We start from the raw sequence: 57,671 nt of genomic DNA, 5'->3' as shown, positions 1-57,671 counted from the left end.
TAAAACGTGCCGATAGCCGCTTTGAACTTATTCAAAAAAATGTAGGTTATTTTTTTAAAGATATTGAGCGTGCTGCCTTAACGTTAAAGGATTCACTGTATTTATTGAAAAACAGTGAGGAGATTAAACGTGCCGTCATTCTGAAAATGGAAATGATGCCATTTCTGGATACGGTAGGATTGGTGCTGGATGATGATAAATATTATCTCTTTACCCGTCGGGCGAATGATAAAATCATTGTTTACCATCAGGAAAAAGTAAATGGGCCACTTGTCGATGAGGCAGGACGCGTCATCTTTGCCGACTTTAACCCGTCCCAGCGGCCCTGGTCGGTGGCATCAGACGACTCGGGTAGTAGCTGGAATCCGGCCTACAACTGCTTTGATCGGCCAGGGAAAAAGTGTATCTCTTTTACCCTACGAATTAATGGCAAAGACCGTGACTTACTGGCGGTGAATAAGATTCATGTCGACTTAAACTGGCGCTATCTGAATGAATATCTTGATCAAATCAGTTCGAATGATGAAGTACTGTTTTTGAAACAAGGCCATGAGATCATCGCCAAAAACCAACTCGCCCGCGAAAAACTGATTATTTATAATAGCGAAGGAAACTATAACATTATTGATTCTTTCGACACGGAATATATCGCAAGAACATCAGAAGTTCCAAATAACTCGTTGTTCGAAATATATTTTTATTATCCTACGGGGAATTTATTTAACGCATCAGATAAATTCTTTTATCTACCATTTGTGTTTATTATTATCGTATTGCTACTGGTTTATTTAATGACCACGCGTGTGTTTCGTCGACAATTTTCCGAAATGACAGAACTGGTCAATACGCTGGAGTTTTTGCCCGATTCTTCTGAACAAATGCAGGCATTGAAAATCCGTGAAGGCGATGCGAAAGAGATTATCAGCATCAAAAATTCCATAGCGGAAATGAAAGACGCCGAAGTTGAACGTTCGAATAAACTGCTCTCGCTAATCTCCTACGATCAGGAGAGTGGATTTATCAAAAACATGGCGATTATTGAATCTAATAATAGCCAGTATCTGGCTGTCGGGATCATCAAACTGTGCGGGCTGGAAGCCGTCGAAGCTGTGTTTGGCGTCGAGGAACGCAATAAAATCGTCAGGAAACTGTGTCAGCGAATTGCCGAGAAATATGCGCAATGCTGCGATATAGTGACATTCAATGCCGATCTCTATTTATTATTATGCCGGGAAAATGTACAGACCTTTACCCGCAAAATAGCGATGGTAAATGATTTCGACAGCAGCTTTGGTTATCGCAATCTGCGCATACACAAATCTGCCATTTGTGAACCGTTGAAGGGTGAAAACGCCTGGAGTTATGCCGAAAAGCTGAAACTGGCGATTTCCAGTGTCCGTGACCATATGTTCTCTGAGTTTATTTTCTGTGATGACGCGAAACTCAACGAAATTGAAGAGAATATCTGGATTGCGCGTAACATTCGCCATGCAATGGAAATAGGCGAACTATTTTTAGTCTATCAACCGATTGTTGATATGAAAACCAGAGACATTGTCGGCGCAGAAGCATTATGCCGCTGGATCTCTGCGGAACGAGGAATAATCTCACCGCTGAAGTTTGTTACGATTGCTGAAGATATTGGGTTTATCAATGAGCTTGGCTATCAAATTATTAAAACCGCAATGCGTGAATTCAGGCATTTTAGCCAGCGTGCGACCCTGAAGGACGGTTTCTTACTGCATATTAATGTGTCACCCTGGCAGCTAAACGAACCACACTTTCATGAGCATTTTACAACTATCATGAAAGAGCATGATCTGCAGGCAAATAGCATCTGTATTGAGATCACTGAAACAGTGATCGAACGAATTAATGAACATTTTTATCTCAATATTGCACAACTGCGTAAACAAGGGGTAGGGATATCGATTGATGACTTTGGCACAGGGCTGTCAAACCTGAAACGTTTTTATGAAATTAACCCTGACAGCATAAAAGTAGATTCACAATTTACCGGCGATATTTTCGGCACCGCGGGAAAAATTGTACGCATTATCTTCGACCTGGCACGCTATAACCAGATTCCGGTGATTGCAGAAGGCGTTGAGAGCGAAGAGGTTGCGCGTGAATTAATGAAATTAGGCTGTGTTCAGGCCCAAGGGTATCTGTACCAGAAGCCTATGCCATTCTCTGCCTGGGATAAAAGTGGAAAGTTAGTAAAAGAGTAGTTTAGGTATGTCCAGAATCAATAAATTCGTACTTACAGTCAGTCTGCTGATTTTTATTATGATTTCGGCAGTTGCCTGCGGGATCTACACTCAAATGGTGAAAGAACGGGTGTATGGCCTGAAACAGTCCGTTATTGATACTGCTTTTGCGGTGGCAAATATTGCTGAATATCGGCGTAGTGTGGCAATTGATCTCATCAATACGCTAAATCCTACGGAAGAACAATTGCTGGTTGGCTTACGCACAGCCTATGCCGATTCGATTTCTCCTTCTTATTTGTATGATGTTGGGCCTTATCTGATTTCCAGTGATGAATGTATTCAGGTAAAGGAGTACGAGAATAACTATTGTACAAATATCATGCAGGTGGTTAAGTATTTGCATGTTAAGAATACGGGGTTTATCTCTTTTGACGGTAAAACCTTCGTCTATTATCTCTACCCGGTTAGCCATAATCGTAGTCTGATATTTTTGCTTGGGCTGGAGCGCTTTTCTTTACTGTCAAAATCACTGGTAATGGACAGCGATAACCTGATGTTCTCACTTTTTAAGAATGGCAAACCGGTTACTGGTGATGAATATAACGCCAAAAATGCCATCTTCACTGTTTCGGAAGCGATGGAGCACTTCTCCTATTTACCGACAGGATTGTATGTGTTTGCCTATAAAAAAGACGTTTATTTTCAGGTATGTACGTTGATCATCTTCTTTGCAGCATTGGTGGCAGCTATATCAGGGGCCAGCTGCCTCTATCTGGTACGCAGAGTGATCAATCGGGGCATTGTTGAAAAAGAAGCCATTATTAATAACCATTTTGACCGCGTGTTGGACGGTGGGCTTTTCTTCTCGGCGGCGGATGTCAAAAAACTCTACAGCATGTATAACTCAGCGTTTCTTGACGACCTGACCAAAGCGATGGGCAGAAAATCCTTTGACGAAGACTTAAAAGCCTTGCCGGAAAAAGGCGGATATTTGTGCCTGTTTGACGTCGATAAATTCAAGAACATTAACGACACCTTCGGCCATTTGTTGGGCGATGAAGTGTTGATTAAGGTTGTGAAAATCCTTAAATCACAAATTCCGGTGGATAAAGGCAAAGTCTATCGTTTTGGCGGCGACGAATTTGCGGTGATTTATACAGGTGGAACGCTGGAAGAGTTGCTATCGATATTAAAAGAAATCGTTCATTTCCAGGTGGGGAGCATTAATTTAAGCACCAGCATCGGCGTAGCACATTCAAATGAATGTACCACCGTTGAACGGCTGAAAATGTTGGCAGATGAGCGACTGTATAAGAGCAAGAAAAACGGCAGGGCGCAGATTAGCTGGCAATAATGTTTATTCGCAGGCCGGGAAAATAAATTTGCCCGGCCTGGCATTAATTAAACCCGACTACCCCACAAATCGTACTCATCGGCATGCTCGACTTTCACACGCAGGATTTCGCCCGGCTTAACGTTGGTTTCACCGTTGAGATAGACCGCGCCGTCGATTTCCGGCGCATCAGCCATACTGCGGCCAATCGCGCCTTCTTCATCCACTTCGTCGATGATCACCAGAATTTCACGGCCAACTTTCTCCTGCAGGCGCTCGGCGGAAATCTGTTGTTGCAGTTGCATGAAGCGATTCCAGCGTTCTTCTTTCACTTCTTCCGGGACCTGGTCCGGCAGAGCATTGGCATCTGCGCCTTCAACCGGGCTGTATTTAAAGCAGCCAACGCGATCCAGACGTGCTTCTTTCAGGAAGTCGAGCAGCATCTGGAAATCTTCTTCCGTCTCGCCAGGGAAGCCGACAATAAAGGTTGAACGCAGGGTCAGTTCTGGGCAGATTTCACGCCATTTTTTGATACGCGCCAGTTGGCGATCCACCGAACCCGGGCGCTTCATCAGTTTGAGAATACGTGGGCTGGCATGCTGCAGCGGAATATCCAGATATGGCAGGATTTTGCCTTCAGCCATCAGCGGGATAACGTCATCCACGTGCGGATAAGGGTAAACGTAGTGCAGACGTGTCCAGATCCCCAGTTTCGATAACTGTTCGCACAGGCTGACCATGCTGGTTTTTACCGGCTCGCCGTTGTGGAAGCCAGTACGGTGTTTAACATCTACGCCATAGGCGGAAGTATCCTGGGAAATCACCAGAATCTCTTTAACGCCCGCATCAACCAGACGTTTCGCTTCGCTTAATACTTCGCCAATCGGGCGGCTCACCAGATCGCCGCGCATTGAAGGAATAATGCAGAAGGTACAGCGGTGGTTACAACCTTCGGAAATCTTCAGATAGGCATAATGACGTGGGGTCAACTTAACACCCTGTTCCGGCACCAGGCTCAGGAACGGATTGTGTTTCGGTTTTGGCACGTAATGATGAACGTGCTCCAGAACCTGCTCGTAGCTATGAGGCCCGGTGATTTCCAGCACTTTCGGGTGGACTTCGCGGATCTGATCTTCTTTTGCCCCCAGACAACCAGTCACAATCACCTTGCCGTTTTCATTCAACGCTTCGCCAATGGCTTCCAGAGATTCTTGCACCGCGCTGTCAATAAAGCCGCAGGTGTTAACGATCACCATATCCGCGTCGTCATAGCTCGGTACAACGTCATAACCTTCAGTACGCAGTTCGGTCAGAATGCGCTCTGAATCGACAAGGTTTTTCGGGCAGCCAAGGGAAACAAAGCCGATTTTCGGCTGGGGAGTTACTTTGCTCATAGCTTAAAAAATATTCAGTTACAGGAAAGGTCAGGGCAGGGATTCTACAGAGTTCTGGATAAAATTTGTATCGTAATCTGGTCAACAGGTGAGGAAAACGCCCCAAATATCGGGGCGCAAATGATTGTCATGCTACTGGGTTTTCAGTTAGCGCCTCCGCAGGCTGGCTGCTGGATTTGTCCCGCAGCGTAAAGACCGAAATAATCGTGAAGCAACCGGCAATCGCCCCCAGGATGAGATAGGTTTCAGCAAAGCCAATGGTGTCATACAGATAGCCGGCAATGGGTGAATAGATTGCCGTGGCGATGGATGCCACAAAAAGCACCAGCAGGTATACCGTCGAAGAGAGTTTATGATCAAAGTTAGCCGCGATAAATTTAAACACAGACACCAGGATCAGTGGTTTTTCGATGGCGTGCATCATTTTAACGGCCGCAATCCACACTGGTCCCAGTTGGATAGCAGAACCGGCAATGCGTAGCGACATAATGGTTCCGGCAATAACCAATGCCCATTTGGCGCCAGTGCGGTTAACAAACCACGGCATCAGACAGAGAAATAAGGTTTCTCCACAGACCTGGACAGAAGCCAGAATTCCGTACCAGCGATTGCCTTCTTCTGGCGTCGGAAATTGCAGCGAAAAATATTGTGCGAATTGTTGATCGTAGGTGTCATAAATTTGCGTTACGAACAGAGTGAACATCAATAAAAACCAGAACTGACTATTTTTCGCCAGTTCAAGTGCATGGATAGCTTTCAGCGAATTGGTTTTTTCAATTTCCGCCTCGGTCAGTTCAATTTTGGTAAACATAAAGCAGATTGCGGCGATCACAATGGCACAGCTTGCCAGCCAGAAAGAGAGATTAGGGCTGGTATCAATGTATTTACCCACAATCCACGCGGCGGCAGCCCATCCCAGAGAGCCCCACATTCTTACGCGACCATATTCAAAATGATAACGGCGCGAAACTTTATCTATCCAGGAATCCAGAACGCCACAGCCAGAATTAAAAATGATCCCCAGGTAAACGCCACCCAAAACAGCGCCCAGCCAGAAGTTATGAACCAGAAGCGGGGCATACACATAAATAAAGAATGGGCCTACGGGAAGTAATAATGCGACGAGGATCCAGATGAGTTGTTTCTTAAGACCAAATTTATCGGAGATGAAACCGAAGAACGGCTGCATTAATAACGCAATGAAAGCATTAACGGAATAAAGCAATCCTGTGCGTGTGGCGGTAATTTCCAGATGCTGTGTCGTCCATATGACAAAAAATGCCATCGTTGCCGACCAGGCGAAGAGGTACAGAAAATCGAAAATACTGAGCAAAATATAATTACGTTTACCGGGCAATAACATAGCCATATCCTCAATCACTGGCGTTGGGTCATTTACCGTTGGCACAGGCATTAGCTGTGCTTACTGGTTATTGTTTTGGTATGCATCTCCGGGAATGTCATACGTTAACAATTTCATTTTTACTCTGACCCTGACCGCGATGATTAGGCAATGTGTTAAATGAATGTTTGAGATTTACATCACAATTATTGCTGATAATAAAAAAGATTTAGCGAAACAGATCACTAAATCTTTTTATGAGAACGTATTACTTTTATGCCTTTCTTGTTAGCTCATCTGCCAGTGTGCGAAGGTGTTCAGCAATATTCATCAGATCAGTCTGTGGTGAGTGCAGGGGACCAGCAGAGTTACGCACGACCAGGCGACTGGGAAGGATGGTAGAAGAGCGGAGCATCGCGTGTTCATCATCCGGCTGTAGAATTTGTTGAACGGCAATTTTCCCTTGTAAATCAAAGTCGATTGCGACGGTCGTTAGCGAAGGTTCAAAAAACGCACTCTCATAGGTGTCGTCATAGCCTATGACAGAAATATCTTGTGGGATTTTACGTTTTTGTTGATGTAAGGCGCTTAATGCCCCCAATGCCATCTGATCATTGGCTACCAGAAGAGCGGTCGCCTGTGGTGTTTCACGTAGCATCTGTAACGTCGCCAGATAGCCGCTTTGAGCGTCCCAACTACCATAATGAATGGCCAGCGGCGTCAGTTGGAGTGAAGCGAGTGTGTCGCGCCAGGTATTGAGTCGTAGCCGCGCGGGTACTGAATTTTCAGGGCCAGAGATCAAGCAAAATTGACGATGCCCCAAATCGTAAAGATGTTTCACGCTGGCGCGTGCACCTTCTGCGGGATTAAAGGTGACGTTAAATACCGGGCTATAAGGGTCCACGTCGAGAAACAAACATAATACATCGCTGTTTTCAGCAACCAGAGTTTCAGCCAATGCCGTTTCCAGTGGTGCGTTGATAATAATCTTTGTTACCCGTTGTGCTTTTAATTCATTAATTGCAGCCTGAATACCTTTAATATCAACATCGTCAATCATGGATATCAGCACCTGATATCCCTGTTCTCCGGCATATTTTTTCACTGCTGCCGCAATTTGCGAGGGGGCATGCAGGGCAAGTGAAGTTGTAACCAGCCCGACCGTTTTGCTCTCTTTCCCTACCAACTGTTGAGCTACGCGATTTGGAACGTACTTAAGTTCGGCAATGGCTTGTTCAATTTTTTGACGTGTTTTAGCAGACACGTTCGCTGAATTGTTAAGCACCCGCGACACTGTCTGATAAGAAACATTGGCATGACGAGCAACATCGGCAAGGGTTGCAGCTTTGGTTTTCATATTCGCCCCGGCTAAAAGATTTGTCACAGTATACCGCAGTGAATGTCATACGTATCACGCTCACCTGTCTCAGTGCCGGTAAGCTGAACCGACGAACCTGTTTGAAGGGAAAAAACGCGTACTTGATCACATTCCTGCCGGACATTCCTTGCATAACGAAGCAATAAATTACTAGATGACAGTATTGTGAACGAATAACATTTTTTGTCTGTTTAAAACAATTCAGGAGTCAGCATGGACAAGTACCCACCGATTATCCCCAGAGCCCCATGGTTACTTCATGGCGCTGATTACAATCCGGAGCAATGGTTACACGTCCCTGGGATTCTGGAGAAAGATATCGCCATGATGCAACAGGCTGGTTGTAACACCATGTCGGTGGGCATTTTTAGCTGGTCAATACTGGAACCCACAGAGGGTGAGTATCGCTTTGACTGGCTGGATGAGGTGCTGGATAAACTTCATGCTGGTGGGATCTCTGTCTTCCTCGCAACACCAAGCGGAGCCAAACCCGCCTGGCTTGCTGCTCGTTATCCGGAGGTTCTGAGAGTTAGCGCCTCACGCGAGAAAATGCTTCACGGTGGCCGCCATAATCACTGCCTTTCTTCGCCAGTGTATAAAGATAAAGTGACGCAAATTAACCGTAAGCTGGCGCAGCGATACGCCAATCATCCGGCGGTTCTGGGATGGCATATCAGTAATGAGTATGGCGGAGAGTGTCATTGTAATGGATGCCAACAGGCGTTTCGCCGTTGGTTGCAGACGCGTTACACCACTCTTGAGGCGCTTAATCAGGCATGGTGGACTGGCTTCTGGAGCCATACATACAGTGATTGGTCACAAATTGAATCTCCTTCCCCAATAGGTGAAATATCCAACCACGGTTTGAATCTTGATTGGCGGCGCTTTGTCACATCGCAGGTAAAAGAGTTCTATCAAATGGAAATCGCGCCGTTAAAAGCTGAACGCCCCGATTTACCTGCGACGACCAATTTTATGTGGTATTTCAATGACTACAACTACTGGGCATTAGCCGAAGTGGTTGATTTTGTGAGTTGGGATAGCTACCCCATGTGGCACAAACAGGAAGATGAACGCGCTGTAGCCTGTAAAACAGCGATGTATCACGACCTGATGCGTACCTTGAAAAATAAACCGTTTATTCTGATGGAATCCACGCCCAGCCAGACAAGCTGGCAGCCAACCAGCAAATTGAAAAAGCCAGGAATGAATATTCTTTCTTCCTTACAGGCCGTCGCTCACGGCGCAGACGGCGTGCACTATTTTCAGTGGCGTAAGAGTCGTGGTGCCGTGGAGAAGTTTCATGGTGCGGTGGTTGATCACGTCGGTCATCTGGAGACGCGTACCGGGCGCGAAGTCATACAACTGGGGCAACGGCTGGCTCATCTTAAACAATTGGTTGGGACGAAAACGCAGGCAAAAGTTGCCATTATTTTCGACTGGGAGAACCGCTGGGCGGTCAATGATGCTGCCGGGCCGCGCAATTGCGGTATCCACTACGAACAAACGGTAGTGGAGCATTATCGACCTTTCTGGGAGCAGGGCGTGGCGGTCGATATTATCAATGCTGATTGTGATCTTACGGGTTATCAGTTAGTTATCGCCCCAATGCTCTATATGGTTCGCGATGGATTTGCTGCTCGTGCTCGTGCCTATGTCGAAGCTGGTGGCAATTTTGTCACCACTTACTGGTCCGGGATTGTCAATGAAACCGATTTATGTCACCTGGGTGGGTTCCCTGGCCCGTTGCGTGACCTGATGGGCGTATGGGCTGAAGAGATTGATAGTCTTAATGATTATCAGCATAACGAAGTTATCTGCGAGCCGAATGCGTATGGACTGCAGGGGCAATGGCAGGCACGGGAATTATGTGCGGTTATTCACGCCGAAGGTGCTCAGGTTCTGGCGCGCTATGGTGAGGATTTTTATGCGGGTACACCTGCGTTAACGGTAAATCACGTCGGACAAGGTCGTGCTTTCTATGTGGCTTCGCGTAATGATGCGTCATTTCATCAAGCGTTTGCCGCGATGTTGATCGACACACTTCATCTCCCAAAAGCGCTTGCTACTGAACTTCCTGCTGGCGTTATTGCAACGCGTCGGACAGACGGCGATCAGGAATGGGTTTTTGTACAAAATTACACTGCTCATGTACAAAATGTTGTGCTTCCTGGAGCGTGGCGAGTGGCGGAAACGGGCAAGGCTTGTTCACAAGAATTAGAACTGGCGCCGTGGGGATGTGAGGTACTGGAAAGAGAAATAATGTAAATTAATATTAATAAGATGTGAAGTATTGATCCTTGACAGCATTTTGCTCAAAAAATAGCCATACTATTTAATTGCAACAAGGTTGAAAAGAGGAGGATCGAAGTATGTTCGTTGACAGACAGCGAAGCGACCTGCTGAACCGGTTGAAAGACGCACAAGTTGACCTCGCTGCATACGTGCATCTGAGGAAGGCCAAAGGATACATGTCCGTCAGCGAAAGCAATCATCTACGAGATAACTTTTTTAAACTGCATCGCGAATTGCACGATAAATCGCTGCGGTTGAATCTTCATCTGGATCAGGAAGAGTGGGGTGCTCTTCATCACGCTGAAGAAGCATTAGCGACAGCCGCAGTATGTTTGATGAGTGGGTATCATGATTGCCCAAATTTTATTACCGTCAACGCCGATAAGCTTGAAAATTGTCTGATGAGCTTAACGCTGAGTATCCAGAGCCTTGAAAAGCACACCATGCTTGAGAAGGCCTGAAAACTAAGGGGGAGAATGCATCTCCCCCTTCATGTTTAAGTTTATGTAAAAATGCATTTGTTGCGCTTTTGACTGACTACGCTTTAAGCCAGAGTCAATCCGGAGGCGTTATGCATCGACAATCTCTTTTCCTTGTGACCCTTTTCTGTGTTTCTTCCGCTCTCTGGGCGGCGCCTGCAACGGTAAATGTCGAAGTATTGCAAGACAAACTCGACCATCCCTGGGCGCTGGCCTTTTTACCCGATAATCACGGTATGTTAATCACGCTGCGTGGTGGCGAGTTGCGTCACTGGCAAGCAGGAAAAGGATTATCTGCGCCGCTGGCTGGTGTGCCGGAAGTCTGGGTGCACGGGCAGGGAGGCTTGTTGGATGTAGCTTTAGCGCCTGATTTTGCCCAGTCTCGCCGCATCTGGTTAAGTTATTCGGAACAGGGAGATGATGGCAAAGCCGGAACTGCTGTGGGGTATGGCCGCTTAAGCGATGATCTCTCAAAAGTGACCGACTTCCGCACCGTTTTTCGTCAGATGCCTAAGCTTTCTAGCGGTAACCATTTTGGTGGACGGTTGGTGTTTGACGGCAAAGGTTATTTGTTTATTGGTCTGGGGGAAAACAATCAGCGCCCGACGGCGCAGGATCTGGATAAATTACAGGGCAAACTGGTGCGTCTGACCGACCAGGGCGAGATCCCGGATGATAATCCTTTTGCAAAGGAATCCGGTGCGCGCGCTGAGATCTGGTCTTACGGCATTCGTAATCCGCAAGGGATGGCGATGAATCCGTGGAGCAATGCGCTGTGGCTGAATGAGCATGGTCCGCGCGGTGGTGATGAAATTAATATCCCGGAAAAAGGCAAAAATTACGGCTGGCCGCTGGCATCCTGGGGCATCAATTACTCGGGACTTAAAATACCGGAAGCGAAAGGGGAAATCGTTGCCGGAACCGAACAACCGATTTTCTACTGGAAAGATTCGCCTGCCGTGAGCGGTATGGCCTTCTATAACAGCGACAAATTCCCCCAGTGGCAGCAAAAATTATTTATTGGCGCGTTAAAAGACAAAGATGTCATCGTGATGAGTGTCAACGGCGACAAAGTGACAGAAGATGGCCGCATATTAACGGACAGAGGGCAGCGAATTCGTGATGTTCGCACTGGGCCCGACGGTTATTTGTACGTATTGACCGACGAGTCCAATGGCGAATTACTGAAAGTAAGTCCACGTAATAATTAGCTAACGGGGATCATCACCACTTTACGCACTGCGGGGCGTTCAGTGAGCTGTTGATACCAGCGTTCCAGATTTGGACGCGGTGTCCAGGTCAGACCGACGTTAAACAAATTGTAGATAAACGGTGCAATAGCGATATCACCCACGCCAAATTTATCACCAGAGAACCATTTCACTTTTGCCAGTTCCGCATCAAGAAGGGCAAACAGAGCGTCGCATTCCTTGCAACTGGCATCAATGGCGGCCTGGTCGCGCTCTTCAGGCGGTGTTCTGACCAATCCCATCAGGATCCCGCGATGGGCATTACTGAGCGTCTGGTTTGCCCAGTCCATCCATTTTTCCGCTTCTGCACGACGTGCTGGCGAGTCGATCCACAAGCGGTTTTGCCCGTACTGTGCTGCCAGGTAGCGGACAATGGCGTTCGATTCCCAGAGAATTAAATCACTTTCGTCGTCGCGCAACAGCGGCACCAGCCCGTTGGGATTCATCGCCAGAAAGTCGGCGTCATGGTTTACTCCAAACTCACGGCCCGCGAGAATTTGCTCATAAGGTAGATCCAGTTCTTCGAGCGTCAGCAACACTTTTTTTACGTTGGTTGAATTATTCCGACCCCACAGCGTAATCATACTCACCCCTTTTTACACAGGCAGCCACAGGCTGAACAGGACTCTGATGGTGGAGTAAAGTTAACTTTTAAGCAACAGTTGGCAAAAAAATGACGCCAGAAGCAGCGAAGCGGCAGGATATTGCATAAACTTTAAAAACTTTACCAACTTACGGTTTCTTTAAGTTTGTGTGTGCGTTATTAATCACCGAACTTATCATACGGCGATATAACGTATTTTTTTTGAATGGATACTCGGGTGGCATTTATGACGCAATACTCCTCTCTCCTTCGTGGTCTTGCAGCGGGTTCTGCATTTTTATTCCTTTTTGCCCCAACGGCATTCGCGGCGGAACAAACCGTTGACGCGCCGAGCGTGGATGCGCGTGCATGGATTTTAATGGATTACGCCAGCGGAAAAGTGCTGGCTGAAGGTAATGCGGATGAGAAACTGGACCCAGCCAGTCTGACCAAAATCATGACCAGCTATGTGGTTGGGCAGGCGCTCAAGGCCGATAAGATTAAACTCACCGATATGGTGACGGTCGGTAAAGATGCCTGGGCGACGGGGAATCCGGCGCTGCGCGGTTCATCGGTGATGTTCCTCAAACCGGGCGATCAGGTTTCGGTGGCCGATTTAAACAAAGGCGTGATTATTCAGTCCGGTAATGACGCCTGTATTGCGCTGGCAGATTACGTCGCGGGCAGTCAGGAGTCATTTATTGGCTTGATGAATGGTTATGCTAAAAAATTGGGCCTGACCAACACCACCTTCCAGACGGTGCACGGCCTCGACGCACCGGGGCAGTTCAGTACCGCACGCGATATGGCCTTGCTGGGCAAAGCGTTAATCCACGATGTACCGGAAGAGTACGCCATTCATAAAGAGAAGGAATTTACCTTCAACAAGATTCGCCAGCCTAACCGTAACCGTCTGCTGTGGAGTAGTAATGTCAATGTCGATGGCATGAAGACCGGTACTACGGCAGGAGCCGGTTACAACCTGGTGGCCTCCGCGACCCAGGGCGACATGCGTTTGATCTCTGTGGTACTGGGAGCGAAAACCGATCGTATCCGTTTTAATGAGTCCGAAAAGTTGCTCACCTGGGGCTTCCGTTTCTTTGAAACCGTGACACCAATTAAGCCTGATGCCACCTTTGTGACCCAGCGAGTCTGGTTTGGCGATAAGAGTGAAGTGAATCTCGGTGCTGGCGAAGGCGGATCGGTGACTATTCCGCGTGGACAACTGAAAAAACTGAAAGCCAGTTATACATTAACCGAACCGCAGCTCACCGCACCGCTGAAAAAAGGCCAGGTCGTCGGAACCATTGATTTCCAGCTTAATGGTAAATCTATTGAACAGCGTCCGCTGATCGTAATGGAGAATGTGGAAGAGGGTGGATTCTTTGGTCGGATGTGGGATTTTGTGATGATGAAATTCCATCAGTGGTTTGGTAGCTGGTTCTCTTAATCTTGAGATGACCGGATGACGCGTTGACGTCATCCGGCGATGCTTAATTAATACATTAACTTAATACGCTGCGTTTGCGCGTACTTCACATACTCATCTTCCGGACTACGATCGCTTACTACGATATCAAAGCGTTTCAGGTCGCCCATGCGCGCCGGACGTACTTTACCAAACTTACTGTGGTCGACAACCAGCACATGCTTTTGCGCCATCGACATAGCCCAGTGTTTTACCGGCAACTCTTCAAGATTAAAACAGGTTGCGCCTTTTTTGATATGTACACCCGCAGCGGAATAAAAAGCGATATCCGGACAAAAATTATTCAGCGTTTGTTGAAAATCGATAGGTTTGAAGATGGCGTTGCTGGCGTGAAATTCTCCACCACTAAGAAACGCCCGGCAATGTGGTTTCTCTTGCAGCGCCAGAAAGGTATTTAGTGAATAACAAACGGCGGTGAAAGGGATTTCATTATCAATCGCTTCAATAATCCAGGGCGTAGTGGTGCCGCAGTCAAAAAAGAGGGTCTGACCGGGTTCTACCAACGTCGCGGCCAGTTTCGCAGCGCGGCGTTTTTCTTCCACCAGACGGGATTTTTGGTCGCTTAGCAGGTAATGGCTGGCGCTGCGTGGTTCGAGAACGATATAGCCGCCGAGTAATACGACGGGGGCGCTGTTGTTATTCAGGTCGCGACGAATCGTCATCTCTGAAACCCCAAGTAGGGCGGCGGCGTCCTTCAGATGTAACTTATCGCTGCGTTTTAATTCCTGGAGTAATTGCCCGATGCGCTCTTCGCGACGTGTTTCCATATTCCCTCTGAATAGTTATTGAAGCGAGCCGCCTGATATTACACGTTTTATCCGAAATCAGCCACGTACCCAGCCTTTACGGATCGGTAAGGCGAAACAGAAGCGATACCACGATTGCAGTCGCTGGTAGAGCATCGCCCCCGCAGCTTGCCAGATAATCTGCGCGCTAAGGCAACCAATCATTCCTGCCAACAATCCACCAAGCATATCCAGTGGCCAGTGGACGCCAAGGTAGACCCGCGACCAGGCAATAATTACGGCCAGCACCATGAGAAGTGATCCGGACCACAAACGATGCCAGATTAAAAATGCCAGAGCGAAGGTGAAGATCACCGTGCCGTGATCGCTCGGGAAAGAGTCATCCGCCGCATGGTGCAGGAAGTTATAGCCGATATTCTCGACAAACGGGCGGTCATGCGGAAATAAATGACCCATCCCCCAGGAAACAAACAGACTTACAGCCAGTGCGATCGCTATTTTTATCACTATCTGCCGTTGCGCCGTACGTCCCCACAGCCAAAGTACCCCGGCCAGTAGCGGCACCACAGTAATCAAATCTTTGGCAATAAAAATCGCCAACGAGATCATCCACGGAGAAGAATCTGGCGTGGCATTAATTAGAGAGAATAATGAGTAATTGAGATTTTCCAGCATAACTTTCAGACTCATAAGGTGTTTAATGGGGAGCCGTCAGGCAAGGCGGTGAGAATAAGGTGCATGTTAAACAGGGTAAAGCGGCATCGTCTTATTTCTCATAAGCGGCCCGTATTACGTGAAGTAATGGTAACGCGCGGTAGTTAAATAAAGCTTAAAAAAGAGAATCTAATCGCCGATTAATGTAAGAATGTGCTTAAGGAGCAAAAATTGCTTTCTCGTTAGCCACGCTTTTATTAAACTTTGCGCGATTATTATTGGCGAAGAAATTGCATGCAAAATAGATTAGCTAATGGTGCCAGACTTGGACGTCAGGCATTACTTTTCCCTCTCTGTCTGGTGCTCTACGAATTCTCAACCTATATCGGTAACGATATGATTCAGCCCGGTATGTTGGCCGTGGTGGAACAGTACCAGGCGGGCATTGATTGGGTTCCTACCTCGATGACCGCGTACCTTGCGGGTGGGATGTTTTTACAGTGGCTGCTGGGGCCATTGTCGGATCGTATTGGTCGCCGTCCGGTGATGTTGGCGGGCGTAGTGTGGTTTATCATCACTTGTCTGGCGATATTACTGGCGCAAAACATTGAACAATTCACGCTGTTGCGCTTCTTGCAGGGCATAAGCCTCTGTTTCATTGGCGCTGTGGGTTACGCCGCAATTCAGGAATCCTTCGAAGAGGCGGTTTGTATCAAGATCACCGCGCTGATGGCGAATGTGGCGCTGATTGCTCCGCTACTCGGCCCGTTGGTGGGCGCGGCGTGGATCCATGTGCTGCCCTGGGAAGGGATGTTTGTATTATTTGCCGCATTGGCAACGATCTCCTTCTTCGGCCTGCAACGTGCCATGCCAGAAACCGCCACGCGTATAGGCGAGAAACTGTCGCTGAAAGAGCTCGGGCGTGACTACAAGCTGGTTCTGAAGAATGGCCGCTTTGTTGCGGGGGCGCTGGCGCTGGGATTCGTTAGCCTGCCGTTGTTGGCGTGGATCGCCCAGTCGCCGATTATCATCATTACCGGCGAGCAGTTGAGCAGCTATGAATATGGTTTGCTGCAAGTTCCCATTTTCGGCGCATTAATTGCGGGGAACCTACTGCTGGCGCGACTGACCTCGCGTCGCACCGTACGTTCGCTGATCATTATGGGCGGTTGGCCGATTATGATTGGTCTGTTGGTCGCCGCTGCGGCAACGGTCATCTCATCGCACGCGTATTTGTGGATGACCGCTGGGTTAAGTATTTATGCTTTTGGTATTGGTCTGGCGAATGCGGGACTGGTGCGTCTGACGTTGTTTGCCAGCGATATGAGTAAAGGTACGGTTTCTGCGGCGATGGGGATGTTGCAAATGCTGATTTTCACTGTCGGTATTGAGATCAGTAAACACGCGTATCTGAACGGCGGCAATGGTCTGTTTAATCTCTTCAACCTTGCCAACGGAATTTTGTGGCTGCTGCTGATGTTTATCTTTTTAAAAGATAAACAGGTAGGAAATTCGCACGAAGGGTAAAAAAATGCCTGATTGCACAATGCAATCAGGCATTTTCGTATTAATGGTGATGGTCATCGATCTGATGTTCGATAACCATTCCTTCGCCAACGCTGGCAAGGTGACGAACATACGGATGTGGACGGTAAGCTGGAGCAGGAGTTGGAGCCACATAGACGGTTTGCGGCACAGTAGCGACACTGACTGCTTGTGGAACGCTGACAGAATCAGGGACCACTACCACTTTGTATCCACTCGGCACATCGACGGTAACGCTTTGCGCCATCGTTGCACCGGCAAAGCTCATGAGAAACGCGCCCAGCAAAACATAATTCTTCATAATCATTTCGCCTGAAATAATCCGGTGAGTTAATTTCTGCGAATTATGCAGCCTTCATTCAGGCGTTGTGTTGCCGGGCGTGCTGCCGTTTTATTGATTAAATGGCGCTTCGTGTTTAAGAACTTTATCAATCACGTCCAGTACGCCTTCACGGTTATTGGAACCTGCACGATATTTCGCCGCTGCAACAACCGCGCTGCCGGCATTTTCCATTGCGAAGCTGTACCCTGCCTGACGCAGCATCTCAATATCATTACCGCCATCACCAAAGACCACGACTTCGCTGTCGTCTATTCCCCATAATTTCTGGAGTTGACGCAGACCATTGGCTTTATGCACGCCGGGGATGATTAAATCGATGCTGCCGTTGCCGGTATGCACTGGCACCATAATATCGCCGATGGCTTCATGTAATGCTTTCTGCACTTGTGGAATCAGTTCATCGGAAAGATTCAGGCCAAACTTGAAGAAGATATCTTCTAAGTTGTCAAAGTTATCGACGTATTCCAGACGGTGATAATACATTTCCGCCACAGTTTTCATGGCATCGTCATATTTTTTGAGGGTATAGGCGCTATTTTTACCGCAGGCAATAATCTCCACTTCCGGGCGCGTCAGCAAATGCGCCACGACAGTGGCAAAAGCATCTTTCGATAGCTCACCATTAAAAACATCTTTGCCTTCGCTCACTACCCAGCCGCCATTTTCCGCCACAAAAGCAATTTCATCGGCAATTTCGGGGAAGAATGAGATCAACTGATAATATTGATTCCCGCTGGCAACCACAAAGCGAATACCTTGTGCTTTCATCTGCTGATATTGGGCCATAAACCGCTCGCGGTTATAGGTTTTTTGATCGCTTAAGAAAGTACCGTCCATGTCTACCGCAATTAATTTAATGCCCATCAACTATTCTCCATCGCAGTCTGCGTTTTTGTATTGGGTTTGGCGACGGCTTTTGCGACGATAGCCGCGAGAATAACCAGCGCCAGTACAACCAGCATTGCACTACGTAATCCATAATGTTCGCCGAGATAGCCCAGCAGCGGCGGCCCGACGAGGAAAGCCAGATAACCGGTCGTTGCCACAACGCTGACACGGGTTGGCGCATCGGGGCCGGTATCACTGGCGGCTGAAATGGTCAGCGGGAAGCCCAGCGAGGCACCCAGTCCCCAAAGAACGACAGATACCCCGGCGACCCAGGCGCTATCAACAAAAATAATTAGCCCGATACCCAACGCACCCATTAGTGCACTGGCACGTACCACGGCAACGCGGCTGTAGCGATCAATAAACCAGCCGCCGGTAAAACGTCCAACGGTCATCCCCAGGGTAAAACCGGCATAAATCAGCGAGCCGGAAGTAGGGCTAAAACCGTGACCATCAACCATTAATAAGGGTAACCAGTCGTTGGCAGAACCTTCTGCAAAAGCCATTGCCAGCACCACGACACCAATTAATAGCAACTGAATATCGCGATAAAAAGGAACCCCTTTTTCACTATGCTGCGTGCCATCGGCAGCATTTTTTCCCGTACCGTCAGGGATTGCCTGAATAGCGATAAAAATAGGCGCGATGCCCACCAGCGCCGCCAGCAAAATGTGAACAGTTGCCGGAACTCCAAAGGCCGTCAGCGCCATCCCTACACCAGCCCCCGCCAGCGTACCGAGGCTGTAGAAGCCATGCATCATCGGCAAAACCGTTTTATTCATTTCTCTCTCAACGGCAGCACCTTCAACGTTTATCGCCACTTCTGCGGAACCAAAACTGGCGCCAAAAACGCCAAGACCAACGGCAAAGAGCACAGGAGATGTCAGCCAGAGCGCCAGACTTAATATCATCATCCCGATCAATGCGCAGGACATCGTGACCAGGATGACATTACGCGTCCCAAAGCGTTTTACTAACCACGCCGAGCAGAGAATACCGCTCATCGAACCGATTGACAGACCAAAGAGCACTCCGCCCATTTCGGCGATAGAGACAGAAAGAATGTCGCGGATAGCGGGCGTTCTGGTTGCCCAGGAAGCCATTAGAAGGCCCGGCAAAAAGAAGAACATGAACAGCGCCCAGGTACGGCGTTTCAAGGCATTACGTGAAGAATTTACTGTCATAGATCACGTCAAAAAAAGAAGAGAGAAGACAACCTTAGCAAGGTTGTGTACATTTGTACACAATTGCAGAGAGAGGAAATGACATGCGTCGCGCTAACGATCCACAACGGCGAGAAAAAATCATCCAGGCCACTCTCGAGGCGGTGAAACTTTACGGAATACATGCCGTGACGCACCGTAAAATAGCTACCCTTGCCGGGGTACCGTTAGGGTCGATGACCTACTATTTTTCAGGAATTGATGAGCTATTACTGGAGGCGTTCAGTAGCTTTACGCAGACTATGTCACGGCAATATCAGGCATTTTTTCTCGATGTCAGAGATGCCCCCAGTGCCTGCCAGGCCATCACAGAAATGATCTACAGCTCGCAGGTTGCAACGCCGGACAACATGGAACTGATGTATCAACTCTACGCGCTGGCCAGTCGAAAACCGTTATTAAAAACAGTGATGCAAAACTGGATGCAGCGCAGTCAGCAAACACTCGAACAATGGTTTGAACCTGGAACGGCCCGGGCTCTGGATGCTTTTATTGAAGGGATGACGCTGCATTTTGTCACTGACCGTAAGCCGCTATCGCGCGAGGAGATTTTACGGATGGTGGCACGAGTGGCGGGGCAGGAGATAAATTTCAGGCAACAAAAAACCCATCAACCTTGAACCGAAATGGCGGGGTTGATGGGCTCCACAAAATGGGGACATCAAAGAAAAGCAGTGGCACTAATTAAGACTGATGCCCCAAAGAAAAGTTCGCCGATTGTACAAAAAAATTTCATTTTCAGGGCAACTTCAGTTTTTATCCGAGTCCTGGCCATACCATGACAATGATTGTCCCGGCCAGCGTTAGCAGTACGTTAGCTATTGCATAAGTACCCGCATAACCTAAGGCCGGGATGTTACTGCGTGCGGTGTCGCTGATGATCTCCATTGCCGGAGCACAAGTACGCGCGCCCATCATCGCGCCGAACAGGAGTGCGCGGTTCATACGCAGTACATAAGCGCCGAACAGGAAGCAGATAACCACCGGCACCAGACTGACAATCAATCCGGCAATTAACATCTGACCACCGATCGCGCCCAGGCCGTTATTAATGCCGCTACCGGCGCTTAAACCAACGCCTGCCATAAACACCATCAAGCCGAACTCTTTCACCATGCTTAACGCCCCCTGCGGAATGTAACCGAAGGTCGGGTGGTTAGCGCGCATAAAGCCCAACATAATGCCGGCGAATAACAAGCCAGCAGCGTTACCCATGCCGAAGCTAAATGTACTGAACTGGAAGGTGATCATCCCGATCATCAGGCCAATAACAAAGAACGCGCAGAATGCCAGCAGGTCTGTGACCTGGCTGTGAATCGAGATAAAGCCGATGCGGTCAGCAATGGTTTTCACGCGACGGGCATCGCCGCTCACCTGCAAAACATCACCTTTATTAAGCACAACGTTGTCATCAATTGGCATCTCAATCTGGCTGCGGATGACGCGGTTAAGGAAGCAACCGTGATCGGTCAACTTCAGTTGTGCCAGACGTTTACCTACCGCGTTATGGTTTTTGACGACGACCTCTTCAGTGACGATACGCATGTCGAGAAGGTCACGATCAAAAACTTCTTTACCGTTACGGAAGCTGGGATCGAGGCGGGCATGGGCGTCTGGATATCCCACTAACGCTATCTCATCGCCCATTTGCAGCACGGCGTCGCCATCCGGATTTGCCAGAATCCCGTTACGACGAATACGTTCAATGTAGCAACCAGTTTGACGATAAATACCCAATTCACGCAGATTTTTGCCGTCGGTCCAGGCCACCAGCTCCGGGCCGACACGGTAGGCGCGGATCACCGGCAAATAAACTTTTCGGCTGGCATCGGTGTCCAGGCCACGTTCGCGAGCGATTTGTTGGGCGCTGGTCTGTAAATCCTGATGTTGCAACTTCGGTAAATAACGTGCACCGACAATTAAACTCACCAGGCCAATTAAATAAGTTAACGCATACCCAAGGCTTAGATTATCCAGTGCTGTGGAGAGCTGTCCGCTTTCCATACCGGAATGGCGTAATGTGTCGCCAGCACCGACCAGAACCGGTGTCGATGTCATGGAGCCAGCCAACATACCGGCCGTCAGACCGATATCCCAGCCAAACAGCTTACCCAACCCTAAGGCGATCGCCAGCGCACTGCTAACCATCACCAGAGCTAACATTAGGTAATTTTTCCCATCGCGGAAAAAAATGGAAAAAAAGTTGGGTCCGGCTTCGACCCCGACGCAGAAAATAAACAACATAAAGCCAAGATTAAGCGCGTCGGTGTTAATGCTGAAATGTTGTTGCCCTAATAGTAATGATACGACTAAAACGCCAATGGAATTACCCAGTTGGATTGAACCAAGTCGTAATTTTCCTAGACATAGTCCAAGCGCAAGGACTACAAATAATAACAGAATGTAATTCCCATTTAACAATTCGGCGACGTTTATATTCACGGAGACTAACTTCTTGTTTACGAGTAAGCTGTTGAAAGAAATGGTAATTTAAGATAATGTTTTTACCTGAAATCAGGGCGCGGATTCATTCAGCGCACATAAGCAATAGTAAAGAAACAATATATTTTACTAGTGTAATCACATTAAGTACCAACGGCTATAAAAATTGCGTTGGCCTATATTAGCATGGAATGCGAAGCGGCTTTATCTTACTGAACGCCATAGTGGCGAAAATGTGTTCGATAGAGGCAGTGTCAGGAGGAGCGAGTGAAACATAAACAACGTTGGGCGGGGGCAATCTGCTGTTTTGTCCTCTTCATTGTAGTGTGCCTGTTCCTGGCGACGCAAATGAAAGGCGCTTTTCGGGCTGCCGGGCATCCTGAAATCGGCTTGCTGTTTTTCATTCTTCCTGGGGCGGTTGCCAGCTTTTTTTCGCAGCGTAGAGAAGTCCTTAAACCGCTGTTTGGCGCAATGCTGGCGGCACCGTGTTCTATGTTAATTATGCGTCTGTTTTTTTCACCAACACGCTCATTCTGGCAAGAGCTGGCGTGGTTATTGAGCGCCGTCTTCTGGTGTGCGTTGGGAGCGTTGTGTTTCTTGTTTATTAGTAGTTTGTTCAAGTCACAGCACAGAAAAAATCAATAAAGCCCTCAAACAGAGAGGGCTTATCCGGCAATCAGGCTTCAAGATTCTCTTTCACCCAGGCAGCAAAATCGGTATAGCCGCCGATGTGTTGCTGATCGACAAAGATCTGCGGTACGGTTTCTACTGGTTTACCCGCTTTCTGTTGTAAATCTTCTTTGCTAATCCCTTCTGCACGAATATCAACATACTGATATTCAAAGTCATCGCGTTCATTACTCAGTTTGTCTGCCAACTCTTTAGCACGCACGCAGTAAGGGCAACCCGGACGACCAAAAATAACGGTTTGCATTGTTTCTCTCCTCATCTGTTTATGTCCGCCATGATTACGCCAAAATTTATTCGCTGAAAGTAGGTTTAACCTGTTGCATTGATTGCTTAAAGCTATAACTGTTAAGCACAACGCAACGAAAGGTTTTAAAATAGCAATTCACTTTGCAGAGGGAAGCCTATGCGCGCGATCGGTAAATTACCTAAAAGCGTGTTGATACTGGAATTCATCGGCATGATGTTACTGGTGATGGCACTGCTGTCGTTAAACCATTACCTTTCGCTTCCGGTGCCGTTTTCGACGCCAGAGATACAAATTCTGATGATTTTTCTCGGTGTTTTGCTCATGCTTCCCGCTGCGGTGGTGGTTATTCTTCAGGTGGCAAAACGGCTTGCCCCACAACTGATGAACCGCCCACTGGAATCTTCACGTTCAGAAAGAGAAAAAGATAATGACGCCAACCATTGAACTTATTTGTGGCCATCGCTCCATTCGCCATTTCACTGATGACCCCATTTCTGAGGCGCAGCGTGAGGCGATTATCAACAGCGCCCGAGCGACTTCCAGTTCCAGTTTTTTGCAGTGCAGTAGCATTATTCGCATTACCGACAAAGCGTTACGTGAAGAACTGGTAACGCTGACCGGCGGGCAAAAACACGTAGCGCAAGCGGCGGAGTTCTGGGTGTTCTGTGCCGACTTTAACCGTCATTTACAGATCTGTCCGGATGCACAACTTGGTCTGGCGGAACAACTGTTGCTCGGTGTCGTTGATACGGCAATGATGGCGCAAAATGCGTTAACTGCAGCGGAATCGCTGGGGTTGGGCGGAGTATATATTGGTGGACTGCGCAATAATATCGAAGCAGTGACAGAACTGCTGAAGTTACCAAAGCATGTTCTGCCGCTGTTCGGGCTGTGCCTTGGCTGGCCTGCGGATAATCCGGATCTCAAGCCGCGTTTACCGGCCTCTATTGTAGTGCATGAAAACAGCTATCAACCGCTGGATAAAGACGCTTTGGCGCAGTATGACGAGCAACTGGCGGAATATTATCTCACCCGTGGCAGCAATAATCGTCGGGATACCTGGAGCGACCATATTCGTCGGACAATCATTAAAGAAAGCCGTCCTTTTATTCTCGATTATTTGCATAAACAAGGTTGGGCGACGCGCTAAAACCGTAACGCCGATGTATTATACGCGGGCTTTTGACCAGGTCTGACAGAGAGGTGCAGGGTGAAAATTGCCATATTGTCCCGGGATGGAACGCTCTATTCGTGTAAGCGGCTGCGTGAAGCCGCTATACAGCGTGGTCACCTGGTTGAAATTCTCGATCCGCTTTCTTGCTATATGAACATTAATCCTGCGGCGTCTTCTATTCATTATAAAGGCCGCAAGCTACCCCATTTTGACGCGGTGATCCCACGCATTGGCACCGCCATTACCTTTTATGGGACGGCGGCGCTACGCCAGTTCGAAATGCTGGGGAGCTATCCGTTGAATGAATCGGTCGCGATTGCCCGTGCGCGTGACAAATTGCGTTCCATGCAACTGTTAGCGCGACAGGGCATTGACCTGCCTGTAACAGGTATGGCGCATTCGCCGGATGATACCAGCGACTTAATCGAGATGGTCGGTGGTGCGCCGCTGGTGGTCAAGTTGGTCGAAGGCACGCAGGGGATTGGAGTGGTGCTTGCGGAGACGCGTCAGGCAGCAGAAAGCGTAATTGATGCTTTTCGCGGTCTTAATGCGCATATTCTGGTGCAGGAATATATAAAAGAAGCAAAAGGCCGTGATATCCGTTGTCTGGTCGTTGGCGATGAAGTGGTCGCGGCAATTGAACGGCAGGCGAAAGAGGGCGATTTTCGCTCCAATTTGCATCGCGGAGGTGCGGCAAGCATTGCCAGTATTACCCCGCAGGAGCGTGAAATTGCCATAAAAGCCGCGCGAACGATGGCTCTGGATGTTGCTGGTGTGGATATTCTGCGTGCAAATCGCGGACCGTTAGTGATGGAGGTGAATGCGTCGCCCGGTCTGGAAGGAATAGAGAAAACCACCGGTATCGACATCGCGGGTAAAATGATCCGTTGGATTGAGCGCCACGCCACGGCAGAATATTGCTTAAAAACCGGTGGTTAGTCGCAATAACGTGATTGATCATGGTTTTGCCTGCGCTTTTTGCGTAAGCTGTGCCAGTCTTTTTATCGGAAGAGGTTGTACAAAATTATGACATCGCTGGTCGTTCCTGGTCTGGATACGTTGCGTCAATGGCTCGATGACCTGGGGATGAGTTTTTTTGAATGTGATAACTGTCAGGCGCTACATCTGCCGCATATGCAGAATTTCGACGGTGTCTTTGATGCCAAAATCGACCTGATTGATAACACGATCCTGTTTTCTGCCATGGCGGAAGTCAGACCTTCAGCCGTGTTGCCGCTGGCGGCGGATTTGTCGGCCATCAATGCCAGTTCGCTGACTGTGAAAGCATTTCTTGATATGCAGGATGATAATCTGCCAAAGCTGGTGGTTTGCCAGTCTTTATCCGTTATGCAGGGCGTAACCTATGAACAGTTTGCATGGTTCGTACGCCAGAGTGAAGAGCAGATTTCGATGGTCATCCTTGAAGCCAATGCCCATCAACTACTGTTGCCGACTGACGATGAAGGGCAAAATAACGTTACCGAAAACTATTTCCTTCACTGATAACTCTTTTTGAGCACGCAGTCGCTGCCGCAGTGACTGCGCATTATAATATTTCCTGCTAAATTTAACCTTCCATTAAAGATTTTTTCACTTGTCTTGTGCCGAATTTGCTTTATCACATAGAGCAAATGCGCATAAAAATTTGTTAAATACTGTTTTTTAATTACAGCTATAGTTTCAAACCCTGGCTAAAGTTATTCTTGCAAGGCTTTTATATAGCGAGCAATGCTGGCCGGGAGAGAGTTCTCTTTTCTTGCGCCGCGCCGATAAAAAATATGCACGTTTATTGCATATCTTTCAGTGTGACAACTTTTGTTCGTTTGTTAACGAACTTTCAGAAGGAAAGAGATATGACCGCCTTAAATAAAAAATGGCTATCGGGTCTGGTTGCAGGTGCTCTGATGGCCGTCTCTGTCGGCACGCTCGCGGCTGAACAAAAAACACTCCACATCTATAACTGGTCTGATTATATCGCTCCAGATACAGTGGCAAATTTTGAAAAAGAGACGGGTATAAAAGTCGTCTACGATGTTTTCGATTCCAACGAAGTATTGGAAGGCAAGTTAATGGCGGGGAGCACCGGCTTTGATCTTGTCGTTCCATCAGCCAGTTTTCTTGAACGCCAGTTGACTGCTGGTGTATTCCAGCCGTTGGATAAAAGCAAATTGCCAGAATGGAAGAATCTCGATCCAGAACTGCTGAAGCTGGTGGCAAAACACGATCCCGACAATAAATTTGCCATGCCGTATATGTGGGCGACCACCGGAATTGGCTACAACGTCGATAAAGTCAAAGCGGTACTGGGCGAAAACGCGCCAGTCGATAGCTGGGACTTGATCCTCAAACCTGAAAATCTGGAAAAACTGAAAAGCTGCGGAGTCTCGTTCCTCGATGCGCCGGAAGAAGTGTTTGCCACCGTGCTGAATTATCTCGGCAAAGATCCCAACAGCACCAAAGCGGATGATTACACTGGCCCGGCAACCGATCTGCTGTTAAAGCTGCGCCCGAACATTCGTTATTTCCATTCATCTCAATACATTAACGATCTGGCAAACGGCGATATTTGCGTCGCTATTGGCTGGGCGGGCGATGTGTGGCAGGCGTCTAACCGCGCGAAAGAAGCGAAAAACGGTGTGAATGTCTCTTTCTCGATTCCGAAAGAAGGGGCGATGGCATTCTTTGATGTATTCGCCATGCCTGCGGATGCCAAAAATAAAGACGAAGCGTATCAGTTCCTGAATTACCTGCTGCGTCCGGATGTCGTAGCGCATATCTCCGACCATGTGTTCTATGCTAACGCCAATAACGCAGCCACGCCGCTGGTGAGTGCGGAAGTCCGTGATAACCCAGGAATTTACCCGCCTGCGGACGTTCGCGCCAAAATGTTCACACTACAAGTGCAGGATCCAAAAATAGATCGAGTGCGCACTCGCGCCTGGACCAAAGTGAAGAGCGGAAAATAATCTGCTGTTGTAGATGCCGGACGGGTGCACCACACCCGCCGGCAATTCGCACCATCATGGTGCGCTTGCACACATTCAATGCCGGAGAGCAGCCGTGAATGACGCTATCCCTCGCCCGCAGGCGAAAAGTCGTAAGTCGCTGACACCACTATTAGAAATCCGTAATTTGACCAAATCCTACGATGGTCAACATGCGGTCGATGATGTCAGTCTGACCATTTATAAAGGCGAAATCTTCGCGCTGCTGGGCGCATCCGGCTGTGGTAAATCCACGCTGTTACGTATGCTGGCAGGTTTTGAACAACCTTCTGCCGGGCAGATTATGCTTGATGGCGTCGACCTGTCACGGGTTCCTCCTTATCTGCGGCCCATCAATATGATGTTTCAGTCTTACGCGTTGTTTCCCCATATGACCGTGGAACAGAACATCGCCTTTGGCCTGAAGCAGGACAAATTGCCAAAAGCGGAAATTGCCAGCCGGGTCAACGAGATGCTCGGACTGGTACATATGCAGGAGTTCGCCAAACGCAAACCACACCAGCTTTCCGGTGGCCAACGCCAGCGTGTGGCCCTGGCCCGAAGCCTTGCCAAGCGCCCGAAACTATTACTGCTCGATGAGCCGATGGGGGCGCTGGATAAAAAATTGCGTGACCGGATGCAGCTTGAAGTGGTGGATATTCTGGAGCGTGTCGGCGTGACCTGCGTAATGGTTACTCACGATCAGGAAGAGGCGATGACCATGGCGGGGCGTATCGCCATTATGAATCGCGGGAAATTTGTTCAGATTGGCGAGCCGGAAGAGATTTACGAGCATCCGACTACCCGCTATAGCGCCGAGTTTATTGGTTCAGTCAACGTCTTTGAAGGGCTACTAAAAGAGCGTCAGGAAGACGGCTTGTTGCTCGATTCACCGGGGCTGGTCCATCCGCTGAAAGTCGATCCGCTGGCGTCAGTGGTCGATAACGTGCCGGTACATGTGGCGCTGCGACCGGAAAAAATCATGCTTTGCGAGGAGCCGCCCGCCAATGGTTGTAACTTCGCGGTGGGGGAGGTGATACACATTGCCTATCTCGGCGATCTTTCGGTGTATCACGTTCGTCTGAAAAGCGGGCAGATGATTAGCGCCCAGCTACAAAACGCGCATCGTCACCGCAAAGGGCTACCGACCTGGGGTGATGAAGTTCGTTTATGTTGGGAAGTGGACAGTTGTGTGGTGCTGACGGTTTAAGGAGCAAAGATGAGTACACTTGAACCTCCTGTCCAGCCGGGCGGGTTAAAACAGTGGCTTACGCAGTGGCAGATGAAGCACGGGCGCAAACTGGTCATTGCGTTGCCATATATCTGGTTGATCTTGCTGTTTCTGCTGCCATTTCTGATTGTCTTTAAAATAAGCCTGGCGGAGATGGCGCGCGCCATTCCACCGTATACCGAACTGATGGAGTGGGCTGACGGGCAACTGTCCATCACCCTTAATTTCGGTAATTTCCTGCAACTGACCGACGATCCGCTCTATTTCGATGCTTATCTCCAGTCGTTACAGGTGGCGGCGATTTCGACATTTTGCTGTTTACTGATCGGCTACCCGCTGGCGTGGGCGGTGGCGCACAGTAAACCATCGACCCGCAATATCTTATTGCTGCTGGTGATCCTGCCGTCGTGGACCTCGTTTCTGATCCGCGTTTATGCCTGGATGGGAATATTAAAAAACAATGGTGTGCTGAATAATTTTCTGCTGTGGCTGGGCGTTATCGATCAACCACTGACCATTCTGCATACCAACCTGGCGGTCTATATTGGCATTGTTTACGCCTATGTGCCGTTTATGGTGCTGCCGATCTACACCGCGTTGATTCGTATTGATTATTCGCTGGTGGAAGCGGCGCTGGATCTCGGTGCACGACCGCTGAAAACGTTCTTTACTGTGATCGTGCCGCTGACTAAAGGTGGGATTATTGCCGGGTCGATGCTGGTGTTTATCCCGGCCGTGGGCGAGTTTGTGATCCCGGAACTGCTCGGCGGTCCGGATAGCATCATGATCGGGCGCGTGCTGTGGCAGGAGTTCTTTAACAACCGCGACTGGCCGGTGGCCTCGGCGGTAGCGATCATCATGTTGCTGCTGCTCATCATTCCTATTATGTGGTTCCACAAGTATCAGCAAAAAAGTGTGGGAGAACACGGATGAATAATTTACCGGTCGTTCGTTCGCCCTGGCGGATTGTGATTTTGCTGCTGGGCTTCACCTTTCTTTATGCGCCAATGCTGATGCTGGTTATCTATTCATTTAACAGCTCGAAGCTGGTGACGGTGTGGGCGGGCTGGTCAACGCGTTGGTACGGTGAGTTATTGCGCGATGACGCAATGATGAGTGCGGTTGGTTTAAGCCTGACAATTGCGGCCTGTGCGGCGACGGCGGCAGCGATCCTCGGGACAATTGCGGCGGTGGTGCTGGTGCGCTTTGGCAGGTTTCGCGGATCAAATGGTTTTGCCTTTATGATCACCGCGCCGCTGGTAATGCCAGATGTCATCACGGGCTTGTCGCTGTTATTGTTATTCGTCGCGCTTGCTCATGCCATTGGCTGGCCTGCGGACCGCGGTATGCTCACCATCTGGCTGGCGCATGTCACTTTCTGTACGGCTTATGTGGCAGTCGTTATTTCTTCGCGCCTGCGGGAACTTGATCGCTCGATAGAAGAAGCGGCGATGGATCTCGGTGCGATGCCGCTGAAAGTGTTTTTCGTCATTACGCTACCGATGATCATGCCCGCGATCATTTCTGGCTGGTTACTGGCTTTTACTTTGTCGCTTGATGATCTGGTGATTGCCAGCTTTGTTTCCGGGCCGGGAGCTACCACGTTACCGATGCTGGTCTTCTCCAGCGTGCGGATGGGGGTGAATCCAGAAATTAACGCACTTGCAACGTTAATTCTTGGCGCGGTCGGAATTGTCGGATTTATCGCCTGGTATCTGATGGCGCGTGCAGAAAAGCAGCGGATACGCGATATCCAGCGTGCAAGACGTGGCTGAAGACACTAAAATTTGCCAACCTGGCTACATAATGCCGCGCATGTCGCGGCATTGTTTTCATGGAAGACGAACCGTTGGGATTTTTTAAGAAAACATCTTCATCACATGCTCGCCTGAATGTGCCTGCGCTGGTGCAGGTGGCGGCGCTCGCCATTATTATGATCCGTGGCCTCGACGTGTTGATGATTTTCAATACATTAGGCGTGCGCGGTATTGGCGAGTTCATTCATCGCAGCGTACAAACCTGGAGTTTAACGCTGGTCTTTTTAAGCAGTCTGGCGCTGGTTTTTATTGAGATCTGGTGTGCGTTTTCGCTGGTGAAAGGGCGTCGCTGGGCGCGCTGGTTGTATCTACTGACACAAATCACGGCCGCCAGTTACTTGTGGGCTGCTTCGCTGGGTTATGGTTATCCGGAGTTGTTCAGCATTCCCGGTGAATCAAAACGTGAAATCTTCCATAGCCTGATGCTGCAGAAGCTGCCGGATATGCTCATCCTGATGCTGCTGTTCGTTCCCTCGACCAGTCGGCGGTTCTTCCAGTTGCAATAATGTGTATAATCGTCGCCCCTGATGATGTGAAGGTCAATGTATGCAGTGCGCACTTTACGACGCGGGTCGCTGTCGTTCCTGTCAGTGGATAACGCAGCCGATTCCACAGCAACTCTCCGCTAAAACCGCCGATCTTAAAAATCTGCTGGCCGATTTTCCGGTTGAGGAATGGTGCGCGCCGGTGTCAGGCCCGGAACAAGGGTTTCGTAATAAAGCCAAAATGGTGGTGAGTGGTAGCGTTGAAAAACCACTGCTCGGTATGCTGCATCGCGACGGCACACCGGAAGACCTTTGTGACTGCCCGCTTTATCCAGCCTCATTTGCGCCCGTTTTTGCGGCGTTAAAACCGTTTATCGCCCGTGCGGGGCTAACGCCTTACAACGTGGCGCGTAAACGTGGCGAACTGAAATACATTCTGCTGACTGAAAGTCAGAGCGATGGCGGCATGATGCTGCGTTTTGTGTTGCGTTCCGAAACCAAACTGGCGCAACTGCGTAAGGCGCTACCGTGGTTACAGGAACAACTACCGCAGCTGAAAGTTATTACCGTCAATATTCAGCCGGTACATATGGCGATTATGGAAGGGGAGACGGAGATCTACCTGACGGAACAACAGTCGCTGGCAGAGCGTTTTAACGATGTGCCGCTGTGGATCCGCCCGCAAAGTTTCTTCCAGACTAATCCGGCGGTCGCCAGCCAGCTGTACGCTACCGCGCGCGACTGGGTACGGCAGCTGCCGGTTAAACATATGTGGGATCTGTTCTGCGGCGTGGGGGGTTTTGGTTTACACTGCGCGACGCCTGACATGCAGTTAACCGGGATCGAAATTGCGCCAGAAGCCATTGCCTGTGCGAAGCAGTCAGCCGCTGAACTGGGCTTAACGCGTCTGCAATTTCAGGCGCTGGATTCCACTCAGTTTGCCACCGCTCAGGGAGAGGTGCCGGAGCTGGTGCTGGTTAACCCGCCGCGCCGCGGCATTGGTAAACCGCTGTGTGATTATCTCGCAACGATGGCACCGCGTTTTATTATCTACTCCAGCTGTAATGCTCAAACGATGGCTAAAGATATTCGCGAACTGCCTGGTTATCGCATTGAACGGGTACAGCTTTTTGATATGTTCCCGCACACCGCGCACTATGAAGTGCTGACGCTGCTGGTGAAACAATAAAAAAGCCGCGGCTGCGGCTTCAGATTTCTGATCAGGTGCGCTTTGTTCATGCCGGATGCGGCGTGAACGCCTTATCTGGCCTACAAAATCATGCTAAATCAATACATTGCAGAGTTGATGTGGGCCGGATAAGCGCAGCGCATCTGGCAATCTTACTTTTGTCATCAGTCTCAATTACTGTGGGAACCACTGGTCATTGATTTTCTGATACGTGCCGTCAGCTTTAATTGCTGCCAGCGCGTTATTCAGTTTTTCCAGCAGAGCTTTGTTATCCGGACGTACAGCGATACCCAGGCCGGTGCCGAAGTATTGCGGATCGGTCACTTTTTCAGTAGCAACGCCCAGTTGCGGATTGGTTTTCAGCCATTCGTTTACCACCGCTGTGTCACCAAATACCCCATCAATACGACCATTTTTCAGATCGATAAAGGCATTCTGATAACTGTCATAGGAGACAGTTTTCACTTCCGGGTGCTGATCCTGAATATATTTCTGGTGCGTGGTGCCGTTTTCCATCCCAATGCGTTTGCCTTTCAGGTCGGCAAACGTTTTGTAGGTATCTTTTTTGGCAATCACGACGGCTGAGTTTTCATAGTAGGGCGTGGTAAACGATACCTGCTTGCTACGCTCCGGCGTGATATCCATACCGGAGATTACGGCGTCATATTTTCTGAATTTCAGTGACGGGATCAGGCTGTCGAAAGCGTGATTAGTAAAAGTACATTCTGCCTGCATTTGTTTGCACAAGGCTTTTGCCAGGTCGATATCAAAGCCGACAATCTGGTTATTGGCATCCATCGACTCGAACGGAGGATAGGTCGCTGATACGCCAAAATTGATTTTCTCTGCGGCAGAAGCACCGAAAGTAAAGGAAGCAAGTAATGCGGCAAGAACTAACTTTTTCATGATGGAACTCCCGTCTGTCAATCTTATGATTTTTGGCCGTGTCTGCGGCATGGGATAACAATGCCACTAAGTGAATTTATATGCAATAAATATGATTAAATAATTTCTTCCGAATAAAAAAAGACGGACAACTTAGTGGTTTGCCCGTCTTCATTATAAGAATTTATGCACTATGTGGGTTCTGTGCAGGTGTCTGATGCGACGCTGGCGCGTCTTATCAGACCTACAAAACCGTACGCAGCTACATTAATTCCGTCGCTCAAACGCCAGCGCTTTGCGCTCTATCAAACGCATCATCAGCGTCAGCAGGCCGTTAACGATCAGGTAAATAATCCCCGCCGCGCCAAATACCATCACATCGTAGGTGCGTCCGTACAGCAACTGGCTGTAACCCATCACTTCCATCAACGTAATGGTGTATGCCAGAGAGGTACTTTTGAACACCAGCACCACTTCGTTGGAATACGAAGAGAGCGAGCGTTTAAACGCATACGGCAGCAGGATCGCCAGCGTGTCTTTTTGGCTCATTCCCAGAGCGCTACAGGACTGCCATTGACCTTCCGGGATCGCGCGGATCGCGCCGTAAAACAGTTGCGTGGTATACGCCGCACTGTTCAGCGACAACGCAATCAGTGCACACAGCCACGGTTCTGACAAGAGATGCCACAGTGCCGGATACTCCTGCAACGTCGGGAATTGGCCCGGCCCGTAATAAATCAGGAAGATCTGCACCAACAGCGGCGTACCAGTAAACAGCGTGATATAACCCCGCACCAGCCACACCAGCACCGGCGTTTTCAGCGTCAGGATAATGGTAAAAATCAACGCCAGAATCAGCGCCACAATCAGCGAGGCAACGGTTAGCGTCAGGCTGGTATGCAGCCCTTTCATCAGTTCAGGTAAATACTCAAACATTAGCTGGGCCTCCGCTCAAAACGTGTCGCGCGCAGGTCAATGCGTTTGAGAATGTACTGGCTGAGCAGGGTAATCACCAGGTAAATCGCCGCCGCCACAATGTACCAGGTAAATGGTTCCTGGGTACGGGTAGCGATGCTTTTGGTTTGTAGCATTAAATCATTCACACTAATCAAACTGACCAACGCGGTATCTTTCAGCAGCACCAGCCACTGGTTACCGAGACCAGGCAGCGCATGACGCCACATCTGCGGCATCACCAGACGGAAAAAGATAGCCGATTTCGACAGCCCCAGCGCCTGACCGGATTCCCACTGGCCAACTGGCACCGCTTTTAATGCACCGCGCAGCGTTTGCGAGGCATAGGCGGCATACAGCAGCGACAGAGCGATGACACCACAAAGGAACGGGCTCACGTCGAAGTTCTCGATGTCCATCTGCACCGGGATCTGTACGATCCCAAGATTGATGGTGAAGCCATCCGAAAGCGTCAGCAGCAGCTGTGAGGAGCCAAAATAGATAAACAGCACCACCAGAATTTCTGGCAGGCCGCGCAGAACCGTCACCAGCGCCGAGCCCGCCCACGCGACAGGACGCCATTTTGCCGACTCCCACACCGCAAAGAACATCGCCAGCGCCAGCCCGACAATCAATGCACAAACGGCAAGGCCGACGGTCATCCCGGCGGCGCTTGCTAAAGGGAAAAATTCATTCATCAGGAATTACTTCTGGAACCATTTGTTGTAGATGGTTTCGTAAGTGCCATCTTTCTTCACTTTTTCCAGCGCAGTGTTGAATTTCTGCTGCAGTTCAGTGTTGCCCTGACGTACCGCAATGCCGAGGCCAGTGCCGAAGTAATCTTTGTCGGTCACTTTGTCGCCCACTGCCGCCAGTTTCGGGTTATCTTTCAGCCATTCGGTGACCACAGCGGTGTCACCGAATACGCCGTCGATACGACCGTTTTGCAGATCCAGTTTTGCGTTCTGGTAGCTGTCATACGGAACTGTGGTGATTTCCGGATGCTTATCCATAATGAACTTCTGGTGCGTCGTCCCGTTCTGAACGCCGACTTTTTTGCCTTTCAGCTGATCAACGCTGGTGTATTTACCCTGCTGACCCACAAACAGCGCGGAGTTGTCATAGTAGGGCGTGGTAAACAGCACCTGCTTTTCACGCTCCGGGGTGATATCCATGCCCGCCATCACTGCTTCTACGCGACGGAATTTCAGGCTTGGGATCAGGCTGTCAAACGCCTGGTTAGAGAAAGTGCAGGTTGCATCAATCTCTTTACACAGCGCCTGTGCCAGGTCGACGTCAAAACCGACAATCTGGTTATTCGCATCCATCGATTCAAATGGAGGATAAGAGGCTTCGGTAGCAAAACGAATGGTTTCGGCAGCTGTAGCGGAAAGACTAAAACCTGCAATTAGCGCGGCAATCAGAACTTTTTTCATTGTTGTTATCCCGAATCTTAGTGAGAGAGATAGTTTTTAAATGCTTCGGTTTGCGGCTCGGTAAAGCAGCTCGCGTCGCCTTGTTCTACGATGTGACCGTTTTCCATATACACCACACGGCTGGCGGTTTTACGCGCCACTTCTACTTCGTGGGTGACGATCACCTGGGTAATATTCGTTTCCGCCAGCTCACGAATAATGCTGACGATTTGTGCGGTAATTTCCGGATCCAGCGCGGCGGTCGGTTCATCAAACAGCAGTACCTGCGGTTCCATCATCAGCGCGCGGGCGATAGCGACACGTTGCTGCTGACCACCAGAAAGGTGCAGCGGGTAACGATCGCTATAAGGTTTGAGACGCAGACGTTCCAGCAGTTTTTCTGCACGGGCCAGTGCCTGATCTTTACTCAACCCCAGCACGCGGCAGGGCGCTTCAATCAGGTTTTGCTGTACCGTCAGATGCGGCCATAGGTTGTATTGCTGAAACACCATCCCGACGTTACGACGCAGCTCGCGGATCGCTTTGTCAGATGGTGTTTTAGTGAAATCGAAATGGTTGCCTGCGATGTTGAGCGTACCGGAGCGCGGCATCTCTAGCAGATTGAGTACACGCAGCAGCGAGCTTTTCCCCGCGCCGCTGGGGCCAAGTAACACCAGCGTTTCGCCTTGCGGGCAATCCAGCGTGATATCGAACAGCGCCTGATGCGCGCCGTAGAAGCAATTAATGCCGTTTAATTGAATACTCATTGACACTCGTATACTGGCAGTCGGATAGCTATTGAAGTCGAAGATAGTACCTTTGACAGAATAATTATGCAATATTTCTGCTTTAAAAGTTAAAAGCAAAGCGCATTATTCAATAAACATAGCACAAAATAACGGCGGCGAAGGGCGGCGAGCATAAATGTCGGCATTCTTCACAGAATGCCAGACAATTTATGGGGGTTATCGTTTAATCAAGGTTTTAGCGGTTCTCTACGGACTGGCGCAGAGTGCCGGCAGGTGCGTGTACGCTGCCACCTAAATAGCGCACATCGTCGATCACCCAACACTGTCCTTCCTGAATCATCAACACTTCATCCTGCCAGCTCTGGTCGCCTTGTTTCAGATTCACCCGCAGCGGAATATTGCGCGCATCGCGATTTGGGATGGTCGAGGCGCTGGCAACTTGTGCGCTGTCAGGCAAAGTGGTGCGACTGGAGAACGGATCGCTGCTTAACAATTCGCGATGGCTGTTATCGCGGCTGGCATTACTCAGCAGAGTTGCCAGTTTGTCACTTAAATATGGACGCAGAGCGGTAATGTCGTTACTGCGGTGCGAAATGCGGTAATCATAAAACTGCTGGGCCACGCTGTCAGGTCCGCCCTGAACGCAAGATCCCGTACGGGGGCCATTATCTTTATAGGCAGGCGTGACGGTGGTACAAGCACTGAGTAACAGTGCGCAAGGGATAAGCATAGTCAATTTGCTGTAGCGCATAATGATTTCCTTATAAGCGAACACCTTGAAAGCGTTCTACGATAATAATGATATCCTTTCAATAATAGCGTATCAGTCCGATAATGCTTTGAAGATCGAAGGCTTAGCAAACAAGGAGATCGATCATGCAATTTTCCACAACCCCAACACTTGAAGGCCAGACCATCGTTGAATATTGCGGCGTGGTGACTGGCGAAGCGATTTTAGGCGCTAACATTTTTCGCGATTTCTTTGCGGGTATCCGCGATATCGTTGGCGGACGTTCCGGTGCGTATGAAAAAGAACTGCGTAAAGCGCGGGAGATAGCCTTTGAGGAACTTGGTGAGCAGGCGCGAGCGCTGGGGGCTGACGCCGTGGTCGGCATTGATATCGACTACGAAACGGTCGGGCAAAACGGCAGTATGCTGATGGTTAGCGTCAGCGGAACGGCGGTGAAAACGCGTCGATGAGCAGAGTCTTCTGGCTGGTTGCCGCCGCTTTGTTCCTGGCTGGGTGTGCAGGCGAAAAAGGCATTGTCGAGAAAGAGGGATACCAGCTTGATACCCGACGCCAGGCGCAGGCGGCGTATCCGCGCATTAAAGTGCTGGTGATCCACTACACCGCAGAGGACTTTGATACGTCACTGGCGACACTGACCGATAAGCACGTAAGTTCGCATTATCTGGTTCCTGCCGAGCCACCACTTTACAACGGCAAGCCGCGTATCTGGCAACTGGTACCGGAACAGGAACTGGCCTGGCATGCAGGGATTAGCGCCTGGCGCGGGGCAACGCGCCTTAACGACACCTCTATTGGCATTGAGCTGGAAAATCGTGGCTGGCAGAAATCGGCGGGGGTGAAATATTTTGCCCCGTTTGAACCGACACAAATTCAGGCGCTTATTCCACTGGCGAAGGATATTATCGCCCGCTATCACATCAAACCGGAAAACGTAGTGGCTCATGCAGATATTGCGCCGCAGCGCAAAGATGATCCCGGGCCATTATTTCCGTGGCAGCAACTGGCACAAGAGGGGATTGGTGCCTGGCCTGATGCGCAGCGGGTGAACTTTTATCTTGCCGGGCGCGCGCCGCACACACCGGTAGATACCGCCTCATTGCTGGAACTGTTGGCCCGTTACGGCTATGACGTGAAACCAGAAATGACTCCTGGCGAACAGCAACGAGTGATTATGGCTTTCCAGATGCACTTCCGCCCGACGTTATATAACGGCGAAGCGGATGCAGAAACTCTGGCAATTGCACAAGCGTTGCTGGAGAAATACGGTCAGGATTAGCGCGGCAGTTTTCCGTGGTCGCGTAACCAGGCGGCAGTTTTCTCTATACCTTCATCCAGCGTGATGACAGGCTGATAACCTAACTCTTCCTGTGCACGCGTAATATCCAGCGTAAAGTCAAAATTCAACTTGGAGACGCCGTAGTGAGTTAGCGGCGGCTCTTTCGCTGACTTGCGGCCTAAACGCTCCATGCTGCGGGCGATCATATCCAGCATCGGGTAGGGAATTGAACGAATACGGCAATCAATATTCAGTTCGTCGATGAGCTTCTGCACGATGCTGCGTAGTGTACGATGCTCACCATTGGTAATGTTGTATGCCCTGCCGGAAGGCAGTTTGTCGCAGTTTTCCTGGCTCGCCAGCCACATGGCATGCACGGCATTTTCGTAGTAGGTCATATCGACCAGCGCACTGCCGCCATGCGGTAATAAAATGCTGCCGTAGTGGTGCATCATATGCGCCAGGCGGGGGATGAACACTTTATCGTGCGGTCCGAACAGACTCTGTGGGCGCAGAATAGTAAAGCGCGTTTGTGGATTCGCCTGCGAAAGCATATTAATCACTTCTTCGCTGGCAGCTTTGCTGCGGGCAAACTCGTTAGCGAAGCGGTGAGGGCGAAAATCTTCTTTAATATCGCGATGATGGTGATAATCGAAGTACAGGGAGGGGGAAGAGATATGAATAAAGTTACGCACTCCCCAGGCAACAGCCCATTCGCCCAGGCGACGCGTAGCGCGAACGTTGGCCAGGTCGAAAGCCTGCTGCGTTCCCCACGGCGAAGTAAAGCTGGAGCAGTGCCACAGCGTATCAATGCCTGCGAGCATCACTTTAGCCTGCGATGAGACTAGTTCGGTCAGATCCGCCCGGACAAACTCTGCGCCCATTTTTTCCAGCAATTTGCCCATCGCTTCGTTGCGACCGGTCGCTCTCACGCTGATGCCTTTCCGGCATAAAAATTCAACCGCGTTTCGACCTAAGCCGCTGGTAGCGCCGGTAACCAGTACCTTCATATCATTCCACTGTTGTTGATAAGACGACGTGCGCATTCTTTCGTGATTTCCCCCTTGATGCAATGGGAAACATGAAAGAATCACGCAGGTTTTTTTCGATTAATCTGTGATTTGTTCTGCAAGTCTGGCGATTCGTTTTGCCATGCCGCGAAAAATAAACAGATGTGCAGGGATCATGAAAAGCCAGTAAAACAGGCCTGGCATGCCGTGCGGATGCCAGAAAGCGCGAACGTCTATGGTGCGGTAGTTGCCTTTATCCTCCAGCGTAAAACAAAGCCGCCCCAGTCCCGGTGCTTTCATACCAAATAACAACGTAAGTTGTTTTTCCGCTTCAACGACAATCACTTTCCAGCTATCTACCGCATCTCCCGTCTGCAAATATTCCCGCTCAGGGCGACCTTTCGCCAGTTTATGACCGATCGCGCGGTCCATTAGCGCCCGGGTCTGCCACAAAATATTGCCAAAGAAATAACGTTCTTTACCGCCGATTTGATTGACTACCCGCCATAGCGCCTGAAGGCTGGCGGACGTTTTAACCGTAAAACCGGCTTGTTTGGCGAAGTAACCGTATTCTGGTCGCCAGCGAGCAAAAGCCTGCGCGTCATATCCCCAGTCGCTGGAGTTGACCAGTTTTTCTTCCTCTTTCAACGTGCTACGTACCGCATCATCGAAAGCGATCAGCGGTTGTGGAATGAGTGCACGTAACGCGGTGTCATCTGCCAGCAGATCGTGTTTCAGCCCCTGAATCAACGCTTTGGCGGTGGTGGGCGGTACGGAAGTAATCACATTGAGAAACCACACCGAAATCCAGCGGGTGGGAAAGGGGATGGGGATCAACCAGCGGCGCTTACCGCTCACGGTCATAAAAAGTTCAAATTGTTGTTGATAACTTAGCACCTCTGGCCCGGCGGCTTCGAAGACCCGATGTTCGCAGGCCGGATGATCTAACAGCGCCACCAGATAGTGCAGCAGGTTTTCCAGCGCAATAGGCGTGGTGCGTGAACGGACCCAGCGTGGCGGTGTTAACACTGGCAGGTTGTAAACCATATCGCGCATCACTTCAAACGCCGCAGAACCTGCACCAACGATAATTCCGGCCCGCAGTTCGGTCACTGGTACATTCGCTTCACGAAGAATGTCCGCCGTGGCCTGACGAGCTCGCAGATGGTCCGACTGCTCATGTGGCGGAGCCTGCAACGAACTGAGAAAGATGACTTGCTTAACTGGCACTTCGCGTAGCGCATCGCGGACGTTGAGAGCCACCTGCCGCTCCTGAGCGATAAAATCGCCGCCTTCACCCATGCTATGCACCAGAAAATAGACCGTATCGATATCCTGCAACAGGGCCGGAAGATTATCCGGCCAGCTGAGATCGACTTTATGGCAACTGACGTTTGCCAGTTGCAGCTTTGCAAGCCTGTCGACATGACGTGCCGCCGCCAGGATCTGATGCCCTTGCTGGCTGAGTGTGCGCACCAGATGCTGACCAATGTAGCCACTGGCACCGAGAACTAAAATGCGTTGCGGCACGTCTCTCTCCTTAACGCGCCAGGAATGCGCGCCAGTGGGCGGCGACTTCAGCCAGTTGCTCGCGCGAGACGTCGAGATGCGTCACCAGGCGGACAATCGGCGAGGCGTTAATCAGTACGTTTCTCGCTTTCATGTATTCGCCTAACGCGGCGGCATTTTCTTCCCCGACGCGAACAAACAGCATATTGGTGTCCTGACGCATCACATCCGCGCCTGCTTCACGCAGCTGCTCCGCCATCCAGGCGGCGTTATCGTGGTCTTCCTGCAAGCGTGCGACGTTATTTTTCAGCGCATACATCCCGGCGGCTGCCAGAATCCCGGACTGGCGCATCCCGCCACCTGTCATTTTCCGCCAGCGAATGGCACGTTTAATGTAGTCACGGTTACCGACCAGTAACGAACCGACTGGCGTACCAAGACCTTTCGACAGACAAATGGTGAACGAATCACAATATTGCGTGATCTCTTTCAGTTCGCAGCCATAAGCCACGATGGCGTTAAAGATGCGCGCACCGTCAACATGCAGCGCCAGATTGCGCTCACGGGTAAATTCCCATGCTTCTTTCAGGTATTCACGCGGCAGCACTTTGCCGTTGTGGGTGTTTTCGAGACTGAGCAATTTGGTGCGGGCGAAATGGATATCGTCGGGTTTGATTTTCATCGCCACTTTATCCAGCGGTAGCGTGCCGTCGGCAGCTGCGTCGATGGGTTGCGGCTGAATACTGCCCAGCACTGCTGCGCCACCGGCTTCAAACAGATAGTTATGTGCGGCCTGACCGACAATATACTCTTCGCCGCGTTCGCAGTGACTGAGCAGAGCGACCAGGTTGGCCTGAGTGCCGGTAGGCAGAAAAATGGCGGCTTCTTTACCGGAAAGCTCTGCCGCATAGTCCTGCAGAGCATTAACGGTAGGGTCGTCTCCGTAAACGTCGTCCCCAACCGGGGCGGCCATCATCGCTTCGAGCATGGCGCGGCTCGGTCGGGTAACGGTATCACTGCGTAAATCAATCATGGCATGTCCTTATTATGACGGGAAATGCCACCCTTTTTACCTTAGCCAGTTTGTTTTCGCCAGTTCGATTACTTCATCGCCGCGTCCACTGATGATTGCGCGCAGCATATACAGACTAAAACCTTTTGCCTGTTCGAGTTTGATCTGCGGCGGAATGGCTAATTCTTCTTTGGCAACCACCACATCCACCAGCACCGGACCGTCGATGGAGAAAGCGCGTTGCAGGGCTTCATCGACTTCAGCGGCTTTTTCCACGCGAATACCCGTAATGCCGCACGCTTCGGCAATGCGGGCAAAGTTGGTGTCGTGTAGTTCGGTGCCGTCAGTCAAATAGCCACCAGCTTTCATCTCCATCGCCACAAAGCCCAGTACGCTGTTGTTAAAGACGATAATTTTCACTGGTAGCTTCATTTGCACTACTGAGAGGAAATCGCCCATCAACATGCTAAAACCGCCATCGCCGCACATGGCGACCACCTGGCGTTCTGGCTCGCTTGCCTGCGCGCCCAGCGCCTGCGGCATGGCGTTAGCCATCGAACCGTGGTTAAACGAACCTAACAGGCGACGCTTGCCGTTCATTTTCAGATAACGTGCCGCCCATACCGTAGGTGTGCCAACGTCACAGGTAAAGATGGCGTCATCGGCGGCAAAGTGACTAATTTGCTGCGCCAGATATTGCGGGTGAATGGCTTTCTCGCTCGGTTTAGCTAAATCGTCCAGCCCTTTACGGGCATCGCGGTAATCTTCCAGCGCTTTATCCAGAAACTTGCGATCGGTTTTTTCTTCCACCAGTGGCAGCAATGCGCGCAGGGTTGATTTGATATCGCCGACCAGTGCCATATCTACCTTGCTATGCGCGCCGATGCTGGCTGGGTTGATATCAATCTGAATAATTTTGGCATCGGTCGGGTAGAAGGCGCGGTAGGGAAATTGCGTACCGAGCAGCACTAACGTATCGGCGTTCATCATAGTGTGAAAACCTGACGAGAAGCCGATTAATCCCGTCATTCCGACATCATACGGATTATCGTATTCGACATGTTCTTTACCGCGCAGGGCATGAATAATAGGCGCTTTAATTTTCCCGGCAAACTCAACTAACTCTTTATGCGCCCCCGCGCAGCCGCTGCCACACATCAGGGCGATATTGCTGGAATAACGCAGCAGTTGCGCCAGTTTGCGTAACTCTTCTTCTTCCGGTGTTATGACTGGCTGTGGTGCATGATACCAGTGCGTGGTTGCCCCTTCTGGCGCAGGTTTTAACGCCACGTCGCCCGGTAACACGACAACGGAAACGCCACGGTTTAGCACCGCTTTGCGCATGGCAATCGCCAGCACTTGTGGGATCTGCTCCGGGCTGGAAACCAGCTCGCAATAGTGGCTACATTCGCGGAATAACTCTTGCGGGTGGGTTTCCTGGAAATAGCCGCTGCCAATTTCGCTGGAAGGGATATGGGCGGCAATCGCCAGTACCGGAACGTGATTACGGTGGCAATCGAACAGGCCGTTGATTAAGTGCAGGTTGCCGGGGCCGCACGATCCGGCACAGACCGCCAGTTCTCCGCTAAGTTGTGCTTCAGCGCCAGCGGCAAAGGCAGCCACTTCTTCATGGCGGGTAGGCATCCACTCGATAGTGCCCATGCGATTAAGACTGTCACTAAGACCGTTCAGAGAGTCGCCCGTGACTCCCCAGATGCGTTTTACGCCTGCTGATTCGAGTGTTTTGGCGATATAAGCTGCAACCGTTTGTTTCATGGTTTTCCGTCTCCTGAATGTGATAACGGTAACAAGTTTAGTTCATCTGACGGAGGGGGAAGGGATGGGAGAAAAAGGAGGCACTAACGGTTAAACAGCCCGATGACAGGAATATCATCGGGCATAAGGTGATTACGCGAGAACCAAATCCCCCTGCGGATGGCAGGAGCAGGCCAGTACGTAACCTTCGGCGATTTCGGCGTCGGTCAGCGTCATTGTGCTGCTCACCGTATATTCACCGGAAACCACTTTTGTCTTACAGCAGCCGCAAACACCCGCACGGCAGGCGGCGACAACCGGAACGTTATTGCTTTCCAGCGCCTCCAGCAGCGTGGTGCCAACCGGAGCGTAAAATTCTTGCGCCGGTTGCAGTTTGGTGAATTTCAGACCGCTGGTTGCCGCTTCCGCCACTGGCGTAAAGAATTTCTCTTTAAAGAAACGCGTCACGCCGAGCGCCTTCACTTCCTGTTCCACCCAATCCATATACGGTGCCGGACCACAAGTCATCACGGTACGTGAGGCTAAATCAGGAACGCTTGCCAGCAGTTCACGAGTCAGGCGTCCGGCAACGAACCCCTCGGTAACGTTATTTTCCGCCACCAGTGTTACCGGATAATGACGCCACTCATCGGCGAAAATAACATCCTGCGGCGTACGCACGTTGTAGATCACCTGCACATCGGCCTGCGGACGGTTCTTCGCCAGCCAGCGACGCATCGACATAATCGGTGTGACGCCGCAGCCTGCCGCCAGCAACAGGAATTTATCTTCTGCTTTATCGTCGCAGGTAAATTCCCCCATCGCGTCCGAAAGCCAGAGATAATCACCGCGTTTTACATCGCGCGTCAGCCACTGGGAGCCGACACCGTCATCAATCCGCCGCACGGTCAGGGTGATATATTCACTCACACCTGGCGTGGAGGAAATGGTGTATGCACGCAGCGTTTCCGCTGAGTTTCGCACGCTGACCAGTGCATATTGCCCGGCGCGATATGGGTAGTAATCGTGGCAAATCAGGGAAATCGTCCACACATCCGGCGTTTCTTGCGTAATGTGATGAACCTGCATCCGCCACGGGCATTGATTCGTTGGCATCGTCATCGACAAACTCCTTACGCGCTCAACAGTTGCTTCATGTCTTCTTCAACAGTGGTGATAGAACGCAGGCCGAATTTCTCGTTCAGCACCGCCAGCAGGTCTGGTGTCAGGAAACCAGGTGCAGTCGGGCCGGTGACGATATTTTTCACACCCAGAGAAAGCAGCGTCAGCAGAATGACAATGGCTTTCTGTTCAAACCAGGAGAGCACCAGCGACAGCGGCAGATCGTTCACCCCACAGCCCAGTTTTTCTGCCAGAGTGACAGCCAGAATAATCGCTGAGTAAGCATCGTTACACTGACCAGCATCCACCAGACGCGGCAGACCTTCGATATCGCCAAACTCAAGTTTGTTAAAGCGATATTTACCACAGGCGAGGGTCAGGATCAGGCAGTCATCCGGCACGCTGGTGGCGAAATCGGTGAAGTAGTGACGCTCGCCGCGTGCGCCGTCACAGCCACCAAGCAGGAAGATATGACGCAGTTTTTCACGGCTCACCAGATCAATCAGCGTATCTGCTGCGCCAAGCAGCGTCTGGCGACCAAAGCCCACGGTGATCAGGTGCGGAATTTCGCTGTACGGGAAGCCCGCCATTTGTTGCGCCTGGGCAATGACCGCAGAGAAATCTTCGCCATCCAGATGACGCACGCCCGGCCAGCCAACGATGCTGCGGGTCCAGATACGATCGTCATAAGCCCCTACGGTTGGATCGATGATGCAGTTCGAAGTCATCACGATAGGGCCAGGGAAACGAGCGAACTCCACTTGCTGATTCTGCCAGCCGCTGCCGTAGTTACCGACCAGATGCTTGAATTTACGCAGCTCCGGGTAGCCGTGGGCAGGCAGCATTTCGCCGTGGGTGTAGACATTAACGCCCGTGCCTTCGGTCTGTTCCAGCAGGTTGTAGAGATCTTTGAGATCGTGACCGGAAATCAGAATGCATTTACCCGCCGTCGCTTTGACGTTGACCTGAGTTGGCGTCGGGTGACCGTATTTACCGGTTTCGCCTGCATCCAGAATGCTCATCACTTTGAAGTTCATCTGGCCGATTTCCATTGAACACTCAAGAAGCGCGTTCATATCGGCAGGCCAGGTCCCCAGCCACGCCATGATTTTATGGTACTGGGCATAAATATCGTTGTCGTATTGACCGAGAACGTGGGCGTGTTCCATATAGGCCGCCGCACCTTTCAGGCCATACAGGCACAGCAGACGCAGGCCGAGAATGTTTTCGCCAATCGCCGCTTTATCTTTGTTAGGGGTAAATTCTGCTGCCTGACGTTGCAGTTCGCCGAGATCGTCGCTCACCAGTTGCAGGTCAGCCATCGGGTTATCGACGCAGGCGTTGGCATCTACAGCCAGGCATTGTGCTTTCAGCGCCTCGCGCAGGGCAATCGCTTCACGAGCGTAGCCGACAATACGCGGAGAATCGAAGTTAACGTTGGTCAGGGTTGAGAAAAATGCGCGAGGCGCGAAGCTGTCTACATCGTGGTTGATAATGCCGTATTCACGCGCTTTTACAGCCCAGGCAGAAAGCCCTTGCAGCGCCGCGATGAGTAAATCCTGAAGGTCAGAGGTTTCCGCCGTTTTACCACACATCCCCTGCGCGTATGAGCAGCCGTTTCCTGCCGGAGTACGGATAGTTTGTTCACATTGCACACAAAACATGATCACACCTTTTAAAGTTATATTTAATATACATGTTTAAGGTTAAGACGCTTAACGCGGGGATAAAAGGGATTTTTCATGCAACTTTAAGGGAGATTGATTTAGCGCAATTTTGGCGGCAGGGATCTACCGCCAGAGAGGTATTATGCGGAGAAAAAGGCGATGAGGATCGGCACTAACAGGCTGAGAATAAAACCGTGAACAATCGCTGCCGGGACCATATCCAGCCCACCTGTACGCTGAAGAACGGGCAGGGTGAAATCCATTGATGTGGCACCGCATAAGCCCAGTGCAGTAGAGCGGCTACGGCGAATCAGGCCAGGGATCAACATAATGGCGATCAACTCACGCGCTAAATCATTGAAGAACGCCGCGCTCCCGATTACCGGACCAAAAGATTCGGTCAACAAAATACCGGAAAGAGAATACCAGCCGAAACCGGAGGCCATTGCCAGCGCGGTATTGATGGGGAGATCAAGAATAAAGGCGTTAATTAAACCGCCAATTAATGAACTGGCAACCACCACCACGGCGACAATCATTCCCCGGCGATTAAGGACAATCTGCTTTAAGGTCATGCCATTGTTACGCAGCTGAATACCGACGAGGAAAAGTAACAGAATTAACGTGTATTCGCTGGCTTCGGTAGCGTGCTGTAAAAAACCTAATCCGCTAAGGCCAATAGCAAAACCAATCACCACGACGCCACACAGTTTCAGCGATTCCAGTGCCATCGCAATACGCGACGGCAATTTCTCTTGCTGGTGGCTATTGCGCCACGGCAAACCGCGTTCCAGCCACAGCAAGGCGACAATATTGCACAGTAAAATAATGGTAATACTGACAGCGGAATAATGCAGAATCGCCAACAGGTTACTGGCGAGATTATCGAGAAACGCCAGACTGATACCCATAAAAAAGAGAATGAGATAAACCATCCAGCTTAATAGCTGATTAATGCGTTTTAACGCAGCTTTTTGGCGAAGCGGAATGAGGTAACCCACAATCAGGGGAACCAGAATGATTAACAGCCCAGAAAACATGAAAACCCAGTCCTTGCAAAGAAGAAGTCGAAATGCGCGATGACACACTACTGAAAGCGGAAGGACGAGTAAAGTTGCAATTAAAAGGAAATGTTATGCATAAGGATCGGTAGGGTATTCGTTTTCATTTAAAGATATTCTTTCTCTTTAATTACAAACCGCACCGGTGTTGGTGGCGTCAAAATCGCCGAGGCGTTCCCTGAAGGCCGGGGCAGCCCACATGGATGTGGGCTGAGGGCGCGTTTTACAGGGATGTTACCTCGCGCCCGACCCGGTAGCCGTAAGGGATAAGCCGAGGGTACCGCGCAGCGGCGATTTTGTTCGCCAGAGCCCGGGGGTGCAGGGGGCGGCGGCGATTGGCCGCCCCCTGCGCGCTCCTTGCGTCAGTGGCAATATGTGGCTTAGCTCATGAAAGGAGCGCAACAAGATGATAAACCAACATATAACAACATCTTAAAAAAAAGGCCTGACATTGCGCCAGGCCTTCTGCGTTAATTAATCACGCTTTTCCAGCAGGGTCCGGTAAATCAGACCACCGATAATACCGCCGACAATTGGCACTACCCAGAAGAACCACAGCTGTTCTAACGCCCAGCCGCCCTGGAAGATGGCAACTGCGGTGCTGCGCGCCGGGTTAACGGAAGTGTTAGTCACCGGAATACTGATTAAGTGAATCAAGGTTAACGCCAGACCAATCGCGATCGGCGCAAAGCCTGCCGGCGCGTATTTGTCAGTTGCACCGTGGATCACCAGCAAGAAACCGGCACTCAATACCAGTTCAACCACCAGTGCAGAAAGCATGGAATAGCCGCCCGGTGAATGCTCGCCATAACCGTTAGAAGCAAAGCCGCTGGCCGCTGCGTCAAACCCAGCTTTACCGCTGGCGATTAAATACAGCAGTGCCGCCGCAACAATACCGCCGACAACCTGGGCTACCACGTAACCAACGACTTCTTTTGCCGGGAAACGGCCACCAGCCCATAAACCAATAGTGACCGCCGGGTTAAAGTGGCCACCGGAGATATGACCGACAGCGAAGGCCATCGTCAGTACAGTCAAACCAAACGCCAGCGCGACACCGGCAAAGCCAATGCCTAATTCCGGGAACGCTGCCGCCAGCACGGCGCTACCGCAGCCACCAAATACAAGCCAGAAAGTACCAAAACATTCAGCTGCTAATTTTCTGAACATATCCACCTCAATTAAAAATTGACCCTGTGAAAAATATGGTCGTTTTATAGGGTCGTCGTAAAAAATGACGACAGAAATAATGCATCGGTATTTTAAAAACGAAGTCGAGCCATTCGCCAGATAAATAAATCCAGTAATTTTGATTTAGGGCAACAGTAAGTTCCCCCATATAGTCATTTGCCTGATTGACAGTGTAGTGCAAACGGCTGAAATAAGCCTTTGGAGGTAATAAAAATAATTTACAAGGTTAATTATTTGATTTTATTGTTTTTTAATGAGAGACAACATGAAGACGTATAACACAATTATTCGCTCATTTTTCAGACATTTGCCATGCTTAATTGTGATGTCATCACGTATTGTCTCGGCCTTTCCCGTTATACTGCCAGAGTAAAGGATGAGTAACATATTTCTGGAGGGGATATGATTCTTGAGCGCGTTGAAATTGTGGGCTTTCGCGGTATCAACCGATTGTCATTGATGCTGGAGCAAAACAACGTCCTGATTGGGGAGAACGCGTGGGGTAAATCCAGCTTGCTGGACGCCTTAACCCTGCTGTTATCACCAGAGTCAGATCTCTACCATTTTGAACGCGATGATTTCTGGTTTCCGCCAGGTGATATTAATGGTCGGGAACACCATCTGCATATCATTCTGACTTTTCGCGAATCGCTGCCTGGACGGCATCGTGTACGCCGTTATCGCCCGCTTGAAGCATGCTGGACGCCCTGTACTGATGGTTATCACCGCATTTTTTATCGCCTGGAAGGGGAAAGTGCGGAAGACGGTAGCGTGATGACGTTACGCAGCTTTCTTGATAAAGACGGTCATCCGATTGATGTCGAAGATATTAACGATCAGGCGCGTCATCTGGTGCGTTTAATGCCGGTTCTGCGTTTGCGCGACGCCCGTTTTATGCGCCGCATTCGCAATGGAACTGTACCAAATGTACCCAATGTGGAAGTCACCGCGCGCCAGTTGGATTTTCTCGCCCGCGAGTTATCCTCGCACCCGCAAAATCTCTCCGATGGGCAGATTCGCCAGGGGCTTTCGGCAATGGTGCAACTGCTTGAGCATTATTTCTCGGAGCAAGGGGCCGGGCAGGCGAGATATCGCTTAATGCGTCGGCGAGCCAGCAATGAGCAACGGAGCTGGCGTTACCTCGATATCATCAACCGGATGATTGACAGGCCAGGGGGGCGTTCGTATCGGGTCATTTTACTCGGCCTGTTTGCCACTTTATTGCAGGCAAAAGGGACATTGCGACTGGATAAAGACGCGCGTCCGTTATTGCTAATTGAAGATCCAGAAACCCGCCTGCATCCGATTATGCTTTCCGTTGCCTGGCATCTGTTGAATCTTTTGCCTTTACAACGTATTGCTACCACCAACTCTGGCGAGCTGCTTTCGTTAACTCCAGTGGAACATGTTTGCCGCCTGGTGCGTGAATCTTCTCGTGTTGCCGCCTGGCGTCTGGGGCCAAGTGGCTTGAGCACCGAAGACAGCCGCCGCATCTCTTTTCACATTCGTTTTAATCGTCCGTCATCGCTGTTTGCGCGCTGCTGGTTGCTGGTGGAAGGGGAAACAGAAACCTGGGTTATCAACGAACTGGCGCGCCAGTGTGGACACCATTTCGATGCCGAAGGGATTAAGGTCATTGAGTTTGCCCAGTCCGGGCTAAAACCACTGGTGAAATTTGCCCGGCGGATGGGGATTGAGTGGCATGTGCTGGTCGATGGCGATGAAGCCGGGAAGAAATATGCCGCAACGGTGCGCAGCCTGCTGAATAACGATCGCGAAGCTGAACGTGAACATTTGACAACGTTACCGGCGCTGGATATGGAACATTTTATGTATCGCCAGGGGTTTTCCGACGTGTTCCATCGCGTGGCGCAGATCCCGGAAAACGTGCCGATGAATTTGCGCAAAATTATTTCAAAAGCGATCCATCGCTCTTCCAAGCCCGACCTTGCCATTGAAGTGGCAATGGAGGCCGGACGTCGTGGTGTGGACTCCGTACCGACGCTGCTGAAAAAAATGTTCTCACGCGTGCTGTGGCTGGCGCGCGGTCGGGCTGATTAACCGCAAAACATCCTTGCCATCTGCGGCTGAATAGCGTCAAGCATCTCGTAGCGTCGACGGTATTCAGCCCGCTTTTTGCTGGCGATATCCGCAATCTCTTTTCGCGCTATTCGATTGGGAAGCCGATAATGCCGCTCGGCATCGCATTCGCCACCAACCGATTCCCAGAACGCGTTATAGTCAGCATGGATTTTTCCTTCCTTATCGCGATAACGCAGGCTGCGGTAAATATGTGTTTCATTGCTGACAGCAATAATTTGTTCGACCTGTAAGCGTTGGGCGAAGAGGCAGACCGCTTCCATCACGAGTCGTTTGGGAAATAGCCCGTGGCAGGCTTTCGTTGCATTCTGGATCTGTTGGTGTGGAATTTCCCATTTCGCACCTTGCAGCCCGCCTATAAATAACGTCCTTTTCCCCTGATACTCACACAGTGTAAATGTGATCTCCGCCAGAGGAATACCTTCGCTGTTGCGGAACAGAATTGTGCTGTCACCTTCCTTATCCATTGAGATCATCATGGTCAGTTCAAGCGTGAACTGCTCGCCGTTTTTTCCTTCCAGCTTCGCAAGTTGCAGTCCCGGGGTGTTCAAATATAAGCTGAACTCTTCCGCCGACATGCACGCGCGCAGCAATGCATAATGGTAACGTAACGCCTCCAGCAATTGCTTACGGGTCATATTCACGGCAAGGTAAGGACGATGCAGGCGAACCGGCAGGCGCGGCTGACGCGTTAACAGCGTTCTGAGATTAGGCCAGTGGGAGAGTTCGTTCATCCACTCAACGCTTAAACGCGGCATAATCAAAGAGCGCAGCAAAAATTTCTGGCGAAACCGACGGCGATGCCAGAATTTACCCGGCCGCCACTGACCCCCTGCCAGATTAAGGAAAAGAGACATGCTGCTAAGAGATTCAGATGGTGTAAATGCTCGTTCAGTGATCTGAGACATATTCATAAAATCAATGATTATACGTAACACCGATTTCACCATCGGGCATCTTAACCAAACATCAATCGTATAATTACTAACGTAAATTTTCGGTTTTTGTTGATGTTTCGTTGAAGTTGGCAGCCCCGTACGCGCATATGGAGCATTCAGAGTATTTATGAAAAAGCGAAAAAACCTTAAGAAGCGTTACGCTATTGCGCTGGTGATAGTCATCGCTGCGCTGATTGCGTTGTGGAGAACACTCAACGCGCCCGTGCCGACTTATCAGACATTGATTGTCCGCCCCGGTGATTTGCAGCAAAGCGTGCTGGCGACTGGAAAGCTGGACGCGCTGCGTAAGGTTGATGTGGGCGCGCAGGTCAGCGGTCAGTTGAAAACGCTGTCGGTGGCGATTGGCGATAAAGTAAAAAAAGACCAGCTTTTAGGGGTTATTGATCCTGAACAGGCTGAAAACCAGATCAAGGAAGTGGAAGCGACACTGATGGAGCTGCGTGCGCAAAGGCAACAGGCAGAAGCAGAACTGAAACTGGCACGGGTGACATACTCACGCCAGCAACGACTGGCGCAAACGCAGGCGGTTTCGCAACAGGATCTTGACACCGCAGCGACGGAGATGGCAGTTAAACAGGCGCAAATAGGTACTATCGATGCGCAAATCAAACGGAATCAGGCGTCACTCGACACGGCGAAAACGAATCTCGATTACACCCGCATCGTTGCCCCGATGGCTGGGGAAGTTACGCAAATCACCACTCTGCAAGGGCAGACGGTGATTGCCGCGCAACAAGCGCCAAACATTCTGACGCTGGCAGATATGAGTACCATGCTGGTAAAAGCGCAGGTGTCGGAAGCGGATGTCATTCACCTGAAACCCGGTCAAAAAGCCTGGTTCACCGTGCTTGGCGATCCGCTGACGCGCTACGAGGGGCAGATTAAAGATGTGCTGCCGACGCCAGAAAAGGTCAACGACGCCATTTTCTACTACGCCCGTTTTGAAGTGCCAAACCCCAATGGTTTACTGCGCCTGGATATGACTGCGCAAGTCCACATTCAACTCACTGATGTGAAAAACGTACTCACCATTCCGTTGTCAGCACTGGGGGATTCGGTTGGCGATAACCGTTATAAAATCAAACTGCTGCGTAATGGCGAAATACGCGAGCGCGAAGTGACGATTGGCGCGCGCAACGACACCGATGTTGAGATTGTCAAAGGTCTGGAAGCGGGTGATGAAGTGGTGATTGGTGAGGCCAAACCAGGAGCTGCACAATGACGCCCTTGCTCGAACTAAAGGATATTCGCCGTAGCTATCCTGCTGGAGACGAGCTGGTTGAGGTGCTAAAGGGCATCAGCCTGGATATTTATGCAGGTGAGATGGTGGCCATTGTCGGTGCTTCGGGCTCCGGTAAATCGACCCTGATGAATATTCTCGGCTGCCTGGATAAGGCCACCAGCGGCACCTATCGCGTCGCCGGTCAGGATGTTGCCACGCTGGACGCCGATGCGCTGGCGCAACTGCGCCGCGAGCATTTCGGCTTTATTTTCCAGCGTTACCATTTGCTTTCGCATTTAACCGCCGAGCAGAACGTTGAAGTACCCGCCGTCTATGCCGGTCTTGAGCGGAAACAGCGGCTGCTTCGCGCCCAGGAGTTACTGCAACGACTGGGGCTGGAAGACCGTACAGAGTATTACCCGGCACAGCTTTCGGGTGGCCAGCAGCAGCGTGTCAGTATTGCTCGTGCGTTAATGAACGGTGGGCAGGTGATCCTCGCCGATGAACCTACCGGCGCACTGGACAGCCATTCTGGCGAAGAGGTGATGGCGATATTGCATCAGTTGCGCGATCGTGGGCACACGGTGATTATCGTTACCCACGATCCACAGGTTGCGGCTCAGGCGGAGCGGGTAATCGAAATTCGTGACGGCGAAATTGTGCGTAATCCTCCCGCCATTGAAAAGGTGAATACCGCCACGGGGACAGAATCGATAGTCAAAACGGCGTCTGGCTGGCGGCAGTTTGTCAGCGGTTTTAACGAGGCGCTGACGATGGCATGGCGGGCGCTGGCAGCGAATAAAATGCGCACCTTACTGACCATGCTGGGGATTATTATCGGTATTGCGTCGGTGGTTTCCATTGTCGTGGTGGGCGACGCCGCCAAACAAATGGTGCTGGCGGATATTCGTTCTATTGGTACGAATACTATTGATGTCTATCCCGGGAAAGATTTTGGCGATGACGATCCGCAATATCAGCAGGCGCTAAAGTACGACGACTTAATCGCCATCCAAAAACAACCGTGGGTCGCCTCTGCCACGCCCGCCGTCTCGCAAAACCTTCGCCTGCGTTATAACAATGTTGATGTTGCCGCCAGCGCCAACGGTGTGAGCGGCGATTATTTCAATGTCTACGGCATGACCTTCAGCGAAGGGAATACCTTTAATCAGGAGCAACTGAACGGCCGCGCACAGGTGGTGGTTCTCGACAGTAACACCCGCCGCCAGCTTTTCCCGCATAAGGCCGATGTGGTTGGTGAGGTCATTCTGGTTGGTAATATGCCTGCGAGAGTCATCGGCGTGGCGGAAGAAAAACAGTCGATGTTTGGTAGCAGTAAAGTGCTGCGTGTCTGGTTGCCTTACAGCACCATGTCCGGGCGGGTTATGGGGCAGTCGTGGCTGAACTCCATCACTGTAAGAGTAAAAGAAGGCTATGACAGCACCGAAGCGGAACAACAACTCACCCGTTTGTTGTCGCTGCGTCATGGCAAAAAAGACTTCTTTACCTGGAACATGGACGGCGTCTTGAAAACAGTCGAAAAAACCACACGTACTTTACAACTGTTTCTGACGCTGGTGGCGGTGATTTCGCTGGTGGTAGGCGGCATTGGCGTTATGAATATTATGCTGGTGTCAGTAACGGAGCGGACGCGGGAAATTGGTATTCGCATGGCCGTTGGCGCGCGTGCCAGCGACGTTCTGCAACAATTTCTGATTGAAGCCGTGCTGGTTTGCCTGGTGGGCGGCGCGATGGGGATAATGCTGTCGCTGTTAATTGCCTTCACCCTACAGCTTTTTTTACCCGGCTGGGAGATAGGCTTTTCTCCACTTGCGTTGCTGCTGGCGTTTTTATGCTCAACCGTTACGGGCATTTTATTTGGCTGGCTACCTGCACGAAATGCGGCACGGCTGGATCCAGTGGATGCTTTGGCGCGAGAGTGATTTTTGAGATAAAAATGCCAGCCGATCGGGCTGGCATTTTGCCTTTAGGATGTACACAATGAGACAGAAGAGCTATGCGACTGCTACTTCTACTTCGACGGGCACAATAACACTGGCGTGATTGCCTTTTGGCCCTTGGTGGACATCAAACTGAACGGGTTGTCCAGCTTTTAGCGTTCTGTAACCATCCATCTGGATGGTGGAATAATGAGCGAAAATATCTTCGCCACCGCCTTCAGGACAGATGAAACCGAACCCTTTGGCATTGTTGAACCACTTAACAGTACCCTTTTCCATGCTTCGACATCCTTCGCAAATCTTATACAAGTAAGATGGAATAAACCGGGGTCAGAGAGGGGGCAGTTCAAAACCTCGCCAACTCTTGAAATACAATTTAGAGAAATGGGGCGAGTCGTCAAGCGTTTGACAGGGGCCAGGGGGTAGGTATGCATCAAAAATTTGAAGCAGTTAACGCTATTGACAGTAATGTCACTGATGTCGCTTATACCAACGATAGATGATAATTATCTATCATGTGGAGTAGATTGGTCAGGCAAATACGCTCTTGTCAGCGGCAGAGCGTTCTGCCGGTAACCGTAACCGAAGATGATAACTGACAATGGGTAAAACGAACGACTGGCTGGACTTTGATCAACTGGCGGAAGAAAAAGTTCGCGACGCGCTAAAACCGCCATCTATGTATAAAGTGATATTAGTCAATGATGATTACACTCCAATGGAGTTTGTTATTGACGTGTTACAAAAATTCTTTTCTTATGATGTAGAACGTGCAACGCAATTGATGCTTGCTGTTCACTACCAGGGGAAGGCCATTTGCGGAGTCTTTACCGCTGAGGTTGCAGAAACCAAAGTGGCGATGGTGAACAAGTACGCAAGGGAGAACGAGCATCCATTGCTGTGTACGCTGGAAAAAGCCTGAATGCAGGTATAAAAATTGGGGGAGGTGCCTATGCTCAATCAAGAACTGGAACTCAGTTTAAACATGGCTTTCGCCAGAGCGCGCGAGCACCGTCATGAGTTTATGACCGTCGAGCACTTGTTACTGGCATTGCTCAGTAACCCATCGGCCCGGGAGGCGCTGGAAGCGTGCTCCGTGGACCTGGTTGCGCTCCGTCAGGAACTGGAAGCCTTTATTGAACAAACCACACCTGTTCTGCCCGCCAGTGAAGAGGAGCGCGACACGCAGCCGACCTTGAGTTTTCAGCGTGTATTGCAGCGTGCAGTCTTCCATGTTCAGTCCTCCGGTCGCAGTGAGGTTACCGGTGCGAATGTTCTGGTCGCTATCTTTAGCGAACAGGAGTCGCAGGCGGCGTATCTGTTGCGCAAACATGAAGTCAGCCGTCTTGATGTGGTGAACTTTATTTCTCATGGCACGCGTAAAGACGAGCCATCTCAGTCTTCTGAACCAGGAAACCAGCCGAGCAGTGAAGAACAAGCTGGTGGGGAGGACCGTATGGAGAATTTCACGACTAACCTGAACCAGCTTGCACGCGTGGGCGGAATTGACCCGCTGATTGGTCGTGAGAAGGAACTGGAGCGCGCCATTCAGGTTCTCTGCCGCCGCCGTAAAAACAACCCGCTGCTGGTTGGGGAGTCTGGCGTCGGTAAAACGGCGATTGCTGAAGGTCTTGCCTGGCGAATTGTTCAGGGCGATGTACCGGAAATCATGGCTGACTGTACGATTTACTCTCTCGATATCGGCTCCCTGTTAGCAGGCACCAAATATCGCGGCGACTTTGAAAAACGTTTTAAAGCGTTGCTCAAGCAGCTGGAACAGGATACTAACAGCATCCTGTTTATCGATGAGATCCATACCATCATTGGAGCGGGCGCAGCGTCTGGCGGGCAGGTAGATGCAGCCAACCTGATCAAACCGTTGCTCTCCAGCGGTAAAATTCGCGTGATTGGTTCGACGACCTATCAGGAGTTCAGCAACATTTTCGAGAAAGACCGTGCTCTGGCGCGTCGCTTCCAGAAAATCGATATTACTGAACCGTCTATCGAAGAAACTGTGCAAATCATCAATGGCCTGAAACCGAAGTACGAAGCGCACCACGATGTGCGTTATACCGCGAAAGCGGTGCGTGCGGCGGTGGAGCTGGCGGTGAAATACATTAACGATCGTCATCTGCCGGACAAAGCGATTGACGTTATCGACGAAGCGGGCGCTCGCGCACGTTTGATGCCGGTAAGCAAGCGCAAGAAAACGGTGAATGTGGCGGATATCGAGTCCGTGGTAGCCCGTATTGCACGTATCCCTGAGAAGAGCGTTTCTCAGAGTGACCGCGATACGCTGAAAAACCTTGGCGATCGCCTGAAAATGCTGGTCTTCGGTCAGGATAAAGCCATTGAAGCGCTTACCGAGGCCATCAAGATGGCGCGTGCGGGTTTAGGTCACGAACATAAACCAGTTGGTTCATTCCTGTTTGCTGGTCCAACCGGGGTCGGGAAAACCGAGGTGACGGTACAGCTTTCGAAAGCACTGGGTATTGAGCTTCTGCGCTTTGATATGTCCGAGTATATGGAACGCCATACCGTCAGCCGTCTGATTGGTGCGCCTCCAGGATACGTTGGTTTTGATCAGGGCGGTCTGCTGACCGATGCGGTCATCAAGCATCCGCATGCGGTGCTGCTGCTGGACGAAATCGAGAAAGCGCATCCGGACGTATTCAACATTCTGTTGCAGGTGATGGACAACGGCACGCTGACCGATAACAACGGGCGCAAGGCCGATTTCCGTAACGTGGTACTGGTGATGACCACCAACGCCGGGGTGCGTGAAACCGAGCGTAAATCCATTGGTCTTATTCAGCAGGATAACAGCACCGATGCGATGGAAGAGATCAAGAAGATCTTTACGCCGGAGTTCCGTAACCGTCTCGACAACATTATCTGGTTCGATCATCTCTCTACAGACGTGATCCACCAGGTGGTTGATAAGTTTATCGTCGAGTTGCAGGTTCAGTTGGATCAGAAAGGTGTTTCTCTGGAAGTGAGCCAGGAAGCGCGTAACTGGCTGGCTGAGAAAGGTTACGACCGGGCGATGGGCGCACGTCCGATGGCACGTGTGATTCAGGATAACCTGAAAAAACCGCTCGCCAACGAACTGCTGTTTGGCTCGCTGGTGGATGGTGGCCAGGTGACAGTCGCGCTGGATAAAGAGAAAAATGAGCTGACCTACGGGTTCCAGAGTGCACAAAAGCATAAACCGGAAGCCGCGCATTAATCAGATTGTTAAGTAGGTTGGTGAAGTCCGTAATCTCGTCAGGGGTTACGGACTTTTTGTTTATGGGGTGGAGGAAGTTCAGACCCTTTTTTTGATGATGATGGTAAGTTGTTGATAATTAGTGCTGCTGGAAGGTAAGGATAAAAAAAGGGTGGCAGCAGGAAAATGAGATGGTTTTGCTTTATTAACAACGGGCTAAATGTGTAGTATTTGAGTTCACTGCCGTACAGGCAGCTTAGAAAACCAGCGAGATACAAAAACACACGGCCACAACGTTCACTGCCGTACAGGCAGCTTAGAAACTTGCTTAATCGTACCACTATACGCGCACAAAGTTCACTGCCGTACAGGCAGCTTAGAAATGTTCTCAAACGCGAAAATATACGCGCTGGTTGTTCACTGCCGTACAGGCAGCTTAGAAAAGATTTG

Annotated in this window: 54 protein-coding genes and 1 CRISPR repeat array (1 of these 55 running past the window's edge); of the genes, 27 read left to right on the top strand and 27 right to left on the bottom strand. The window is 50.3% G+C overall.

Annotated features, from left to right (window positions below; translation table 11 throughout):
* Both FFT88_RS22440 and FFT88_RS22435 read left to right on the top strand, forming a co-directional pair.
* A protein-coding gene (locus FFT88_RS22440) for an EAL domain-containing protein (protein WP_135405743.1) crosses the window boundary here: on the top strand, nucleotides 1-2,231 show its 3' portion. The gene continues 118 nt to the left of window position 1, outside the view; the window shows 2,231 of its 2,349 coding nt (coding positions 119-2,349); its start codon lies off the left edge, out of view; the stop codon is at nucleotides 2,229-2,231.
* Between the two features lie 7 nt (nucleotides 2,232-2,238).
* On the top strand, nucleotides 2,239-3,567 hold the full coding sequence (locus tag FFT88_RS22435; protein ID WP_135405742.1) for a GGDEF domain-containing protein: 1,329 nt from the start codon (nucleotides 2,239-2,241) through the stop codon (nucleotides 3,565-3,567).
* A gap of 47 nt (nucleotides 3,568-3,614) precedes the next feature.
* Here FFT88_RS22435 and rimO read toward each other — a convergent pair whose 3' ends face one another.
* The 3 genes from rimO to FFT88_RS22420 form a co-directional block, all read right to left on the bottom strand.
* Nucleotides 3,615-4,940, bottom strand: a complete 1,326-nt coding sequence (rimO, locus tag FFT88_RS22430; RefSeq protein WP_135405741.1) for a 30S ribosomal protein S12 methylthiotransferase RimO — start codon at nucleotides 4,938-4,940, stop codon at nucleotides 3,615-3,617.
* Nucleotides 4,941-5,067: 127 nt separating this feature from the next.
* Entirely contained in the window at nucleotides 5,068-6,303 is a 1,236-nt protein-coding gene (locus FFT88_RS22425; RefSeq protein WP_130215051.1) for an oligosaccharide MFS transporter, read from the bottom strand.
* Nucleotides 6,304-6,556: 253 nt separating this feature from the next.
* Nucleotides 6,557-7,639 carry a LacI family DNA-binding transcriptional regulator gene (locus FFT88_RS22420; protein WP_135405740.1) on the bottom strand — a complete coding sequence of 361 codons (1,083 nt, stop codon included), beginning with the start codon at nucleotides 7,637-7,639 and terminating at the stop codon, nucleotides 6,557-6,559.
* Nucleotides 7,640-7,873: 234 nt separating this feature from the next.
* Between FFT88_RS22420 and FFT88_RS22415 the strand changes: the two genes are divergently transcribed.
* From FFT88_RS22415 to yliI, 3 genes are all read left to right on the top strand, one after another.
* Complete coding sequence (locus FFT88_RS22415) at nucleotides 7,874-9,928, top strand: beta-galactosidase (RefSeq protein WP_135405739.1); 2,055 nt, start codon at nucleotides 7,874-7,876, stop codon at nucleotides 9,926-9,928.
* A 104-nt stretch (nucleotides 9,929-10,032) separates the two neighbouring features.
* Entirely contained in the window at nucleotides 10,033-10,416 is a 384-nt protein-coding gene (gene bssR, locus FFT88_RS22410; protein WP_135405738.1) for a biofilm formation regulator BssR, read from the top strand.
* Between the two features lie 110 nt (nucleotides 10,417-10,526).
* Nucleotides 10,527-11,645, top strand: a complete 1,119-nt coding sequence (gene yliI, locus FFT88_RS22405; protein ID WP_135405737.1) for an aldose sugar dehydrogenase YliI — start codon at nucleotides 10,527-10,529, stop codon at nucleotides 11,643-11,645.
* Here the strand turns inward: yliI and gstB are convergent.
* On the bottom strand, nucleotides 11,642-12,268 hold the full coding sequence (gene gstB, locus FFT88_RS22400) for a glutathione S-transferase GstB (RefSeq protein ID WP_130222154.1): 627 nt from the start codon (nucleotides 12,266-12,268) through the stop codon (nucleotides 11,642-11,644). The two genes, yliI and gstB, sit on opposite strands and share 4 nt — an antisense overlap.
* 246 nt (nucleotides 12,269-12,514) lie before the next feature.
* Between gstB and dacC the strand changes: the two genes are divergently transcribed.
* A complete protein-coding gene (gene dacC / locus FFT88_RS22395) occupies nucleotides 12,515-13,717 on the top strand; it encodes a serine-type D-Ala-D-Ala carboxypeptidase (RefSeq protein ID WP_135405736.1) in 1,203 nt (400 codons plus the stop codon).
* Between the two features lie 47 nt (nucleotides 13,718-13,764).
* On the opposite strand, the gene deoR is transcribed toward dacC, so the two are convergent.
* Together deoR and ybjG are read right to left on the bottom strand one after the other, a co-directional pair.
* Complete coding sequence (gene deoR, locus FFT88_RS22390; RefSeq protein WP_130222152.1) at nucleotides 13,765-14,523, bottom strand: DNA-binding transcriptional repressor DeoR; 759 nt, start codon at nucleotides 14,521-14,523, stop codon at nucleotides 13,765-13,767.
* Nucleotides 14,524-14,580: 57 nt separating this feature from the next.
* A complete protein-coding gene (ybjG, locus tag FFT88_RS22385) occupies nucleotides 14,581-15,177 on the bottom strand; it encodes an undecaprenyl-diphosphate phosphatase (protein ID WP_130215049.1) in 597 nt (198 codons plus the stop codon).
* 273 nt (nucleotides 15,178-15,450) lie between these two features.
* On the opposite strand from ybjG, the gene mdfA reads away from it, so the two are divergent.
* Complete coding sequence (gene mdfA / locus FFT88_RS22380) at nucleotides 15,451-16,683, top strand: multidrug efflux MFS transporter MdfA (RefSeq protein WP_130205191.1); 1,233 nt, start codon at nucleotides 15,451-15,453, stop codon at nucleotides 16,681-16,683.
* A gap of 40 nt (nucleotides 16,684-16,723) precedes the next feature.
* On the opposite strand, the gene ybjH is transcribed toward mdfA, so the two are convergent.
* From ybjH to FFT88_RS22365, 3 genes are all read right to left on the bottom strand, one after another.
* On the bottom strand, nucleotides 16,724-17,008 hold the full coding sequence (gene ybjH, locus FFT88_RS22375) for a protein YbjH (RefSeq protein WP_074399644.1): 285 nt from the start codon (nucleotides 17,006-17,008) through the stop codon (nucleotides 16,724-16,726).
* A gap of 84 nt (nucleotides 17,009-17,092) precedes the next feature.
* The gene (ybjI, locus tag FFT88_RS22370) at nucleotides 17,093-17,908 is read right to left on the bottom strand and encodes a 5-amino-6-(5-phospho-D-ribitylamino)uracil phosphatase (protein ID WP_130205195.1); all 816 of its coding nucleotides are present in this window, start codon (nucleotides 17,906-17,908) and stop codon (nucleotides 17,093-17,095) included.
* Nucleotides 17,908-19,116 carry an MFS transporter gene (locus tag FFT88_RS22365; protein ID WP_135405735.1) on the bottom strand — a complete coding sequence of 403 codons (1,209 nt, stop codon included), beginning with the start codon at nucleotides 19,114-19,116 and terminating at the stop codon, nucleotides 17,908-17,910. Before FFT88_RS22365 ends, ybjI begins: the two co-directional genes overlap by 1 nt.
* A gap of 83 nt (nucleotides 19,117-19,199) precedes the next feature.
* Between FFT88_RS22365 and rcdA the strand changes: the two genes are divergently transcribed.
* Nucleotides 19,200-19,775: a DNA-binding transcriptional regulator RcdA gene (gene rcdA, locus FFT88_RS22360; RefSeq protein WP_130214746.1), complete on the top strand. Its 576-nt coding sequence runs from the start codon at nucleotides 19,200-19,202 to the stop codon at nucleotides 19,773-19,775.
* A 136-nt stretch (nucleotides 19,776-19,911) separates the two neighbouring features.
* On the opposite strand, the gene FFT88_RS22355 is transcribed toward rcdA, so the two are convergent.
* A complete protein-coding gene (locus tag FFT88_RS22355) occupies nucleotides 19,912-21,597 on the bottom strand; it encodes an aspartate:alanine antiporter (protein WP_130205201.1) in 1,686 nt (561 codons plus the stop codon).
* A 267-nt stretch (nucleotides 21,598-21,864) separates the two neighbouring features.
* Here FFT88_RS22355 and FFT88_RS22350 point away from each other — a divergent pair, with 267 nt between their 5' ends.
* Nucleotides 21,865-22,242 (top strand): inner membrane protein YbjM, encoded by a 378-nt coding sequence (locus FFT88_RS22350; protein ID WP_130205203.1) that lies wholly within the window; start codon nucleotides 21,865-21,867, stop codon nucleotides 22,240-22,242.
* A 31-nt stretch (nucleotides 22,243-22,273) separates the two neighbouring features.
* On the opposite strand, the gene FFT88_RS22345 is transcribed toward FFT88_RS22350, so the two are convergent.
* Nucleotides 22,274-22,531, bottom strand: a complete 258-nt coding sequence (locus FFT88_RS22345; protein ID WP_130205205.1) for a GrxA family glutaredoxin — start codon at nucleotides 22,529-22,531, stop codon at nucleotides 22,274-22,276.
* 159 nt (nucleotides 22,532-22,690) lie between these two features.
* Between FFT88_RS22345 and FFT88_RS22340 the strand changes: the two genes are divergently transcribed.
* From FFT88_RS22340 to rlmC, 10 genes are all read left to right on the top strand, one after another.
* The gene (locus FFT88_RS22340) at nucleotides 22,691-22,978 is read left to right on the top strand and encodes a YbjC family protein (protein WP_135405734.1); all 288 of its coding nucleotides are present in this window, start codon (nucleotides 22,691-22,693) and stop codon (nucleotides 22,976-22,978) included.
* Nucleotides 22,962-23,684 carry a nitroreductase NfsA gene (gene nfsA / locus FFT88_RS22335; protein ID WP_135405733.1) on the top strand — a complete coding sequence of 241 codons (723 nt, stop codon included), beginning with the start codon at nucleotides 22,962-22,964 and terminating at the stop codon, nucleotides 23,682-23,684. The genes FFT88_RS22340 and nfsA overlap by 17 nt, the downstream gene beginning before the upstream one ends.
* A 60-nt stretch (nucleotides 23,685-23,744) precedes the next feature.
* Nucleotides 23,745-24,647 (top strand): 30S ribosomal protein S6--L-glutamate ligase, encoded by a 903-nt coding sequence (rimK, locus tag FFT88_RS22330; protein WP_130205211.1) that lies wholly within the window; start codon nucleotides 23,745-23,747, stop codon nucleotides 24,645-24,647.
* Between the two features lie 87 nt (nucleotides 24,648-24,734).
* Complete coding sequence (locus FFT88_RS22325) at nucleotides 24,735-25,211, top strand: YbjN domain-containing protein (RefSeq protein WP_000203025.1); 477 nt, start codon at nucleotides 24,735-24,737, stop codon at nucleotides 25,209-25,211.
* Between the two features lie 350 nt (nucleotides 25,212-25,561).
* Nucleotides 25,562-26,674, top strand: coding sequence for a spermidine/putrescine ABC transporter substrate-binding protein PotF (gene potF / locus FFT88_RS22320; protein ID WP_135405732.1), 1,113 nt, complete (start codon nucleotides 25,562-25,564; stop codon nucleotides 26,672-26,674).
* A 94-nt stretch (nucleotides 26,675-26,768) separates the two neighbouring features.
* Entirely contained in the window at nucleotides 26,769-27,902 is a 1,134-nt protein-coding gene (gene potG / locus FFT88_RS22315; protein ID WP_130214734.1) for a putrescine ABC transporter ATP-binding subunit PotG, read from the top strand.
* A 9-nt stretch (nucleotides 27,903-27,911) separates the two neighbouring features.
* On the top strand, nucleotides 27,912-28,856 hold the full coding sequence (gene potH, locus FFT88_RS22310; protein ID WP_135405731.1) for a putrescine ABC transporter permease PotH: 945 nt from the start codon (nucleotides 27,912-27,914) through the stop codon (nucleotides 28,854-28,856).
* Nucleotides 28,853-29,698, top strand: coding sequence for a putrescine ABC transporter permease PotI (gene potI / locus FFT88_RS22305; protein ID WP_130258187.1), 846 nt, complete (start codon nucleotides 28,853-28,855; stop codon nucleotides 29,696-29,698). Before potH ends, potI begins: the two co-directional genes overlap by 4 nt.
* A 59-nt stretch (nucleotides 29,699-29,757) precedes the next feature.
* The gene (locus FFT88_RS22300; RefSeq protein ID WP_130205221.1) at nucleotides 29,758-30,246 is read left to right on the top strand and encodes a YbjO family protein; all 489 of its coding nucleotides are present in this window, start codon (nucleotides 29,758-29,760) and stop codon (nucleotides 30,244-30,246) included.
* Between the two features lie 40 nt (nucleotides 30,247-30,286).
* A complete protein-coding gene (rlmC, locus tag FFT88_RS22295; RefSeq protein ID WP_135405730.1) occupies nucleotides 30,287-31,414 on the top strand; it encodes a 23S rRNA (uracil(747)-C(5))-methyltransferase RlmC in 1,128 nt (375 codons plus the stop codon).
* A 174-nt stretch (nucleotides 31,415-31,588) separates the two neighbouring features.
* Here rlmC and artJ read toward each other — a convergent pair whose 3' ends face one another.
* From artJ to FFT88_RS22265, 6 genes are all read right to left on the bottom strand, one after another.
* Nucleotides 31,589-32,320: an arginine ABC transporter substrate-binding protein ArtJ gene (gene artJ, locus FFT88_RS22290; RefSeq protein ID WP_130214725.1), complete on the bottom strand. Its 732-nt coding sequence runs from the start codon at nucleotides 32,318-32,320 to the stop codon at nucleotides 31,589-31,591.
* A 246-nt stretch (nucleotides 32,321-32,566) separates the two neighbouring features.
* The gene (gene artM / locus FFT88_RS22285) at nucleotides 32,567-33,235 is read right to left on the bottom strand and encodes an arginine ABC transporter permease ArtM (RefSeq protein ID WP_135405729.1); all 669 of its coding nucleotides are present in this window, start codon (nucleotides 33,233-33,235) and stop codon (nucleotides 32,567-32,569) included.
* Nucleotides 33,235-33,951: an arginine ABC transporter permease ArtQ gene (gene artQ / locus FFT88_RS22280; RefSeq protein ID WP_130205229.1), complete on the bottom strand. Its 717-nt coding sequence runs from the start codon at nucleotides 33,949-33,951 to the stop codon at nucleotides 33,235-33,237. Before artQ ends, artM begins: the two co-directional genes overlap by 1 nt.
* 6 nt (nucleotides 33,952-33,957) lie before the next feature.
* Nucleotides 33,958-34,689 carry an arginine ABC transporter substrate-binding protein ArtI gene (artI, locus tag FFT88_RS22275; RefSeq protein WP_105454365.1) on the bottom strand — a complete coding sequence of 244 codons (732 nt, stop codon included), beginning with the start codon at nucleotides 34,687-34,689 and terminating at the stop codon, nucleotides 33,958-33,960.
* 17 nt (nucleotides 34,690-34,706) lie between these two features.
* Nucleotides 34,707-35,435 (bottom strand): arginine ABC transporter ATP-binding protein ArtP, encoded by a 729-nt coding sequence (artP, locus tag FFT88_RS22270; protein ID WP_000027211.1) that lies wholly within the window; start codon nucleotides 35,433-35,435, stop codon nucleotides 34,707-34,709.
* A gap of 217 nt (nucleotides 35,436-35,652) precedes the next feature.
* A complete protein-coding gene (locus FFT88_RS22265; protein WP_130205231.1) occupies nucleotides 35,653-36,168 on the bottom strand; it encodes a lipoprotein in 516 nt (171 codons plus the stop codon).
* Nucleotides 36,169-36,293: 125 nt separating this feature from the next.
* On the opposite strand from FFT88_RS22265, the gene FFT88_RS22260 reads away from it, so the two are divergent.
* A complete protein-coding gene (locus tag FFT88_RS22260; RefSeq protein WP_001160732.1) occupies nucleotides 36,294-36,617 on the top strand; it encodes a heavy metal-binding domain-containing protein in 324 nt (107 codons plus the stop codon).
* Nucleotides 36,614-37,444, top strand: coding sequence for an N-acetylmuramoyl-L-alanine amidase AmiD (gene amiD, locus FFT88_RS22255; protein WP_135405728.1), 831 nt, complete (start codon nucleotides 36,614-36,616; stop codon nucleotides 37,442-37,444). Before FFT88_RS22260 ends, amiD begins: the two co-directional genes overlap by 4 nt.
* Here the strand turns inward: amiD and FFT88_RS22250 are convergent.
* From FFT88_RS22250 to aqpZ, 8 genes are all read right to left on the bottom strand, one after another.
* On the bottom strand, nucleotides 37,441-38,454 hold the full coding sequence (locus FFT88_RS22250) for an NAD(P)-dependent oxidoreductase (RefSeq protein WP_130236312.1): 1,014 nt from the start codon (nucleotides 38,452-38,454) through the stop codon (nucleotides 37,441-37,443). The genes amiD and FFT88_RS22250 overlap by 4 nt on opposite strands.
* Before the next feature lie 99 nt (nucleotides 38,455-38,553).
* Nucleotides 38,554-39,984 (bottom strand): SDR family oxidoreductase, encoded by a 1,431-nt coding sequence (locus FFT88_RS22245; RefSeq protein ID WP_135405727.1) that lies wholly within the window; start codon nucleotides 39,982-39,984, stop codon nucleotides 38,554-38,556.
* A gap of 10 nt (nucleotides 39,985-39,994) precedes the next feature.
* Nucleotides 39,995-40,996, bottom strand: coding sequence for a low-specificity L-threonine aldolase (gene ltaE, locus FFT88_RS22240; protein ID WP_001522745.1), 1,002 nt, complete (start codon nucleotides 40,994-40,996; stop codon nucleotides 39,995-39,997).
* A gap of 36 nt (nucleotides 40,997-41,032) precedes the next feature.
* Nucleotides 41,033-42,751, bottom strand: a complete 1,719-nt coding sequence (gene poxB / locus FFT88_RS22235; RefSeq protein ID WP_130214717.1) for a ubiquinone-dependent pyruvate dehydrogenase — start codon at nucleotides 42,749-42,751, stop codon at nucleotides 41,033-41,035.
* 132 nt (nucleotides 42,752-42,883) lie between these two features.
* A complete protein-coding gene (gene hcr / locus FFT88_RS22230) occupies nucleotides 42,884-43,852 on the bottom strand; it encodes an NADH oxidoreductase (protein WP_135405726.1) in 969 nt (322 codons plus the stop codon).
* A gap of 11 nt (nucleotides 43,853-43,863) precedes the next feature.
* Nucleotides 43,864-45,516, bottom strand: a complete 1,653-nt coding sequence (hcp, locus tag FFT88_RS22225; protein ID WP_130258197.1) for a hydroxylamine reductase — start codon at nucleotides 45,514-45,516, stop codon at nucleotides 43,864-43,866.
* A 143-nt stretch (nucleotides 45,517-45,659) separates the two neighbouring features.
* A complete protein-coding gene (gene lysO, locus FFT88_RS22220; protein ID WP_130205245.1) occupies nucleotides 45,660-46,559 on the bottom strand; it encodes an L-lysine exporter LysO in 900 nt (299 codons plus the stop codon).
* A gap of 495 nt (nucleotides 46,560-47,054) precedes the next feature.
* A complete protein-coding gene (aqpZ, locus tag FFT88_RS22215; protein WP_130215654.1) occupies nucleotides 47,055-47,750 on the bottom strand; it encodes an aquaporin Z in 696 nt (231 codons plus the stop codon).
* Nucleotides 47,751-48,173: 423 nt separating this feature from the next.
* Between aqpZ and FFT88_RS22210 the strand changes: the two genes are divergently transcribed.
* Nucleotides 48,174-49,832, top strand: a complete 1,659-nt coding sequence (locus tag FFT88_RS22210; protein WP_130215656.1) for an ATP-dependent endonuclease — start codon at nucleotides 48,174-48,176, stop codon at nucleotides 49,830-49,832.
* On the opposite strand, the gene FFT88_RS22205 is transcribed toward FFT88_RS22210, so the two are convergent.
* Nucleotides 49,829-50,785 carry a VirK/YbjX family protein gene (locus tag FFT88_RS22205; protein WP_135405780.1) on the bottom strand — a complete coding sequence of 319 codons (957 nt, stop codon included), beginning with the start codon at nucleotides 50,783-50,785 and terminating at the stop codon, nucleotides 49,829-49,831. The two genes, FFT88_RS22210 and FFT88_RS22205, sit on opposite strands and share 4 nt — an antisense overlap.
* A gap of 151 nt (nucleotides 50,786-50,936) precedes the next feature.
* On the opposite strand from FFT88_RS22205, the gene macA reads away from it, so the two are divergent.
* Nucleotides 50,937-52,052, top strand: a complete 1,116-nt coding sequence (macA, locus tag FFT88_RS22200) for a macrolide transporter subunit MacA (RefSeq protein WP_130215658.1) — start codon at nucleotides 50,937-50,939, stop codon at nucleotides 52,050-52,052.
* Complete coding sequence (macB, locus tag FFT88_RS22195) at nucleotides 52,049-53,995, top strand: macrolide ABC transporter ATP-binding protein/permease MacB (RefSeq protein WP_135405725.1); 1,947 nt, start codon at nucleotides 52,049-52,051, stop codon at nucleotides 53,993-53,995. Before macA ends, macB begins: the two co-directional genes overlap by 4 nt.
* A gap of 72 nt (nucleotides 53,996-54,067) precedes the next feature.
* On the opposite strand, the gene cspD is transcribed toward macB, so the two are convergent.
* On the bottom strand, nucleotides 54,068-54,292 hold the full coding sequence (cspD, locus tag FFT88_RS22190; protein ID WP_064530179.1) for a cold shock-like protein CspD: 225 nt from the start codon (nucleotides 54,290-54,292) through the stop codon (nucleotides 54,068-54,070).
* Between the two features lie 149 nt (nucleotides 54,293-54,441).
* Here cspD and FFT88_RS25705 point away from each other — a divergent pair, with 149 nt between their 5' ends.
* From FFT88_RS25705 to clpA, 3 genes are all read left to right on the top strand, one after another.
* Entirely contained in the window at nucleotides 54,442-54,516 is a 75-nt protein-coding gene (locus FFT88_RS25705; protein WP_214251107.1) for a hypothetical protein, read from the top strand.
* 98 nt (nucleotides 54,517-54,614) lie between these two features.
* The gene (clpS, locus tag FFT88_RS22185) at nucleotides 54,615-54,935 is read left to right on the top strand and encodes an ATP-dependent Clp protease adapter ClpS (protein WP_000520781.1); all 321 of its coding nucleotides are present in this window, start codon (nucleotides 54,615-54,617) and stop codon (nucleotides 54,933-54,935) included.
* Between the two features lie 30 nt (nucleotides 54,936-54,965).
* A complete protein-coding gene (gene clpA / locus FFT88_RS22180) occupies nucleotides 54,966-57,242 on the top strand; it encodes an ATP-dependent Clp protease ATP-binding subunit ClpA (protein ID WP_130205255.1) in 2,277 nt (758 codons plus the stop codon).
* A gap of 214 nt (nucleotides 57,243-57,456) precedes the next feature.
* A CRISPR array of direct repeats spans nucleotides 57,457-57,664; the repeat unit is 28 nt; unit sequence GTTCACTGCCGTACAGGCAGCTTAGAAA.
* Nucleotides 57,665-57,671 lie beyond the last annotated feature (7 nt).

The sequence above is a fragment of the Escherichia sp. E4930 genome (genome assembly GCF_005845405.1).
Lineage (GTDB): Bacteria > Pseudomonadota > Gammaproteobacteria > Enterobacterales > Enterobacteriaceae > Escherichia.
This window is presented reverse-complemented; position numbering and strand designations above follow the sequence as displayed.

Excerpts from the sequence above, each read along its gene's own strand:
- FFT88_RS22435 (WP_135405742.1), top strand. The coding sequence starts at position 2,239 with ATGTCCAGAATCAATAAATTCGTACTTACAGTCAGTCTGCTGATTTTT.
- rimO (WP_135405741.1), bottom strand. The coding sequence starts at position 4,940 with ATGAGCAAAGTAACTCCCCAGCCGAAAATCGGCTTTGTTTCCCTTGGC.
- FFT88_RS22425 (WP_130215051.1), bottom strand. The coding sequence starts at position 6,303 with ATGTTATTGCCCGGTAAACGTAATTATATTTTGCTCAGTATTTTCGAT.
- FFT88_RS22420 (WP_135405740.1), bottom strand. The coding sequence starts at position 7,639 with ATGAAAACCAAAGCTGCAACCCTTGCCGATGTTGCTCGTCATGCCAAT.
- FFT88_RS22415 (WP_135405739.1), top strand. The coding sequence starts at position 7,874 with ATGGACAAGTACCCACCGATTATCCCCAGAGCCCCATGGTTACTTCAT.
- bssR (WP_135405738.1), top strand. The coding sequence starts at position 10,033 with ATGTTCGTTGACAGACAGCGAAGCGACCTGCTGAACCGGTTGAAAGAC.
- yliI (WP_135405737.1), top strand. The coding sequence starts at position 10,527 with ATGCATCGACAATCTCTTTTCCTTGTGACCCTTTTCTGTGTTTCTTCC.
- gstB (WP_130222154.1), bottom strand. The coding sequence starts at position 12,268 with ATGATTACGCTGTGGGGTCGGAATAATTCAACCAACGTAAAAAAAGTG.
- dacC (WP_135405736.1), top strand. The coding sequence starts at position 12,515 with ATGACGCAATACTCCTCTCTCCTTCGTGGTCTTGCAGCGGGTTCTGCA.
- deoR (WP_130222152.1), bottom strand. The coding sequence starts at position 14,523 with ATGGAAACACGTCGCGAAGAGCGCATCGGGCAATTACTCCAGGAATTA.
- ybjG (WP_130215049.1), bottom strand. The coding sequence starts at position 15,177 with ATGCTGGAAAATCTCAATTACTCATTATTCTCTCTAATTAATGCCACG.
- mdfA (WP_130205191.1), top strand. The coding sequence starts at position 15,451 with ATGCAAAATAGATTAGCTAATGGTGCCAGACTTGGACGTCAGGCATTA.
- ybjH (WP_074399644.1), bottom strand. The coding sequence starts at position 17,008 with ATGATTATGAAGAATTATGTTTTGCTGGGCGCGTTTCTCATGAGCTTT.
- ybjI (WP_130205195.1), bottom strand. The coding sequence starts at position 17,908 with ATGGGCATTAAATTAATTGCGGTAGACATGGACGGTACTTTCTTAAGC.
- FFT88_RS22365 (WP_135405735.1), bottom strand. The coding sequence starts at position 19,116 with ATGACAGTAAATTCTTCACGTAATGCCTTGAAACGCCGTACCTGGGCG.
- rcdA (WP_130214746.1), top strand. The coding sequence starts at position 19,200 with ATGCGTCGCGCTAACGATCCACAACGGCGAGAAAAAATCATCCAGGCC.
- FFT88_RS22345 (WP_130205205.1), bottom strand. The coding sequence starts at position 22,531 with ATGCAAACCGTTATTTTTGGTCGTCCGGGTTGCCCTTACTGCGTGCGT.
- FFT88_RS22340 (WP_135405734.1), top strand. The coding sequence starts at position 22,691 with ATGCGCGCGATCGGTAAATTACCTAAAAGCGTGTTGATACTGGAATTC.
- nfsA (WP_135405733.1), top strand. The coding sequence starts at position 22,962 with ATGACGCCAACCATTGAACTTATTTGTGGCCATCGCTCCATTCGCCAT.
- FFT88_RS22325 (WP_000203025.1), top strand. The coding sequence starts at position 24,735 with ATGACATCGCTGGTCGTTCCTGGTCTGGATACGTTGCGTCAATGGCTC.
- potF (WP_135405732.1), top strand. The coding sequence starts at position 25,562 with ATGACCGCCTTAAATAAAAAATGGCTATCGGGTCTGGTTGCAGGTGCT.
- potH (WP_135405731.1), top strand. The coding sequence starts at position 27,912 with ATGAGTACACTTGAACCTCCTGTCCAGCCGGGCGGGTTAAAACAGTGG.
- potI (WP_130258187.1), top strand. The coding sequence starts at position 28,853 with ATGAATAATTTACCGGTCGTTCGTTCGCCCTGGCGGATTGTGATTTTG.
- FFT88_RS22300 (WP_130205221.1), top strand. The coding sequence starts at position 29,758 with ATGGAAGACGAACCGTTGGGATTTTTTAAGAAAACATCTTCATCACAT.
- rlmC (WP_135405730.1), top strand. The coding sequence starts at position 30,287 with ATGCAGTGCGCACTTTACGACGCGGGTCGCTGTCGTTCCTGTCAGTGG.
- artJ (WP_130214725.1), bottom strand. The coding sequence starts at position 32,320 with ATGAAAAAGTTAGTTCTTGCCGCATTACTTGCTTCCTTTACTTTCGGT.
- artM (WP_135405729.1), bottom strand. The coding sequence starts at position 33,235 with ATGTTTGAGTATTTACCTGAACTGATGAAAGGGCTGCATACCAGCCTG.
- artQ (WP_130205229.1), bottom strand. The coding sequence starts at position 33,951 with ATGAATGAATTTTTCCCTTTAGCAAGCGCCGCCGGGATGACCGTCGGC.
- artI (WP_105454365.1), bottom strand. The coding sequence starts at position 34,689 with ATGAAAAAAGTTCTGATTGCCGCGCTAATTGCAGGTTTTAGTCTTTCC.
- artP (WP_000027211.1), bottom strand. The coding sequence starts at position 35,435 with ATGAGTATTCAATTAAACGGCATTAATTGCTTCTACGGCGCGCATCAG.
- FFT88_RS22265 (WP_130205231.1), bottom strand. The coding sequence starts at position 36,168 with ATGCGCTACAGCAAATTGACTATGCTTATCCCTTGCGCACTGTTACTC.
- FFT88_RS22260 (WP_001160732.1), top strand. The coding sequence starts at position 36,294 with ATGCAATTTTCCACAACCCCAACACTTGAAGGCCAGACCATCGTTGAA.
- amiD (WP_135405728.1), top strand. The coding sequence starts at position 36,614 with ATGAGCAGAGTCTTCTGGCTGGTTGCCGCCGCTTTGTTCCTGGCTGGG.
- FFT88_RS22250 (WP_130236312.1), bottom strand. The coding sequence starts at position 38,454 with ATGAAGGTACTGGTTACCGGCGCTACCAGCGGCTTAGGTCGAAACGCG.
- ltaE (WP_001522745.1), bottom strand. The coding sequence starts at position 40,996 with ATGATTGATTTACGCAGTGATACCGTTACCCGACCGAGCCGCGCCATG.
- poxB (WP_130214717.1), bottom strand. The coding sequence starts at position 42,751 with ATGAAACAAACGGTTGCAGCTTATATCGCCAAAACACTCGAATCAGCA.
- hcr (WP_135405726.1), bottom strand. The coding sequence starts at position 43,852 with ATGACGATGCCAACGAATCAATGCCCGTGGCGGATGCAGGTTCATCAC.
- hcp (WP_130258197.1), bottom strand. The coding sequence starts at position 45,516 with ATGTTTTGTGTGCAATGTGAACAAACTATCCGTACTCCGGCAGGAAAC.
- lysO (WP_130205245.1), bottom strand. The coding sequence starts at position 46,559 with ATGTTTTCTGGGCTGTTAATCATTCTGGTTCCCCTGATTGTGGGTTAC.
- aqpZ (WP_130215654.1), bottom strand. The coding sequence starts at position 47,750 with ATGTTCAGAAAATTAGCAGCTGAATGTTTTGGTACTTTCTGGCTTGTA.
- FFT88_RS22210 (WP_130215656.1), top strand. The coding sequence starts at position 48,174 with ATGATTCTTGAGCGCGTTGAAATTGTGGGCTTTCGCGGTATCAACCGA.
- FFT88_RS22205 (WP_135405780.1), bottom strand. The coding sequence starts at position 50,785 with ATGAATATGTCTCAGATCACTGAACGAGCATTTACACCATCTGAATCT.
- macA (WP_130215658.1), top strand. The coding sequence starts at position 50,937 with ATGAAAAAGCGAAAAAACCTTAAGAAGCGTTACGCTATTGCGCTGGTG.
- macB (WP_135405725.1), top strand. The coding sequence starts at position 52,049 with ATGACGCCCTTGCTCGAACTAAAGGATATTCGCCGTAGCTATCCTGCT.
- cspD (WP_064530179.1), bottom strand. The coding sequence starts at position 54,292 with ATGGAAAAGGGTACTGTTAAGTGGTTCAACAATGCCAAAGGGTTCGGT.
- clpS (WP_000520781.1), top strand. The coding sequence starts at position 54,615 with ATGGGTAAAACGAACGACTGGCTGGACTTTGATCAACTGGCGGAAGAA.
- clpA (WP_130205255.1), top strand. The coding sequence starts at position 54,966 with ATGCTCAATCAAGAACTGGAACTCAGTTTAAACATGGCTTTCGCCAGA.